This window comes from Deltaproteobacteria bacterium (assembly GCA_016210005.1).
Classification (GTDB): Bacteria; Desulfobacterota; Binatia; order HRBIN30; family JACQVA1; genus JACQVA1.
Genome location: JACQVA010000012.1, coordinates 1 through 57,671, shown reverse-complemented (window position 1 = coordinate 57,671; position 57,671 = coordinate 1). Strand labels below are relative to the sequence as shown.

The following is a 57,671-nucleotide window of genomic DNA, read 5'->3' as shown; positions in this document are numbered from 1 at the left end:
TGCCACGGAGTGCTGGCGTACTGCGCCGATGTGCGCTTGGCGTTTCTCGCAGTGCTGGCCGATAAAGATCACTTCGTGACGTGTGCCGCATTCGGCACAAGCCGCCGGGGTCAGCGGTCGTGAGATCTCCGGATCGACGGCAAACGGCAAGTAGCCCGCCGCCACCCCGTCGGTGACCAAGCGCTGAGCCATGCCGCGCTCCCAGATCCAGACTTGCGTGTACTCGCGCAGGACTGCGATTAGATCGCGCCGTTGGGTGGATGACTTGCGAGGATTCCACGGCACGCCACAATAGGGATTGTCGGCGTAGTAGTTCACGAACGGCACGCCCAGCTCTCGCCGCACCCGGGCAACGGTCTCGGCGTGCAGGTAGGTGCCCTTCACCGTCAGCACGAACCGCGGCCGCACACAGCGGATGATCTCGCACGTGCTGCGGTTCATCCGCTCCCATAACACGCGGCGCAGCAGGCGGCGGACGAAGCGATTGCCTGGCCCGGGCCCCGCCTCGAAGTAGGCGCGGTCGGAGTCGAAGCGGAACACCTCGTAGCCCAGCCGCTCGAAGGCGCGGGCAAAGCTCTCCGGGAGCTGTCCGGGGCCGAATGGGCCAATCAACAAGACCCGCCTGTTCGACATCGTGCGTTCCTCGAACACTGACAGTGATCCAACGGCAGGGTCGCCGGTGCGACGTACGCTAGCACGACGGCGTTGGCCGCCTGCGTGACGCCATCACGGGCGTGCCCCATCGTTCATCCGCTGCATGACCGCGGCAAACTCCCTTTCGTAGTTCCACTCCGCCAGAATTCTCTCGCGACCGCGCTGCCCCATCGCTCGCGTCTCGCCCTGGTGCGCCAGGAACCAACGCAGCGCCTCCGCCACACTCCTCGGGTTTTGCGGATCGCACGCCCGGCCGTATCCCGGCTCAACGTAACATTCCCGCCAGTCCGGCAGATCGGACACCAGCAGCGCGAGGCCGCAAGCGAGATACTCGAACGGCTTGTTGGACGCTCCAGCCATGTGCCGGTGGTTTACGTCGTTTGACGCGGTCGGCATGAAGGCCAGCCCCACATGACACTCCGACGCCAAGCCAAACAGCCGCTCGCGCGGAACCGCACCCAGGAATTCCACGCGGTCTGAAATTCCCAGTTCGCGCGTTACCTCCTGGAGCCTGGCAACATAACCGGTATGCCCAATCGTCTCGTACCCGACGACTCGGAGTCTTACGCACCGCGGAGTGTTGGCGAGTGCAGTCAGTGTCGCTTCGGGGAGGCGTACTGGATTCACCGACCCGTGGAAGTACAGCAACAATCCATCACTGCTCGCACCGTGCGGCGCGAGCGGCGCCGCGGGGACGTCGCTGCGTAGGGGGCAATTCCACACCACCGCCGCTTGGCGGCGGCCGGTGGTGTGCGCAAACACTTCCGCCCGCCGCTGGTTCGGCAAGATGCACAGTTCCGCCCGCCGCGCCAGCTGGCGCCGGGTCCAGAGGCAGGCCCGCAGCAGGATTGATCGCTCGCTGCCATTGGGTGAGTCGTGCTCGTGATAGATCACCCGGAGGGGTGGCAGGTAACTGGCCACCAGTGCTGCGGGACATGCCAACAAGTCCGAAGCGTAGAGCCAACTGGGGCGCCACACGCACGTCATGAGAATAGTCCGGAAGCAAAACGCGAGGTAGTGAAGCTTCTGCCACCAGCCGGGTGGACAGTACTGTAGTTCGGTGACCTGTATTCCCGCGTCACCTTCCAACCGCAAACGCTCCGTGCCATAGGCTCCGACCGCAAGACACCTGACTTCCCAACCGCTCCGGACCAGCATCCGCGCGCTGTGAAGCAGCGGCGGATATCCTCCGGAGGCCGCATATTGCGCGTACAATACTCGGCGGCTCACGCCGCCGGACTGGGAGTGTTTCGCACCCATTGCAGAACGGATCATGCAGGCAGCGGCAGCGCGGCGATTTCACCCGTGCTGCAGAACCGCAGGCGAGTCAGAGGCGGTCTGTCCTGCTGAGTATCTGCCGCCACCGCCGGCATAGCGGAGGCCGGCGGCCGCACGCTGAGCGGGCTCTTCTACCAACCGATTCAGCAAGTAGGCGCCCGCGAGTGACACGAGCAACGCGACGACCGAGGCCGCGATCCCGTGGGCATTGGCAATCCGCCGGCTAGCCAGCGCCACTCGCTCACCCAAAGGAACATGGAGCAGGTACAGAGAGTAGGACACGTCGCCGAGCCAGCAGGCCAACGGGCTACGCAGCTGCAAGTACGCGATTGCGACGGCCGAGGCCGTGCCCACAAGCGCCACCAGGATCCCGAGCTTCAACCATGCGGCGCACGCCGCGATCGCCAACACGGCCGGGAAGATGCGCGGTGGGAGAAGCCCGACACGCAACTGGTAGACGATGATCCCGAGCGCGAACAGCGGTATCCAATGCGATACGCACAACTGGGAGGGGACCGTCACGCACAGTGCGCTCAGGAACGCGAACCCCGCCACCCGGACAATGGGCCGTGTGTGTGAGATCGCCGGAAACACGAGGCCGATCAGCAGATAATACTGGAACTCGATCGCGAGCGACCAATACGCTGGAACGATCCACTCAACGCCGAAGAGCGGCGCCAAGTAACCGACGTGCAGCAGCACGTCGCTCGCCGAGGTCTCGAACTGCCGGCCGCGGAAACCTGGAACCAGGTTGGTGGCGTAGCCGAGCGCGATGGCGACGGCGAGCGAAGCGAGGTAAGGGGGCTCGAGACGAATCAGCCGGCGGGCGATGAAACGCGGATAGTCTCGCAACTTGTAGCTTCCTTGGTGTAAGGCGTGCGGCAGAATGAATCCGGAAATGACGAAGAACACCTCGACGCCGAGCCAGCCGTAGGCGCTTATGGCCTTCACCCAACCGTCTCCAAGCATCCCCCCATTCTGGGTAAAGTGGAACCAAGCCACGGAAATGGCCGCGATACCGCGCAGTGCATCCACCGCTTGAATGCGCCCTGTCTTCGCCACTACGACCTCGACGCCCCCATCATCTCGAGCACAGGGGTCAACTCACGTCCGGTAATTCCAGGCCTCACGATCCCGCCGTCATCCCGTGAACTCGCAGCACTTGCCTCCGCGCCTTAGGCGCCTGCCCCGCGGATAAGCGTCGCACCCCTTCAAGCGCCGAGCCGGCCGGATTGAACTACCGTGGGAGCGCGCGCACCGGAGCGCAGCCGCTGGATCTGCGTCCTGCCGATCATGGCCAAAGCCACGGCAATCATGACCAGGTGCGTCTGAATCAGCGTAGAGACCGTGTGGGCGAAGTCCCGCTCACTACTGAAGGCGCACGAGGAGGCGAACACCGCCGTGACCACAGCCGCTATCCGTGGCGGCGTGTGTTTGTTCCAGCCGTCACAGAGCCCTACGACCAATCCCCAGAGTAAGCCCCCGAGCAGGACGTAGAGGGGCCCGCCCGCCTCGTAGAGATCGCCGGGCATCGAGGGCGCGATCGCGGCGGGCGATCCAGCGCCGTCTTCCACCCAGATCGACTGAGAGAAATCCAGCGCGCGCGTGCTGCCTTCCTTCTCCGGATTGAGGAGCCGCGGCACTAGGCCGCGCGTAAGAGAGCTCAGAAAGACCTCTCTATCGGAGTGCTCGAATGCACTCGGCACAAGATCGACCGTCAACAAGAAGGAGTCCAGCCCATGAAAGCGCCGCACCACCTTGACCCATGGCGATAACTCGGGATCCTCGCCCCAGCGGTTCCAACCGGTGTCGCTGAGCGCAGTCTCCATGTTCTTGCCGCTCCAGGCCAGCTCCCGCCCGACCTCGATGAGCGCGGTGCTGACCACGAGCAAGATCGCTGTCGCCAGTGCTAGCGTAGAGAGCCGAAAGCGTCTGCCGGCGAAGACGGCGGCTAGGAACGGCACCAGCACAATGAGCACCAGGTGCTCGCGATACGGGCTGAACCAGGCGTGCAACACGCCCGGCAGCAACACCAGCCAGCGCAGCGTCGAGCCTTTGCCCGTGTGCAGATACTCCCACCACACCAGCGTAGCGGGGACCGTCCACAGCCGCCCAACCGTGACCAGGGGGGTAAACAAGGCGGCGACCGTTTCGATCGGGCCATACGCCAGCAGCAGGCAGAGCGAAGCCGCCACGGTTACTGCCGGCGCAGATGACATTGCAGCGGGCGGCGCGACGGCGGTGAGGGCGCGGTACGGCCCGCTGCTCCGGCGGCGCACTCCGCAGGCAAAGCCGATGCACAGGCTCATCCAAAAGCCCACGGTCAGCAGCAGCGTATCGTTGATGACGCGCGCCGGACGATTGGCGAGCCGGTAGGTCGCGTTGCCGAACGTAACACTGTCGTAAGCGAGGATGGCGAAGCGCAGGACAAAATCGACGCCGAAACCGAGCCAGACACAGCCGAACAGCGACATCGGCACGGCCCAGAGACCGGCGCGGCGCCAGGCGGGGCACAATCTCAGGCTCGCAGCCCAGCCAACGCCGAGAGCGCCGGCGAGCGCCCAGGTGTATGCGTCTGCAGCCAAACCGAAGTAATTGGCGCTCATCACCGCAACTCGCCCTCAGACGGCGCACACGCCGCCTGCTGCTGAGACCAGTTTCACCGCCGTAACCCGCACGACATCGCCCCCCTCTCGATCGCAGAGGGAGCGGAGGCAGAAACGCCATGCCTGAAGTGCAACCGCAGCACGCCCGCTCCCGCGCACGCGGGAGCGCCACAGCTGCCAGTGATTCCGCCACAGCGTGGCGTAGCCAACCGAGGCCACTCTGAAGCCATGCTTGCCAAGGAGAGCGGTAAGAGCAGCAGCATCGAAGAACCAGAAATGAATCGGGAGGAACAAGGCGCCCCACCCCTCCCCTTCTTGCTGCAAGCCCACTGCTCGTCCGTTGGGTACGGCAATGTGCACGCGCCCGCCCGGTTTCACGACCCGGCTCAGAGCTGCCACGGTTTGTGCGGGCTCGGGAAGATGCTCTAGGCTGTGGCACAAGATCGCCACATCGACCGAGTCCGGCGGCAACCCCAGGTCCTGCATCCGCCCGATGTGGATTGGGGTGCCGTGCTGCAACCCGTGCGCCGCCGCACGCGGGTCGAAATCCACGCCCTGCACCAGACAGCCACGCGACTGAAGGTAGCGCAGCACATCGCCGTAGCCGCAGCCGACGTCCAACACGCGTAGTGGCTGCGCACCCTCGAGTGGAACATTGATGTCGAAGACCGCGGCGGCGAGCCGGCGGGCGAGCGGGCGCAACGGGCGCAAGTGCTCGCCCCACCCGGGCGCTGTCGAGGAAACGTCCCGCAGCAGCTCCCACAACGCCTGCTTCACGCGCCCGCGCCGGCGCCCGGCATAGGCGCCGTAGTCGTCTTCGTAGTAGCGGTTGATCATCGCTGCTCCCGGCCGCGGATCAAGGCGCTGCAGCCCGCAGCGCGTACAGCGCACAATTGCCGTCCAGCCGCGTGGGGCATCGGAATGTGGCAGCACGAGCACCGCTTCTGCGCTTTGCGTCTCGCAAACGGCACACGCGGTGTGTTCCCAACCGCTGTCCGCCGTGCCGGCGGGCGCGCCAATTACCGCCGGCGGCTCGAGCTCAAGCGGCTTGGCGTTCGCGCCGGCGGTCGCCGATAACGTCATCGAGGATTCGGTTGAGGTCATAACGGGGGGCATAGCCGATGAGCTTGCGCGCACGTTGCAGGTCAGGGTCGCGGTCGCGCATGTCTTCGAAGGAGGCGCCAAAGACACTCTCGTACGGCACGTGCTGGATATCGAGGCGCGGATTCACTCGATCGCGCACGCGCTCGGCCAGGTGTCGGATCGAGACGCGCTCCTTGCCCCCGAGGTTGACGATCTCGGCGTTGAGCTGCGGCAAGCGGATCAGCTCGTAGAGCGCGGCGACGATATCGGCGACGTGGGCGAAACAGCGCGTTTGCCGGCCGTCGCCGTAGACCAGCAGCGGCCCGCCGCGCAACGCCTGGTCGACAAAGCGCGGGATGACCATGCCGTAGTGGCCCACTTGCCGTGGTCCGACGGTGTTGAACAATCGCGCGACGATCCCGGGCAGACCTTTCGACTCGACGTAGGCGCGTACGAGGAATTCATCGACCGCCTTGGAAATCGCATAAGCCCAGCGCGGCCGCGAGGTCGCGCCGTAGGTCACATCGTCCTCTTCCCGAAACGGGAGCTTGGCCGTCTTGCCGTACACCTCCGACGAAGAGGTTACCAGCACCCGCTTGCCATAGCGCACCGCGAACCGCAGCACCGCTTCCGTTCCGTTGATGTTGGTCTCGATCGTTCCCACCGGGTCGCGCACGATCAACTCAACACCGACCGCCGCCGCCAGGTGAAAGATCGCATCGCACTGGCGTCCAGCCTCAGTGAGGAGCGCCGGATCCTCGACCGAGCCGATGAAGTAGCTGAACGACGGCTGGCCGACGAGGTGGCGGATATTGTCGAAGCGGCCGGTGGAAAGGTTGTCCAGCACCACCACCGACTCGCCGGCACCCAGTAGGTACTCCGCGAGGTGACTGCCGATGAACCCGGCACCACCTGTGATCAGAAATCGCATAAGACCTCCTCGGCTCGTTGTGTGCGCAGCGCCAGCGGCCGTCCGCGCGGCCGCGGTGACGCAAGATAATGCCGTGCCTCTCGCTACGATGACGGCGCAGCGGGCCACCGGCGCAGGCGCCGCCCGCCCGCACCCCGAGCGGGCCAGCTCCCGGGCTCGGCGCCAGAGGCTACCGCACTGCCGCTCAAGAAGCGGTTTAGCCGGGACTCGTCCGGCCACTGTTGCGGGCTGCGTTCGAAGTTGATGCGCTCCTTCTCGAACACGATTGGGCGGCGGCGGACCTGATTGAAAATCGCCAGGATGTACTCCCCGATCACGCCGAGAAACAGCAATTGGACTCCACCAAAGAAGAAGATCGCAATGATCACGGTCGGCACTCCCGCCTGGCTGTGCACCAGGCCAAGCAGGGTCATGACCAGGATAGTAGCCGTGTATAGCAGACTCATGCCGGAGATTAGGCAGCCAGCCAGCAGGGCCATCCGTACCGGTGCGTGACTGAAGCTCATCAGCCCGTTCAGGCCCTGGTCGATGAGCTGAGTGAACCCGTTGCGCGAGACGCCGTGCTTGCGCGCGCGCCAGGTGTAGGGCACGCCAACGGCGCGAAAGCCGACCTCAAACGGCATCATGCGCATGAACGGCTGCGCGTCTTCGATCCTTCTCATCGCTTCGATGACGCGGCGGTCGACCAGCTGAAAGTCGCCGACGTTGGGCGGGTAATTGACGTACGAGAGCCGGCTCAGCAGCTGGTAGTACAGCCGCCGGCTGCTGCGCATCAGCAGGCTCTCTTCCCGCTGGGCGCGGATGCCGTAGACGATCTCGTTGCCGGCTTCCCAATAACGCACGAAAGTGGCGATGAGCTCGGGCGGGTCCTGCAAGTCCGCCGGCATGAACAGGATCACCGCATCGCCGGTGGCGCTCATGACGCCATTGTAGTTGCTCCGCAGGATCCCGAAGTTGCGCGCATTCACGATCACCTTTACGCTGGCGTCCGTCGCTGCGATCTCGCGCAGTATCTGGAGCGTGCGGTCGGTCGACGAGTTGTCACAGAAAATGTGCTCTCGCTTGTAATCACCTAGTTCCGCGTCCATGACCCGCTTGACTTCGTCGTAGCACTCGCGAATCGATGCCTCCTCGTTGAAGCACGGCGTCACTATGCTGATGGTCTTGGCCATGTCGCGATTACCCCCAAAATGTGAGACCGACAGCTCTTGCTTTCACTGCAAGGTTCCAGGAACTCGCTGCTGCTCATTGAGTTGTCGGCCCGAGCCGAGGTCGGTGGGGCAAAAAGCGGATACGGCCTCCGCCTTCGCCCAGAGCCAGTTCACTCGCGAGTAGAGCTGGTAAAACGCACTGGCATCTTCCGCCCGGAACGTCCCGAGCAGTCGTTTCAGGACGGCGACCCGACGGTCGAGCGTAACCGCCGGCCCCGTTGGGAGGGCCATTGCAAACGGGTCGCCCAGGTCCACCAGCCGCCGGCTTACCCCGCCGGATTCAAGCTCGATCACGAAACAGCGTTCCACCGATCTGCTATCGAGCTGCACGACGCAGGTTGGCAACCCCGGACCCGAAAACATTGCCTCCCACTTCTCCAGCTCCTCGCGTGTCCGGCCATAGACTGAGGAGTCGCCGACCTCGACGTAGCCTAGTCGGGCAAGGAGCGCGACGACGTGAACACCGAAAAAACGCACCACTCCCCCGCCCTCTGACGCACGACGCTTCCAGCTGGCGACGTCGTGAGCGAAGTGGTGCGCCATAAAGCGCCAGGCGATACGCAGGCAGCATGAGGGGCCCCCGAGTTCTTTTCGCTCAATCAGGCTCCGTGCCCAGTCCGTCTCCAAGAACGTATAGCCCAATCGGAAGGCCTTCCCAGATCGGCGGAGCTGGTCGAGGATTTCATCCGCCGCGCGCGGGTGCACAGCAAGCGGCTTCTCCAGAACTAAGGTCCCGAGCGCCGGACGACGCGAACACTCAGCAACGATCTGTCGTTGGACGGCTGGCCGCGTGGCGATGACGACGCCGCTCGCGGCCGCTAGGGCCGCCTCCGCATCCGGAGCCCAGCGGATGGCGTCCAAGTATCCACGCAGCTCGGGCCTAGCCAGCACCTTCGGCTCATAGCTCCGCGGTAGCAGCACCGGCAGGCCGAGGCCGTCGACCAAGGCGGGAAGATAGCCGTAGAGCCCGAATCCTGACCCGACAATCGTAAACAAGGCTACCTCCTGCTGAGAGACGGTGGACTTGCCAAGTCAGAGCGCTCATCAACCCCGCTCAGATCCAGCGGGGTGCGCGGCGGCCGTCTCGAAGCCGGGTCGATGGGAAGATCGCTGGGATCCAAGATGTCGACGACCTCTCCCCGATACCGGTGCTCGCTCAGATACTGCCTGATCTCGCCTGAGATGTGCCATGCCAGATTGAGGATGATCGGCGGCTTGGTTGCGAGCGCAAACAACTCCTCATCTGATCGAATAGGTATCCTCGTACCCGGCAGATAATGCCCGATCTTCATCGATCCGGGCTTCTCATAGACGACGGCGATCGAAGCCTCGTCTAGCGCCAGCATCTTGACAAGAATCGCCGCCCGGCCGGGAAACGCCTTCGCGGAAAGCGGCCCGTGCTTAGCGACCAGATACACCAGGCGCCGGCCGGCGATGGTCCTCCAGCTCGACGCGTTCGCCCGCAGGTCAGCAAAGCGCTGGACGAACGACGCCTCGTTCGCCAGCGCCGCGGCCACTGCGGGGCCGATCCGGTCCGGAAATCGTTGCCCCATGAAGACTCGGATGTTGCCACCGTAGCGGGACGGGAACTCTACTGCGCCCACGCCGCTCTCCAAGCTCCTGGCGATGTGCAAGAATGAGCACACGCTGTAGGTCCGGGGATGCTCGTGGTAGAAGGTGTCAAACTGGCTACGATCGAGAATGGCTCCGAGATAGTGGTTCTCGATGACAAGAACGGTCTTGGCAGACATCAGCATCTTCAACGCGCGAATAACGCCGGGCAAGTTCTCGATATGAGCAAAGACGTTTGTGAACGTAATAATATCAGGACAGCCATGATCTCGGAGAATGACCTCAGCCGACTCCTCGGTGAAGAACGCGTTGTAAAGCTGGTGACCGCGATTGAGCCCGTCGGCACAGGCGCCGGTCGGCTCGATGCCGATTGTCCGGCATCCTTTGCGCGCAAAGACATCCAGCAGGCTGCTGTCGTTACAACCGATGTCCAGCACGAGCTTGCCGTTCAGCGGCCCGAGCTGCCGTTCGCAGGACTCCACCAGCGCCTCCATTCCTCGCAGCACGTCCGCGGTAAAACGCGATCGGTAGTGATACGACTTCCGGAACAGCTCGCGATTAGGCACCTGGAAGCGCTGATGCGCGGTGGCGCAGCGCTCGCAAAAGAGTATCTCGATGGGGTACTCCCGGCAGAGGCGTGCGTCGCCGACCCGAACCAGATCGTCGCACAGGGGATGGCTACCGAGATCCAACACCGAGATCAGGCCGGCGCCGCCGCAGACCTCGCACCAGGTGACTTCAGTTGTCTCGAGCATCGGGATTGCGCTCATGCCGAGCGGACGCGCTCCGCGAATCGGCGCCTGCGAATGACCGTTGGTGGGCGCTGCTGCGCAGTGTCCGTGCCGGTTGTGCCGCCGGCGCCTGCTGCTGCCCCGTGTCGCCGAAGAATCGTCGATACCAGTCGATGGTGGCATCCAGGCCCTGATCGAGGGTGAACAGCGGCGTCCATCCGAGCAGCTCACGGGCCCTGGCCGCGCTGAGATACTGGCGGGGGATCTCGTTGCTGGCCTGGTTGCGAATCAGCGGTTCGAGACCGGAGGCCAGCGATGATTGGATCCGCTGCACCAGCTCCAGCACCGTGAGCTGCAGCTCGTTGGAGAAATTGAACGCCAAGCCGGCCAGATCTGGGCTGGTGGCGAACCGCTCCGCCAGCAGCATGTACGCCGCCGTTGCATCCTCCACGTAGAAATAGTCCCGCACCTGTTTACCGTCTGAGCGGATGACCGGCCGCTCGCCGCGCAGGAGCGAGCGAATCGTGCCCGGAACGATGCGGTTCCAGTTGAGGTCGCCGCCTCCATATAGATTGCCACAGCGCGTGATCACGACCGGGAGGCGATAGGTCACGGCGTAGCTTTGGGCGATCAAATCCGCGCACGACTTGCTCACATCGTACGGGTGCCGGCCCTGCAGTGGGGCGTCCTCAGTGTACGGCAGCTCCTTGCTGTCGCCGTATGCCTTGTCCGACGAGGCTACAACCACGCGCCCGACAGTGGCACTGCGCCGGCACGCCTCCAGGAGTGCCCAGGTCCCCTGAATGTTGCTGGCAAAGGTGGAGACGGGGTTGCGGTTCGCGATCGTGACAATGGTTTGTGCCGCGAGGTGAAAGACGGTGTCGATCTCGTATTCACCCAACGCCCGTTCGAGAAGGACCTGGTCGCAGACGTCGCCGCGCACGACCGTCGCGCTGTCGAGGAAATTGCTGCGCACCAGCTCGGATTGCGGCACCCAATCGCGAATGACACAGACCACCTGAGCCCCGGCCGCGAGCAGCCGGCGGACCAACCAGCTGCCGAGCAAGCCGGTTGCGCCGGTGACCAGGGTTGGACGATCGGTCCAGAACGCACTATTCATTGGAGCCTGCTGGTCTGGGAGACACTGTTCCATTCGGCTGTCCAACGCAGTCGTGGGGCGGAGGACCACACCGCCCACGGGGCCTTGCCGCTGCTCCACAGTTCATTGAGGTACTGGTACTCGCGATAGGTATCCATCGCGTAGAAGAAGCCGTCGTGGCGATAGGCCATGAGTTGTTCTTCCCGCGCCAGCTGCTCCAGCGGCTGTTGCTCCAACACGCAGTCATCGCCGCCGAGGTAGTCGAACACGCCGCGCTCGAAGACAAAGAAGCCAGCACTGACCCAGCCGTCCACGTCTGGCTTCTCTTTGAAAGACAAGACGCGACTCGCCGCGTCGGTGTCGACTACGCCGAAGCGCGAGGTCGGACGAACCGTAGTCACGGTGGCCATGCGGCCATGGGCACGATGAAAGTCGAGGAGTGCCCGGACATCGAGATCGGCAACCCCGTCGCCGTAGGTCACCATGAATGTGCTGTCATGGACGTACCCCTGCAGCCGCCGCAAGCGCCCCCCTGTCATCGTGTGGGCGCCGGTATCAGCCAGCGTCAGCAAGAAGTCCTGCTCGTTGTGGGCACCGTGGTAATTGACGGTGTTGTGGCGCCCGAGGCAAATGGTGAAGTCGTTGTTCATCGCCTCGTAGTTGAGGAAGTACTGCTTGATCATGTTGCCGCGGTAACCCAGAGCGAGAATGAATTCGTGAAACCCGTAGTGGGCGTAGAGTTTCATGATGTGCCAGAGAATCGGGCGCCCACCGATATCGACCAAGGGCTTGGGCCGAAATTCCGTCTCTTCTCGCAACCTGGTGCCAAGACCGCCACAGAAGATGACCAGTTTCATGTGCGTTCCTCCGCTTGTACGCGCTCCGTTAGGCTGCCGTTTCTGAGTCCGAAGAGAACCACCGGATAGCGCCGGCCGAACTCCCGCCGCCATTCGTGCTCCACGGGGACAAGACCGCTCTTCCACACGTCCACCCACACGATCTCCAGCCCACCGGTAGGCTCGCCCGGTTTCCACCACTGCACATCCAACGCCGTCTCGACGTAGCCGAACGCCGGCTCGCTGAGAGCGAAATGCGCCGGCCAGTCGGCGCCGATACTTGCCGCGCTCCCGTTCGCTTGCAGGAACTTGATCGCTTCCCCTTGGGTCTCGACGAATTCTTTCATCCATGCCGGCTTGCTGTCGATTCCACGGCCGAAGCCCGGGATCTTAGCGGCGATCTTGGTTTCGTAACCGTATAGCCCGGGGGCCAGATCGTGCGATATCAAAACCCCTTGCACGATCGCGGCCGCCGCGCACAAAGCAGAAACCGACGACCGGCTCTGGAGCAGCCACAGCGCGGTCAGCCACGCCACGGGCATCGCCAGTGGCACCAAGTAGCGCTGCAGGCTCACTGCCCCAAACACCGTTGCGACGAACAGGACTCCGATCATCGCCAGGGCAAGAGGCTGAACAATGACCTGCCTCTGCTCACGCCCGCCGGCGCCGGCAGACGCGCCCCCCTGGCTTCCTCTTCCGGCGCGGAGCCAGCCGGCTAGAGGGAATACGATAGCCAGCGATAGTGCCCATCGCCCATCATAGACACACAGCTCGAGAAGATGGCGCAGCGCGCCGACTACCGGCAGTCTGACTAGGCCCCAAAGCGTAGTTGCTGAGGCGCTCAAGCTGCGCTGGTAGGTGCCGATATTCGGGCTCGGGTTCCCCTGTAACAGGCCGACGAGTATCGGTAACACCGGCAGCAGACTGAGCGCGCCCATGATCAAGGCAACCCGGCGGGGATGCGCGGCGGGATGGCGACGGTTCAGCCACAACATCGCGGGCAAGAAGCCGACCCCCGTCAGCTTCAAAGAGCACGCCACTCCGTAGCACACCACCGCCCAACGCCGATGGCCACGCCACCACAACACCAACGCCAGCAGCCCGAAGGTGGCAACGGGCAAGTCGTTGACGATCTGGCGGGCAGCCGCCGGCACGATCGGCCACGACGCGAACAGGCCCAGGGCCAGGATAGCGCTGGCTCGACCGCTGGTGGCTTCACAGACATAAAAGGCAGCCCCGCAGAGGACTGCTAGCATCAGCAGTTGCCAAGCGTGTGCTAGACCGACGAAGTGAGCTGGCCACAGGTAGTAGATCAGCCAATGGACGATGTACGCGTAGGGCGGGTGGGTGCCCGTCGCCAGGACATAGCCCCACTCGGGCGACGGCAGCGGGTGCGCAGCGAGGTCGCGCGCGCAATCGACCGTGGCGGTATCGTCCCAGAACAGCGGGGCACCAAGCCCATCGACAGCCCACCAAGCGAGATTCGCGATGGCTCCGCAGCAAACAGCTACGAGGATGTGCCGGGCAAGAGCGCGGGGTTGCATGGTGGCTACTGCGCGTCGTCGGAACTATTGGCGGTGTAAGGGCAGCACTACCCGATCTCCCGATCTTTCACCCAGACCGGCGACTCCGCGGGCGTGTCTGCCGACCCGGCCATCGTCCCGCTCGTGGAACAGCCCAATCAGCGCCCTCGCGACGGCCTCCGGGCAGAAGGATCGGTCGACACAACGACGCCCTTCCTCGGCAGCGCGGCGTCGCGCAGCGGGATCCTGGAGCAACTCGCTGACCTGCTCGACAATCTCGTCATCCGAGTTCGCCAGCCGAACCGGCGGGTCAGGGTCGGCCTCCAACCCCTCGAAGCCTTCGGAGTTGACGACCGCCGGAACTCCGTATGCCATTGCCTCCAGCACCTTCACTTTCATGCCGGTGCCGACGGGCGGCGCGTACACCAGCACGCTCAACCGGGAGAACGCCCCGGCCGGGCTGCGAAAACTGTCGAGGATTTCCACGTCACTGTCCCGCACCAAATGCCGCAGATAGTGTTCCGCCTGCCAACCTCCAACCACAAACCGTACTCCGGGCTGCGCCGCACGAATCCGTGGCACCAGATGTTCGAGGAAGTGTCTGGCCGCCCGACGACTGGGCGGCCAGAACATCGACCCGAGAACTCCCACGGTCGGGACCGCCGGCGCGGGCTGCCAATCATACAGCGCCGGGTCGATGCACAGGGGAATCACCCGAATGAGTCCGCCGACGCTCTCATTACGAAGCAGCCGTTCAAGGCGCTCGGAGACGACGCGGATTACCGGAACCCGGCGGCACGTCGACAACTCCGCCCTGCGTGCTTGGAGCTGTTCTCGCCAGCCGATGTCCGCTTCATCCCCTTCGCCAACCTCCAGATCGACGTAGCGAAGACACAGAAGCGAGAGCACGGTGCGCGGGTCGTTCTCGAGCGCCCGCGCGGCCGCAGGTTCCTCGGCCAGGATCACGTCGTAGTCTCGCGCCGCTTCCTGACGCGCCGCTCGTCCGAACTCTGACGCCGCCAGCTCCCAGCCGCCGCGCCAAAGACTGCGGAGTTTCCGCTCGACAAACGGCTTGGCCTCGGGCTGGTCAAGGAACCGGAAGTGAATCGTGGTGTGGCCGAAATACTCTAGCCCGTCGGCGCCGGGCCGCCGTACCGCGAGCACGGTTAGGTCGTGACCCAACTCCGCGAGCGCCTTCAACACCGGCCCGTAATAGCGCGCTGCCGTGTTGCTCCACGGATCGGGAGAGTCGGGAAGAAGAACTAGGATCTTCACAGCTGGCCTTTTATCGCGGCAACACATTGGTTGGCGCAATCGCTGCCGTTCGCACCCGCGAAGGCGCTCGCTCGACGATCTTGGCCGCTTGCGGCGCGGGCTGCGCCCCCAGATTCCGGTAGAGCGACAGATATCGCGCAATGACGTGTTCCCAACGAAAGCGGCTGGCCCGCCGCCAGCCCCGCTCGATCAAGCGGTAGCGCAGCTGTTCGTCAGCAAAGAGCCGATCCAGGCAATTCGCCAATGCGCTCGCGTCACCGGCGCGAAACACCAGTGCGGCGTCACCCACCACCTCGGGCAGCGCGCCGCCGTCGGAGACGACGGCCGGCACGCCCATCGCCATCGCTTCGACCGCTTGCAGGCCGAAACCTTCGTAGCGCGAAGGATACGCAAAGGCGGCGGCGCCGGCGTATAGACCGCGCACATCGTCCTCAGCGATTTCGCCGAGCACCCGTACGCAGCTCGCCAGGCCGTAACGGGCGACGCGCTCGTTGACTGGCTGCGACTCGCCTCGCGTCGAGCCGGCGATGAGGCAGGGAATGTCGCGCCGGCCCCAAGCGGCATAGGCGTCGACCAGCGTAACCACGTCCTTGCGGCGGTCCATCCCGCCGAGATAGAGGAGATACGGCCCCTCCAAGCCATAGTACCCGCGCACTCGCTCGCGCTCTGCTCGCGTGGCCCCCATGAAGAACCGGTCGTCAATGCCTTCGCCCGCAACCACGACGCGCGCGCCATCGAGGCTCCAAGTCTTCACGATGTCCCGCTTAGAGGTCTCCGACACCGTGGCGATCGCGGAGGCGCGGCGCATCGCGACGGCGTCGGCGTAGTACAGACGCAGGCGACTCCGCAGCGAGCCGGGGAAGTCCGGCGCAAACATGCGCTCGATGGCATCGTGCCGCGTGACCACCGTGGGACACGGCGCGAACGCACACAGGCCACGGTTCGAGGGCGCGTGCAGCACGTCAACTCCGCGGGCCGCCGCGCGCCGTGGCAACTCCCACTGCTCCCACACGACTTCCCGGCGCCCCGGCCAGATGCAGCGCCGTCCCGGCAGGTCGTCGTAGATCGGGGCAAGCGGCCGGCGCGCAAACAGCACGACCTCGGCACTGCCGGTCGCAGCCAGCGCGCGCACCAGCCCGGCGGCATAGCGCGACCAGCCACGTACGGCCGCCTGAGTCAGATCGTGAGCAATGATGCCGATTCGCATGAGTCGAACGAGAGGAGCCTATTGGTTGCCATACTTGTGCCGCAGGGCACTCAGCCGCAGCGCCGCGCGTGCACGTAGAGCGACGCGCCGATGTCCAGCGCTCCCGCCAGCGCGCGGTCCGGGACGACGGTGAACAGCTCGACCACCGGTGCCACCAGGCTGTGATAAAGCGCGAACGGCAGCCGCCAGCCGTTGAAGAGCCGGCCGAGCACCCGGTGCCGGCTGCGATAATCGAACAGATTCTGGAACATGACGTTGAAGCGCCGGGCGCCTTCCACCTGCAGCCCGGCCCCGGCGCAGGCAGCGAGCAGTTCGGACTTGGAGGCGAGGTTCTCGGAGAAGTGCCCCGCCTCGATCTGTTCGGCCTGGTAGCGTTCGCTGCGATAGCGCTGCCACAAGGCATCGCAGCTGCCGGCGATGTCAGCCACCGGCACGTGCAGCAGCACTCGCCCGCCGGGGCGGAGTAAGCGCGCCAGCGCCCGTAGCACCGAGGCATAATCACCCACGTGCTCGAGCACGTCGAACGCGAGCACCGCGTCGAAAGAGCGATCGTGAAACGGCAGCGCCGTGGCGCTGGCGCGATACCAGTAACCGGAAGGACACAACCGCCGGGCATGACTCACGCTGCGCTGCGAGACATCCACGCCGTGCGCTTCGACGCCGTACTCGCGCTGCAGGCTGCGCAGGAAAGTGCCGGTCGAACATCCGAGCTCCAGCACCCGCGCCCCTGGCTGCAGCTTCATCTTGCGCGCCTGACGAGCATGTTCACGGTAGGTGAGCAGCAGATCCGGAAAACGACCCAGGCGCGGCGCCAGCTGCGGGCTCAGGAGTTGGCCCGCCGCTTCCTTGCGGTCATAGATGTCTGCTTGTAGCGCGAGCTGTTGGAAGCAGGACATTGCGCTTTCTTGCCAAGCCCGACCGGCTCACTGACCTGAAACTCGACGGCGGTCTCGGCGCCATCGCCCGACCGCCATCGCTTCGCATGTCGATCCCTCTCCCCGCATCCTTTTGCGAAGAGAGGGCTGGGGTGAGGGGCTCAATTGGAAGCCGTCCCGGCCCTTTCGTTCACTTTGAGTTAGAACAGCCGCTCGATGGCCTTGGCGAGAGCGTCCCAGCGGTACGCCGCCAACTCCTTGTGTGTCGGCGGTGAGCTTCGCCGGCTTAGCCGCTCGTTGATCTCGCGGCACCAGTCGTTGACGGCCATCGACTTGCACGTCACCCAAGAGAGGTTGAGCTGGCGCAGGCCGCTGAGCGCGGATGCGAGGACGGGCTTGCCGTAGGCACCGTACTCGAGCGCCTTGATCGGCAGCGCTGCGTGGGTGAGGGCGTTTTCGGCAAAGGGGATCAGCCCGAGGTCGATCAGGCGGAAGTAGTGCTCGACACGCTCGCGCGGCACCCAGCCGCTGAAGATCAGACCGGGCACGCGTGCGTAGCGGGCGCGCAGCGCGCTCAGCCGCTCTCCCCCACCCACGATCAACAGCTGCGCTGTGCCGTCGCGCTCACGGAGCTGGTGCAGCACGCGCACCATGAAATCCACGTCGACCCAGCCGTCGAGGCTGCCGATGTAGCCGATGACCCGACCGGGGTGCAGGCCAAGTTCCGCCCGCAGGCGCGCCGTCCTCGCCTCATCTACGGGCATCGGCGGGGGCTGGAAGCCATTCGGGATCACGGTGGCGTCCTTCCCGTATCGGCCGCGACACACCTCCCGCAGGTACGGGGTAACAGCGATCACATGATCCGCCTTAGCGATCTCTCGGCGGATGACATCGTCGGTGCGCTCCGCCTCTTCGGGGTGGCCATAGAGCTGACAGCCACCGGCGTGATCATCGACCAGGTCGTAGAGGTAGCGATAGCCTCCCGGCGGTATTTCCGCGCCCAGGCATCCCGGCGTCGCGGCGTCCCCCAGATAGGAGGCGTTGATGACCGCATCGAAGTGGAAACGCTTGAGCACCGACCGAATTGCCCAGCTGGTTACTCCGCCCTGCAGCGCCGGCAGATGATAGTATCCGGGCATGGTGAGCCAGTGCCAGCCGCCGGGCCACGGCTCGATGTTCGTCCACAGCGCACCGGCGTGGAAGCGCAGTTTGTCGAGCAGGCCGCGGGCCCCGTTCAAGACCGGAGGACGCGCCACGTACACCTCGTGCGAGCGCGCCCAGCAGCGCGCCAACTCGATCTCGCGCACGACCAAGTGCGACGAATAGGCGTGCGGTATGACCAGCAGCTTCATATCATCACTACTGCTGCGCAAGCAGTCCCGCGCGCGGCCCGGGGCCGGTGGCGTCTTGGCCGTTCCGCGCCGCTGCGCGCTTCTCGAACGACGCGGCGAAGAAGGTCGGTGAATCGTTACCCGGCGCAAGTTCGAAATTCTTGGCCTCGACCGTCGCGAAGCCGGCGCACTCGGCCATCTCCAGCAGCCGCGCGGGATCGAACCACTTCTCCCAGGGGGCGAGATCGAGAATGCCCAAACTGCTCACGTTCTTGTCGATGACCACCAGCCGGCCACCGGGCTTGAGGCAGCGGTGGACCTCACGGAACGCTCCCTCTAGGTTCAGCACGTGCTCGAAGCTCTCCACCGCATACGCGGCATGGAATGAGTCAGGCTCGAAAGGCAGCCGCAGGATGGAAGCGCGCTGTGCCGGAAAGGCCCCGGCAACGCCGCGCAGCATTTCCTCCGACGCATCGACCCCGGTGAGGGCGCAGCCGGGATGCTGGAACAGTAGCTGCTTGCCGAAGCGGCCTTTGCCGCATCCGAGATCAAGCACGCGGCTACTGCCGACCTCCCCCAGACGGGCGAGTAGGATCACCAAGCGCGGGTCGCTCGGTTCCACCACCTCCGGATGGAGCGCGGTTTCCGCGTTGAAGCTCGTCTTCACCCGCCACAGGGTCGCATCCAAGAAATACTTCACCGCCCAGCTGACTTCTTCATCACCGGAGTACTCGGCACCGCTGCCGTAACTGCCGAGGAAGCCGCCGCCGGCTTCCTGCACCCGTTCGGCCCAGCGATAGAGCTGCTCCGCGGACTGCCACATGCCCAATTTGTAAGCGATAACGGCGAACTGAATGCTCCCCGGCGAGCACGTCCACGAGACCCCAGGATAGGCCGGTAGTGAACCGTCCGGCCGCATCGACTCGAACAGTCGCGTCACCGCCCGCCGCACGCGCTCGGCCTCGCCGAGGTCGATCAGGGCATCGAGAGCGTAGGCATAGAAGTGCGACAGCTGCCCGGCATCCAACACCACCGGATCATGACGTACCGCCGCCAGCACCCGCTCGACCGCACGACCCCAGTCGGCGCGACCGAACACGCGGCTGGCTTCGAGCAGCGGCGGCAAGGCATACAAGAGGTATCCCGGCGGTAGACCGTGGCCGTTACTCCACAGGTAGGTGTCACGCGTACATGGGTCGATAGTGCCGTCGCCGCCGATCCGGCTGGCGACAAAGTCGGCCGCGGCGATGGTAGCGGACTGCAGCGACGGGTCGTCCGGGCAAGCGGCGAGAAATCCGCGCAATGCCTGAGCGGTGTCGAAGGTGTACGGGCAGCCATCGGGACCGAGGATGGCGCCGTCACTGCGAGCCTGAGCCGCCAGCCAGCGCGCGTGCCGCAGCGCCAGCGCCCGCTCGCCGAAGTCGAGCAAGGTGGGGATGAAGTAGCCGGTCACCTCCGGATACGGCGCCCGGCGCCTGCTGGTCTGACTGATGCCGCCACCCAAGCCGGAATGCCGCTTCGCCCATTCCAGTGCCCGGTCGTAAGACATCGAGGAGCGATCGCCGAGACGGTGGCGCCGGACGGCGCGCCGGAAGTCGCCCTCCCATTGCCGCAGCGCGTGGGTCACGCGCGGTCCGAGAACGGCCTTGCCCCACTGCCGCAATGGCACCTGCACGTTCCCGAGCACTGTTCGCTCCCGCCCCTGTCCGCCGGTCATGTTTGCACCAAGCGCCGCAAGCCATTCCGTACCGTGAGGACGGGGTGGCGCAGGCGCTGCAATGAGCGGTCGCTACGAGCTGCATGCACCGCGCGCCATGTCCGATAGCGCACCTCCCGCCTGAGCACGGCCCAGGAGCGGCTGTCTTCCTCAGCCGCCAGCTCCGCGATCACCTCCGCCGCGCGCTGGCCAGCGCTGCCATCGCGATAAGAGAGTAACTCGTTAGCAAGCAGAACGCGCGGCGACGGCTGGATGACGTGCGCGCACGTAGCCCGCTCGATGCTCCTGCGCAGCGCGGCGGGCTCGTCACACACCGGGGCGAAGTCCTCCACGCGCGCGTCCATCAGCACCCGTTCGAACTCCCCGTGCACGTGCAGCGCCAGCACCGGCCGGTCGGAGACGATGACCGCTTCCCAAAAAGCGCCGCTCATCCCGTCCGCCAGCACGACGTCGGCCACCAATAACAACTCGGCCATGTTGCTCTGCTCTTCGATGCAAACGAGCTGGCCGGCCTCGATCTCGCTGCGGAAGCACTCGATGCGGTGGCGCTCCAGGCGAGTGGTCACGGTGTGCGGCTTGTAGAGCACTTGGTATTCGCCACCGTGCGCCAGCTCGCGGATGGCGGCAGCGAATCGGTCGACCGACGAATGGTGCGCCCACGTCGGCAAGTACAAGGCGCACTTGCGCTTGGCGTCGAGGCCGAACTTGGCCCGCACCGCCCCGGCGCGGTAGCGGCCGCGGAAGTAATCGTCGTATTTGGGGAAGCCCACGATGATGGCGCGCCGTCCCCAGCGTTGCAGCAGCCGCTGCGAATACGGGCCCGGGCAGAGCACGGCGTCGAACCAGTCGCTCCATTCCTTGCCGTGAGCCGCACCGCCCTTTTCCGACAGGCTGTACATCAACCTGAGCACGGGCACGCGCTTGTACTGCGGGCGCCCCAAGGTCCAGAAGTACTGGGTTCCGACAACGGCCGCGGCATCGCCACTGGGCTCGGTTTGGAATGTCAGACCGCGCTGGCGGAAGTAGAGTTCGGCGCGCGCGAAGTCCAACACACCGTCGCTGGCGGGCGCCACCAGCGCGGCGTTGTCGAGGTACCTGCAAATCGGCTCGTAGCTGAGCACGTCCATCGAGTCGTAGTGATAAAAGTCGAGGTGGCCCACGCTGGCGGCGCGCGCCGTGGGCGCGGGCGACTTATCTGCCGCCCGTAATGCTCCGGCCGGTACCTGCATCATGCAACCGACTCCAAGACCTCCCGCAGCTGCCGGCGATCCAGCGCGCGCGGGTTGTTGTGCAAGCGCTCGAGGTTGACTTGCTCCACCAGGAAGCCGCGCTGCCCGGGCGTGCGTACGCCGACTTCGCCGAGGCGGGTGGCGAGCCCGACATCCCGCATCAGTGTGGCGATCTTCTCCCGGCAAGCCTCAGCGCTGTCGCAACCCAGCAGCTCGAACAGCTCGGCCATCGTTGCGCGCACGTGCTCGTCGCCGCGCGGATCGGCGACATCGGCCTTCGTTACCTTGCTGTTGAAGACGAGCATCGCGCCCAGGGTTAGAGCCGCGGCGTGCCCGTGCGGCACGTTCCAGCGCGACGTCAAAGCGTAGGAGAGCGCGTGCGGCGCGGTCGTCTTGGTTATGTTGATCGCCTTGCCGGCCAAGTGCGCAGCCTGGCACATGGCCGCGCGGTGCTCGGGCGCCGGCCGGCGCACACAACTCAGCAGGTGGCGCTGCACCAAGGTAATGGCCTGGCGCGAGTAGCCTCGCGACTCGGCGGTTGAATGAACCGACCAGAACGACTCCACCGCCTGAGAGAAGGCATCCAGTCCCGTGACGGCCGTCAGCTTCGGGCTCGCGCTCGCCGTCAGCGCCGGGTCCACCAGTGCGGCAACCGGCAACATTGATGGATGGGCCACCGAGCGCTTCTTCCCGCCGGCGTACACCGTCGCGAAGTGCGTCGCCTCACTGCCGGATCCGGCAGTCGTGGGGATCGCGACGACCGGGACGGCGTCAAGGCGCGGCGCTTGGCCCTGGCGCCAAATGGCGCCGGCCTGCTGCCCCTGAGCTGCGCCGAGCGCGATCAACTTCGCCACATCCAAGGTGCTGCCGCCGCCGACTGCCACCACGGCGTCGGCCGTCTGCCTGTGGAACTCGGCCAAGCCCCGCTCGACCTCTGGGGCCTCGGGGTTGCGAGAGAAATTGTTGAACTGCCACACCTCGATTTCGCTCAACTGACCGTGCACCTGGGCCGCTGCCCCAGACAACTCAAACGAAGCCTTACCGGTGACCAGAAAGACGGAGCGGGCATTGAGCCGCTCCAGGGTGGCCCGCAACTGCAGAACAGCACCAGTACCGAGATGCACCGCTTGGGTCATGCCTGGAGAAATTCCATGAACTGCTGCTTGTTCTGCCGCGGGCTGGTTGCCGGCCGGCCGAGGTCGGCGCGCGCTCCCAATGCAACTCGCACTTCCAAGAGCTGCGGGCCGGCGCTTGACTTCAATTGCTCCAGGGCTGCGACGAGTTTTGGGGCATTGTCGGCACTGGCGACGATCCTGTATCCGCAGCTTCTCGCTACCCCAGGCAGGTCGGTGCTGAAGCCGGCCGTGGGCTGTCCGCCGACCGACTCGTGGGCACCGTTGTTGAGCACAACGTGCACGAAGTTTGCCGGCCCCTGCTGGCCAATTACTGCCAGTGACCCCATGTGCATGAGCAGTGCCCCGTCGCCGTCGAGGCAGAGCACGCGCCGCTGCGGCTTGGCCATGGCTATACCCAAGGCGATTTGCGAGGCGTGCCCCATCGCGCCGACGCAAAGGAAATCTCGGCCGGGATTCTCCCCGCGTTGCACGCGGTATTCGTAGAGCTCGCGTGACATCTTGCCGGTGCTCGAAACCAGGATATCGTGCGGCCCAGCACTGCCGACGATCAACTTCAGCGCCTCCTCACGTGACAGCGCGTAGCGGTCGGCCTCCTTGTGCCGGCGCTGATAGGGCGCAAACGCACCGTCGCGTACAACGACGGCCGCCGGGCCGCTGCGCGCGATCGCCGTCTTGACGATTCGCTGCAGGCAAGCCGCCGCCGCTCCTTCGCCCTCGGGCAGGATGTCCCATGGGATCTCGAGAGTCTGCAGCAGCGGGATCGTCACCCTGCCCTGTTTGAGGTGCTGGGGCTCATCATGCCGCTCTGGTTCGCCACGCCATCCCAGCAGCAGCAGTAGCGGAATGCCGTGCACCTGCGGATCCGCCAGAGAGGTGAGCGGGTTAATCGTGTTGCCCTGCCCGGCGTTCTGACTGTAAACGCAGGCGCATTGGCCGGTGGCCAGGTAGTGTCCTGCGGCCACGGCGATCGCGCCGCCTTCATTGGCAGCAATGATGTGGCGCCCGGCATCCGCGTGGTCCGCGATGTACGCGCACAGGTGCTTGAGTACGGAGTCGGGCACTCCGGCGAAGAACGTTACGGCGGCATCGGCGAACGCGCGAAAGATCACGGCACAGTCGAGCATGGCTAGATGCTTCCCGGGATGAGGGTCAAGATCTCCTGGATCGGCATCATGCGCTCGTCCGCCTCCAGCGAGCGGCCGTGCCTGAGGATCGTCTTCGCAGTTGCCAGCATGCTCGGGTAAGCGCTGCGCAGAAGGTGGTTGGCGTAGATCACGATCTGCACCCCGCGCTGCTTGAGTTCTTCTTCGGTGACCGCGTTGAACATCGTGGGCGCGACCACGAGCGGAGCCCGCAGCTTGAACTGGCGATAGGCGGCAGCGAATTGGAAGATCTCCGCGGGCGACTTCTCCCGGCTGTGGATCATGATGCCGTCGGCGCCGGCGGCGACGTAGGCCTGCGCCCGCTCCAGCGCGTCATCCACCCCTTGCTCGAGGATCAACGACTCGATGCGCGCGACCACCATGAAGTCGTCCGTCACCTGCGCCTTCTTGCCGGCATGGATCTTGTGGCAGAAGTTGTCGATCGTGTCCTGCACCTGCGCTGCTTCGGTCCCAAACATCGAGTTACGCTTGAGGCCGACCTTGTCTTCTATGATCACCGCCGACACGCCCAGCCGTTCGAGGGTCTTGACCGCAAACGCGAAGTGCTCGGACTGCCCGCCGGAATCGCCGTCGTAGATGACCGGCTTAGTGGTGACTTCAAGAATATCCTGGAGCGTGCTCATTCTGGAGGTGAGGTCGACGTATTCGATGTCCGGGCGTCCCTTGGCGGTCGAGTCGGTCAGGCTGCTGAGCCAGATGGCGTCGAACTCCACCGGCACGCCATCGCGTGACTCGCTGGCGTGTTCGGCGATCAAGCCGGTTAGCCCGTTGTGGGCCTCGATGGTCGTGACCAGCGGCTTGGCCGTCAGCAGCCGTCGCAACCTGCGGCGGCGGATATCGGGCGTCACCCCGATTTCTTGCAGCGCGTGAATCACCTTCGTCGACGACACCCCCTTGGTGTAACTGGGTTCGACCAGCTGGCCGCCCCACTGCGCCAGGGTTTCGAGCACCCGCTGCCGAACCGATGCCTGCACACCCGTTCTCCAATCATCGCCGTGAACGACATAGTCAGGTTTGAGCGCGAGGAGGTTAGGCACGTAGTCCAGCTGCGTCTGCGGAATCACCCGCGCTACCCCTTGGATGTTCTCGACCACGCATTTGCGCTGCTCGTAGGTCATGTAAGGCAGCCGCTTGTAGCTGGCGATCGCCTCGTCGGTCAGCAGACCAACGACCACCTCGCCATAAGCTCGGGCGATCTTCAGGATGTTCATGTGGCCGGGATGCACCACGTCTGCGCTCATGGCGACGTAGACGGTCTTGTGAGTCCGCGTCGCCGGACCCAGCCTACAGCCCCGCGTGATTTCTTGTGGCTCGCTGCGCGACAGCATAAAGATTCGGCCCTTCCCCGTGCAGAGACGGGATCACTTCCAGAGAACAGACGTAGTCTGCGAAGCCCCTCGGCGAAGCCAAGATCCGGCCGCGGCGACGTGAGTAGCAACGGCTGCCGTCAGAGACCACTAGCGGACGAGCGCCGCGGGCGCGCAAGCGAAGCGCATCTTGCCGGCGGTGTCTGCTGAGATATCCCACTCCCACGAATGGGGCATGGCAAGATCGCCACGCACGCGCGGCGGTTGGCGAACGAAGATGCGCTCGATCTTGTCGCGGCAAGCGATGCGCTTAACCGTGCTACCGTCCCCGACGAGGGCCACGATGGCGTAGCCGCCCACCGGCAGGCAAAGCTCCCGTATATTCAGCGTCACTTCCGTCTTGCCCACATGCAGTGCAGGCGGCTCTATCCCCTCCCAGTCTGTGGCAAAGGAGGTGAACAGCGGGCCCTCGCTCGCGTAGAACCCGACCTGATAGTGCGGCTGAGCAAGCGGCTGCGCGCACTCGACACTGAACGTGAGTGCCAGGCGCTGGCCGCTGTAAGGCTCGGCCACAACACTGCCGGTGTCATCGACGAGCCGAATAGGTCCTATACGCACGGCCTCCGGCTGCTCCACGAGATTGGGCCCAACCCCGCCCGCTCCGTTGTTCCCAGCCGCCAGGCGTGAGCGGTAGAGGTTGACCACCTCGGTCGTCGGGCCAAGCGCAATCGGCCTGCCGGCTTCGAGCAGCAGAGCGCGCCCGCAGATCTCTTGCTGCGCCACGTTGTTGTGGCTGACCAGAATGATCGATACGCCTTGCTGCTGCAGGGCGTGCAGGCGGCGGTAGCACTTGCTGTAGAAGTTGGCGTCGCCGACGGCCAAAACTTCGTCAATCAGCAGGATCTCGGCCTCGGCATGCGTGGCCACCGCGAAGCCCAGGCGAACGTACATCCCGCTACTGTAGGTCTTCACGGGGGCTTCGAGCACGCTCGCCTCCAGTCCGGAGAACTCCACGATAGTGTCGAACTTGGCGTCAATCTCGCGCTTCGTCATCCCCAGGATGGCACCGTTGACGTAGATGTTTTCGCGACCGGTCAGCAGCGGATGAAAACCCACGCCGACGTCGATTAACGCCCCGACGCGGCCGTTGACCCGAACTTGTCCCTTGTCGGGCCGGATGATGCCGCTGATCATCCTGAGCACGGTCGTCTTACCGGCTCCATTGGCGCCGATGATCCCGAGCGACTCGCCCGGCTTCAGTTCAAAGGAGAGGTCGCTCACCGACCAGAACTCCGCCGGGCGCAGCGTTGCGCTCGCACTCGGCAGGCCGAGCAAGTCGCGCGCGACGTCGCAGGCGGCGTAAGCCATACTGTGCTTCAAGCTGCGGCAGAACTTCTTCGAGACCCGCTCGAGGGCGACCACTGTTCGCGGCATTAGGCACTCCGCCGGTAGCACTCACACCCGTTCCGCGATGCGCGGCTCGGTCAGATGAAACACACGCCACCCCAGCAGAAACACGACCAGTGCGGCCGCACACGCGCTCGCGTAGCCGCCGGGCTGCGTGAGGTAGCCGTGCGTGGCGAGATCCTGGGCGGCGATTACAAATGGGCTTATGGGGTTGAGCACATTGACCAATGTCGCACCGGCGCCGCTGGGCGGCGGATACACCACCGGGGTCAGAAACATCCAGAACGTAAGGACCAGCGTTATGGTTTGCCCGGTGTCGCGTAGAATTCCGTTGCCCAGGGCGCAGACGTAACCAAGCCCGATGGTGAACAGACACAGCGGGATAACCGCGAACGGAACCAGAACGATGGTCCATGGCGGCCAAGTCCGATAGAGCGCAAACGCCAGCGCCACCAAAGCGGCGCGGATGAGAAACTCGACGAGCGCCTGCCCGGTGGCCGCCAACACCAACGTCTCGCGAGGGAAGTTGATCTTGGCTATGAGTGAACCGGCGTTGACCAAACTCTGCGTTGCGCTGGTCAGGCCACTGGCGAAGAGCTGCCACACCGTTAGGCCGAGTAGTAGGAACACCGGATACGGCAGCACCGTTCCCGCGATCGGCAACACCTTGGCCCGGTTGAGCCAAGTGAAGGTAGCAACTGCGACGAGCACGGGCACCACCGCCCACAGGTATCCCAGCACGCTTTGGCGGTAGCGGGCGGAGAAGTCGCGCTGGAACAGCCGCCAGGTCAGCTCCCGGCTGGCCCACAGCTCGCGGCCCATTTCCGCCCACGCCGACAGGCCCAAGCCTGTTCGTGGGCGATGGCTGTAAGTTATCTCCGCGGTTGAGACCGTCATTGAAGCTCGGACAGCTGCTGCATCTAGGTAGCGCTCTTCACAAATAGGGTGACGTTCCGTCGAATATCCCATTGCGGATCCGCGCGCTCTCCCCGCTGGTCTTCGCCGGGGAGAGGGCGAGGGTAAGGGGCTCGTCTTCGAAAACTCGAAGCGACAGCGAAGAGCCTTAGCAGCCGCGCACGTCACCGGCTGTGTGCCGGCACTTTGCTTTGACGCTGCTGAGCTGCGACTGCAATTCGGCTCCCATCTCGGCCACCGACAAAGCCGCTTCGACACGGCTGCGCGCCTCCGCGCGGCGCATTTCCGGAATGCTGTCCCAGCGGTCGAGGTACCACTCGGCCACGGTCAACTGCAGCCCGGCCTCGTGCGGCGCCAGCGCGGCTGCGCGTCCCACCAGATCGTACAATACTCCGGGCTCCGACCCGGGATTGGGTTCATAGATCGGTTCCGCTGCCGCCACCAAGCCGAGCAAGGCGCGTGGTTGCAGCGGTGCCGCCCAGAGTGAGCGGATGTAGGCGACGATCGCCGCATCAAGCAGGCCGGCCGCCTCCGAATCGCTAGTGGACTCGTCAAGAGCCCGTGCCACAAGTTGTTCCCCCAGGCCAACTTGGAACTGCGGCACCTCAGGAGCCAGCGCGGCTGCGCGTTGCGTCAGGCGCAGAGATTCACCGCCGGCCGGCTCCGCCGCCGCAGTAATCAGGCTTCGCAGACGCAGATCCGGATAAATCCGATGGTACGCCGCCGCCGCCTGCCACTGGCGCCACGTGAACGCCGCCCACACCACGCACAGCGGCACAGCCACGCCTGCAATGAGCCGGCGGGAGGCAACAGCCCACGGCCGAGCGCCCGCTTGGCCTTCCGTTGCTTGCTGGCTTTCCGACATCGAGGGCGTGACTATTGCGGCGGTTGCCGGCCGCGTCAGCCGAATCAGCGCACCGGTCATCAGCGCAAACACCACGGCATTGGCGGGGACGTGCAGATTGAAATCCGTCAACGAGTGAAGCAGCAGCGCCATCACGCCGACCGCGAGCCCCCAGCGGTTGACGGCTTGTGGAGTCCAGCTTTGCGCCGAGCGCAGGGCCCGCAACACACGCCGCCCAAGACCGACCAACAGGAGTAACGACAACAGCGCAGCCGCCACGCCTACCTCCGCCAGCCATTCGAGGTAATCACAGTGGGCGTTGCTCACCCCGAACTCCCATAGCGCCACGCTGCGCTCGCGGTAATAGGGAAACGTCGAGGCGAAGTTACCCGCGCCCACCCCTAGCAACGGAAAGTCGCGGGCCATCGCCAAGGTGTCGCCAGCCATCAGCGGACGCAGGGCGTCTCCCTTCGACAGCCGGCCGGATAGCTGTGGGAAACTGAGCCAGAGGACAACCAGCACCGCCACGGCTGCCGCTCCGCCGGCGCGGACCCAACGCTGCGGCCGCTGCGTCGCGGGCACAAACGGCAGCAAAGCCAGCAACGCCCCAACGGTTGCCGCAAACGCCGAGCGCGATCCCGAGACCGCCAGGGCAACCAGCATGAGCAGCGCTATCGCCGCGGCGCAGATCAGCCGCCCCAGTGCAGCCGAGTGCAGATCGAGAAACACGCGCGCGCGGGCCGATCCCGAGCGCTGGCGCAGGGCGGCGGCGGCACGCCTGAGGGCGACATACCAAGTCGCCGTGCGCGCCAGCGTGATCGGAAAGATCATCTCCAGGAGACCGGCGTAGTGATCCTTGTTCACGTATGTTCCCATGCACCCAGGCCGCGGGCACTCGAACCAGTAGATCCGGGTGTGACCGCTGGCTACCTGCAACAAGCCGTAGAGCGCCTCGAAGAATCCCACCGCTATCAGGCAGCTGAGCAAACCCGCGACTGCCCGGTCGCCCCCGTCTGACCACGGGTAGCGGGCTAGCGCCGCGGCAATGAGCGCGTAGGCCACACCGATCGAGAGCGTCAGCAGTGAACCGTGCGGCACCAGGGCCAGTGGGCGCCACGCGCCTGCTGGCGGGAGCTGTAGCGCCAAGGCAAGGCGCGCTGGCTGCAGATCGAGTGTTTGGCGCAAGTCATCGAAGGGTACTCGCTCCGGCCAGCCCGGCAGGGCTGCGCTCGCCAGCATAAAGGCTCGGGGCGAGAGCCATGCCAGCAGCGGCGGCGGCAGCGGCACCAGCGGCGCGACCAGCAGGCCGGCGAGCATCACCGCGCAACTCGCCGGCGCCGGCCGAGGCCCTTGCTGAGCACTGGGACTGGAGCTCATCGCGAGCCGCAGAGCCCAAAGCACTCCGAGGGCGGCACCGCTGAGCTGAATCAGTGCGCATCCCCAGTAGTGCCCAGCCCCGAGCGAGAGGACGCAAGCGGCGGCCAGCAGCGCCGGCACCAGTCGGGCCGCCGTATCACACAGCCATCGCGGCATGCCCGCTGATCTTCGCCGTCGCGCAGGCTCAGCGCCTGCGTTGCTAAATCAGGATACGATCGGCGTCTGCGTCTTCTTAGGCTTTCGCGTCTTTGCCGGTGTCGGCTTGCGCGGCGTTCGGCGATCCGCCAAGAGCATCTCGTCCGCGTGCTCATCGCCGGTTCGCGAGCGCAGCTCTTCCCCAACCGGAGCCGATCCGACCGCCGGCTGTGAGCGCAACAACACCACGCCTGCGCCGACGAGGCAAACCACTCCAAGCAGCAAGCCGGCTCCACGCAAGCGCTCGCGCTTGCTCTGAGCCGCCAGGCCGAAAAGCGCGACGGTTCCCAGCAAGAGTACAACCGCCACCCGACCGGTCGCGGACAACGCCGGAGCGGCCGCCACGGAGACAAACCGGACATCATCAATCAGCACGCCGCTATCCCACCGCGCGTCGCCGCCGTCGTCGCCGAAGAAGAAGCTTAAGCGCCATGTCCCGACCGTCGGGATCGCCGCCGACGAGGTCTGAAATGACGTCCGTCCGAAGGACGAGTAGTGGCAATCCGTTGGCCCCCCCGGCGGGTCGGTCAGGACCTCGTACGTGTGTCCGTCGAACAAGCTGGGGTCGAGAAACCGAAACGAACCAATGTAAGGGATTGGATACGAATCGTTGCCGGCCGTGTCGCCCATAACCTGTATCGTCGGCCCGGGCGGGCTCATCCGCGTCAGGGTTACGTAGAAATCATCGTGCAAAGCGATGTCCCCGAATTCCCCGCGCAGAAAACTCCACGTGAAACCGACATGCGCCGGCACCGAGTCAACCACGATATCCTGCCGCAAGACGGTGACGTCCCGTTCCGAGAAGGCGTCTCCGTCTACGTTGTCCGGCGGCACGCGAAGTACGGATTGCGTCGTCGGGCAGCCCGGCGGTTGGTCCGCTGGTATACTCGGCATCGACGAGATGAAGGCGAAGTAGTTACCGCCGGGCGGCAAAATACCGGGCTGCACGCTGCCGTCGGCGAAGAAGTCGTCGCCGGTGAGAACCTGGCCGCCGGTCATCATCGAGCCGCCGCCCGGGGCGTTGGCCGAATGCCGCTGCAACGCCCACCCGCTGAAATTCCCGGTCTCGAAACCACCATTGACGATTTCGTTGGCGGCAAGCGGCGACCAATGTGCCATGGCAAGCATGAGCCCCACGGCGCTGACCACACCGAATTCACGATGCCTCATTGCGGTTCCCTCCCTTTCCGAAACGGTACGATCTTGACCGAGACAATGTAGCCCAAAAAGGTCAATAATTGCAATCGCACACAACTAGTTCCGCTGCACAACCGGTCGGGGCCCGTTTCACCGCACACTCGGCGGCCACATCAAGGCATTCCGAGCGCGATCAGAGCGCAGCCACCGCAGTTCGATCTAGCACCAGGCGAGCCTGGTATTTCAACGCTTCGAGCAGAATCGTGACACGCTCCGAGCCCTTCGCCCCCGCTTGAAATATTCCCGTGTAGCCGCGGAAACTGCCGGCTACTATCTCCACTCGGTCACCTGGCTCCAACGGCGTGGGCTCGATCACCACGTATCCGTTTTGCATCCGCGCTTCGATCCCGGCAAGGAAATCACACGGCACCTCTGCGGGTACTCCTCCGAACCTCACCAACCCGCGAACGCCGTGCGCGTAATGGACGGCGCGGAAGTCGCGCGCCAGATCAAACGCGGCAAATATGTACCCGGGAAACAGCGGGCGGGTAACCTCGCGCCGGTACCCGTGCAGAATGACGCGCTGGCGGTAATAGGGGCACGACACCAGCGCGCCTATGCGGCGCACGTTCGCTGCCGCCGCCTCCTCTCGCCGCGGCTGGGTTTGTACCGCATACCAGGTTGCGCCTGTGTCGATCATCAGCCGTACTGCTTCCAATTTCGCCCTGGGGCGGGCCTGAACCGCCGGACTCATTCAGGCAGGCTACCGCCATTCGGGTGGGTAATCACTTCCCGCCAGCGGCAATTTCAACTTGATGCCCGCCTTCACCACTGGTGATCAGGCTCTTTGGCTCGGCCGGGCCCGGGCTAGCCGGGCCGCAGCTGGGCCGACACGTCACGCGCGCAAACGACTAACGCAACGCCGCGCCCTCCGGATCGCTCCTCATGCCCGCGCCGCCCGCCCTTCTGCTTTAGGAGGGCGTACCCTCCGGCTCCGCCGGTTGCCCGTAGGCAGCGCCGTAGGCTTTCCCGTAGTGAGCGCCGTAGCCGTAGTAGTGCCGGTAGTAGTAATAGGAATATCCACCGCGAGTGACGTTGACGCTATTGAGCACGGCGCCGAGCAGGTGTGCGCGCACAGCCGTGAGCTGCGCCAGTGCCTTGGAGATCACGTCGCGGCCCCACTCGCCGCCCCTAACGACCATCAACACGCCGTCAACTTTGGTGGCGATAACGACGCTGTCCGTGACCGGGATGATCGGGGGCGAGTCGACCAAGACAAAATCGAACTGCTCCTTCAATTGCTCCAGCAACGCCGTCATCTTGTGCGAGCCAAGCAGCTCGGCGGGGTTGGGCGGCACCCGCCCAGCCGGAAGAACGAAGAGGCCGCAGCCATTTTGCGAGCTCCACAGCTGCGGCGACAGCGGCGAGCGCACGATCGCCTGCTGTAGCTCGGCGCGACCGGTGAGCACGTTGCTGAGCCCGGGCTCGCGATCCACCCGCAACGCCGTGTGACACGAGGGTTTGCGCAGATCGGCATCCACCACCAACACGCGCGAGCCCGACAACACCAAGGTGACGGCCAGGTTGATCACGGTGACGGTCTTGCCTTCGTCGGGCTGGCTGCTGGTGATCAGCACACACTTGGGCGGGTTGTCGGGAGACGAAAACATCAGATTGGTGCGCACACTGCGATAGGCTTCGCTGACCAGCGAGGCCGGTTGCAGCAGGGTGACCAGCTCGCGGCCGGCGGCGTCAACCTGGGCCGCGTCAACCAGCGAGCGCCCGTGACTGGCAGCGGCCGGCAGGCGCTGAAAGTCAGGAATCATCCCAAACGCCGGCAGGTCCAGCACCGCCACGATATCGTCCGGGGTATTGACGGTGGTATCGAGCCGCTCGATCAGCACGCAGCCGAGCGCGCCGCCGAGCAAGCCCAGAAGTAGACCGAACATCAAGTTGCGGCTGGTGCGCGGGTAGCTCGGCACGCTCGGCGCAACCGCCCGATCGACGAGCTTAACATTGGTCCATTGATACGCGCCGCTGGTTAGGTCCACTTCCTTGGCCTGCCCCAGCAAGGTGCCGTAGAGCTGCTCGTTGCTATCAACGTCACGCTGCAAGATCGACAGCTGCACCAACTCGCGGTCCTCGTTGCTGGCGGCAAGACTTATCTTCTGCAAGCTGCTGCGCAGCTCGTCCTCCTTGGCACGGGCGGCCTCGAAGACGGCGCGCAGGCGCCCCCGCGACTCACCCGCCGCGGTTTCCAGCTGCCCGCTCATGGCTTCGATGCGGGCGCGCAGCGCAATCATGTCGGGGTGATTGGCGCCGAAGTTGCGCATGTCGGCGCGATAACGGGCTTCCTGCGACAGGATTTCCTCGCGCACGCTTTGTAAGCCCTTGTCAGGCAGTGTCGCGCCTAGCTGCGCCAGTGTCATGCCGGCGGCGTTGCGGTAGGCGGCTTCGGCAACGATGCGCTCGCCTTGGGCTTCGGTGAGTAGGGTATTGAGTTGCTGGAGGGACTGGCGCGTGAGCGTGCCGCTGTCCTTGGGCAGGTTCAAGATGCCGTGCTTGAGCTGGTAGTCGGTAAGCGCCGCGCGTGAGTTCTCCAGCCGTTCGCGTACTTCCTTGAGCTGGCGACCCAAGAGGCCTTGGGCATCGGAGAGTGAGGCGACCTTGGTCTCGACGTCCATGTCGATGAAGGTCTGCGCGTGCAGGTTGGCAATGCGCGCCGCGAGCACCGGATCGGAGTGGGTGACGACAATGTCGGCCAGCGAAGTGCCGCGCACCGGCACCACCGCCGTATGCGCGTAGTACATATTGATGGTGTTGAGCGCGACGCCGTCCCACTGCTTAGGCTCAGCAGCCGCATCATCCGCGGGGGCAGCGGCGGCCGGCGCCAGCATCACTCGCGCCAGGTTGGCCGCGCTGGAGATAGCGCTACCAATCCCGGCCCAAGCGGCAGCGAGGACGTTGCGAGACTCCCCACCGTTCGCTGGGGGGGCAAATGCGGCCTGGCCGTTGGTACGCTCGGTGTTGATGACACGGGCGGCAAGGATCTTGGTGCTCAGAAGCCGTTTGGCGAGTTCCGGCGGGAGCGCAACCGTGCGGCCGAGGATGTCGAGGTCCTTGCCCGGCGCCAGCGCCGGCTTAAACTCGACCGTCGCCTGCGCGACGTAGAGGCGCGGCTGGCGGAAAGTGGTGACGGTGGCAATGGCTAACCCCAGCATGGCGGTCGCCAGTAACAGCCAGCGCCGGCCGTAGACCAGCCGCCAATAGTAGTGCAGGTCAGCTTCCGGCTCGGCCGCCGCCCCGCGTGGCAGCACGAATTCGTGCTCGCTCCCGGCGCCGTTCGCGCTGCCCCCGTTGCCGGCAAGCGCCGCCACGGTACCGCGATTGCCACGAATGATCTGATGGTCGCTCATGCTTCCTCTAGAACACGCTCGCAACCCCACCGACAGTGAAGTGGACAAGTGCGGTGAAAGTCCGGTAGGCGCCGTGAGCGATCTTGCGCCCGACGGTGGCGGGCACCACTACCCGATCGCTGGGCTCGAGCAGGACGTCGCCCTCTTCCCCCTCGCGTATCCGGTCCACATCAAGTGCCCACTCGGCGCTCGGCCCCGATCCAGTTTGGCGGATCAGCGTGACGCGACGGCGATTGGCCGGATAGGCCAGACCGCCGGCGCTGGTGATCAGCTGAGTCAAGGTCATCCCGCGGCTGAGCGGGTAGGATCCCGGCTTTTCGATTTCGCCTTCGATGAACGCCTGACCGGCTTCGGGAACGATGAAGAGATCACCGCCGCGCACCGGTAGAGTCAGCAACGCCGGATTGGTCCCACCACCGGCACTGTCCAAACGGAACACGACCATGTCGGCAGGCGCGCGCGCAGGCGGAGCAACGGCCGAGGCCGCGTGCAGTGCGTAGTCTTGCACGATCGAGTCATTGGCGGCCGCAGCAACCTGGCCGGGCGACGACGGCCGGCACAGCATGTAGTTGCCGGCGCGGTCGCTGAGCCCGCCGGCCATCGACAGCACGTCCACCAGCGTCTGCTGGCCGCGCGAGAGATGGTACTGGCCCGGGCGCGCCACCGCGCCCAGGATGATCACCCGTTGCCCTTGATACTCCTTGAGAAACACGCTCACCAGCGGTTCGTTAAGCACACGACTTTCACGCAATCCACGCACGAAAGCCGCACGCAGTTGCGCCAGGCTGAGGCCGGCGGCCGGCAACGGATCCATGAACGGCACGCTGATGTCCCCGCGATCGTCGACGCGCACTTCAGACTCGAAATTGCCGCCGCCCGGCCGGAAATTGTAGATCGTAATCACCAGCAGGTCGCCCGGCGCGATCACGTACTCGCTGTCCCGCTCCGTTTGTTGGCGCGCCGCCACCAGCGCGCGCAAGCGCTCCTCGTTGCCGTTGATAGCGCTGCGGTCGCTGGGTGGTGCCGCAACCTTAGTGGCAACCGGTCTCGCAGCACACGCCGCCAGCGTGAGCGCGCTGGCGATGATTACCACGCTCGCTTGGCGCTGACGCATCTTCTTGTCAGTCCGTCTCTCCCACACCGGGAAAGCATTTCTACAGCTCTCACCGCGTGAAATGAGCATGTCTCGGGAAACGCAACGTCAAACATTCTTGCCACCTGAGGTAACCTCTCGTTTCGGTAGGCGGCATGTGATGCAGCGCGTGTGCCATCGTGAGGCGTGCTTCATTCATCTCGCAATCCCCGCCCGTCATGCGCAAAGCCGAGAAAGCGTTCCTAATTCCAATTCGCACTTTTCCTACACGTGCGCCGGACACCCGCTACCGCATTCCCCTTTAGGCGCGCGCCAACGAATCGCCGAATCGCCCGACTCGGGTATGGCATTGTGCATTGGACACCGCGCGCCGCTCGTCTCGAGCAAGCGCACCACTGCAACTTCCAACCGCAGCGCGGGTGGCGGCGAACCATTGGTGCGCGCGTGTGCACGCCCTGCGGCGGCGCCGCTTGGTGACAGGCACCGCCTGCGGCTTAAGAATTCGGCTCGCCGGCGTGCAGCGGCAACCACACGCGAAACGTCGTACCCCGGCCGACGACGCTTGCCACACTCACCGTGCCACCGAGCAACTCCAGCAAGCGGCGCACGATATGCAGCCCGAGCCCGACTCCGCCGTGCTTGCGGGTCATCGAGCTGTCGCCCTGACGAAAGGCATCGAAGATGATCGGCAGGATCTCGGGGGCGATGCCGGCCCCGGTGTCGCCAACCAGGAACTCGACCCCGTTCTGCGCTGCTCGGGCGGTAATCGTGACCCTGCCGCGCTCGGTGAACTTGAGGGCGTTGGCAATCAGGTTCTTGAGCACGGTCTTGAGCTTCATCGCGTCGGTGTGCAGCCGCGGCAGATCTGCACTGACATCCCAGACGCATTCGATGTCAGGTTTCTCGCGCAGCTCACGCGTATCCGCGTCGATCTCGCCGAGTAGCGCCGGCAGGTTCACCTCGCAGCTTTGCAGGACCACCCGCCCAGCTTCGAGGCGGCTCAGATCGAGCGTGGCCCCGATGAGATTGAGCAACTCGCCGGCGTTGCGCTGAACGCGCTGGGCGGCGTCGCGCTGCTCGGCGTTCAGATTGCCCAGGGCACCTTCGAGCAACAGCCCATTGTAGCCGGTGATGATATTGAGCGGCGTGCGCAGCTCGTGGGACATCGTCGCGACAAACTCTGACTTCAGCCGGTTGGCGTGCTCGAGTTCCTCGACCACACGCGCATGCTCCAGCGCCAGTGAGGCCAGCTGCGCAATCCCGCCGGCGATGCGCTCTTGCAGTACCGTGAACGGCGGCGTCTCGCCACGGGCGCAGGCCACGTGCACGCCGATGCGCTCATGGCCGCAGTACAGCGGCGCGTAGAGGGAAGCGGAAATGCCGAATCGGTGCTGCAGCTCCCGTAGCGCCGCATCGGCCGATTGAGCCGTGCTCACCTGTGCGACAGCGTCCGGCGGCAGCTCAGCGAGCATCTGCGCGAGTAAGCTATCCGGGATCTTGAGGACGCGCAGCCCTTCTGCCTGATCCGGCGGAAAGCCATAGCTCGATACCACCTCGTAGACATGCTCCGCCGACTTCCACAGGGCGGTGTAGCTGGCAGCGCAGGCGAACACCTCGGTGGTCAACTGACACAGGCGCCCGAGCAGCGCGGGCGTGTTGAGCGCCGATATCAGCGCGCGCGCCACTTGCACCAACGCCGCCGACACTTCGACTTCCTCTTGCTCGGCGCGGTAGAGATCGGCCGCTTCGATGGCCAGGCCCAATTGCCGAGCGATACCTTCGCAAAGCGCCACCTGGCCGGCGTCGAACGAGCCCTGGCCGGCGGCATTGGCCGCCACCAGCGCACCAATGTAATGGCCGCGCACCCGCAGGGGGACCGCAATCACCGCGCCGAGGTCGAAAGCGGCGCATAGCTGTGTCACCACCGAGGGTGAGTCGCTGGCAACATCGACAACCAGGGTGTGCCCGCTCTCGATCACACCACCCGACGGCTCCTTGGGACCGAACTCCAGTTGGGCGGCGGCTGCCAGCAGCTGCTGCGGGATATTGTGGTCTGCCCGCATACGGACAATGTCGCGGCCGCTATCGAGATAAAAGGTGGCGACATGGTCGCACGGCAACACCTCGGCGGTGCGCCGCTGGATGCGGTCGAGTACGGCCTGCAAGTCGAGCGTGGCGCTGACTTCGCGCGCCACATCGAGCAGCACGGCAGTGCGCCGCTCGGCGCGCCGGCGCTCAAGTGCGTTGACGAACATCTCGGCGACCAGCTTGAGATTGGTCGCCACCTCTTCGGGCCACGCCCATTGCGTCTGCTGCGAATCAAGGCCGAGAAATCCCACCAGCTGCCCCGCAACCATCATCGGTGCCACGATAAAGGATTGGATGCCGAGCGAGTCCAGTAGAGCCTTGGCCGCCGCTGCCTCGTCCGGCAAGTCCGCTACCCGCGCAACGTAGACACCGGCGCCGCGCTTCAACCCCGCCATGATCCAGGGTTGCGCCGCCATGGGCCGCCCCGCGAAATTGTCAATCAGCGATCGCCGGCCCGGTCCGCACCATTCGTGCGTCATGCGCACCTTCGCCCCGTCCACTAGCCGGCAGATGAAGCTGTGGTCGACGCGAACGAATTCGCCGATAACGCGCAACGCATAATCGAGCCCGGCGTCGATCTCACTCGGCTGCAGGTTGATGAAGTGCGTCGAAACGGTGGTCAGTAGCCGCTCGAACTCGACACGGTAGTGCAACGCCTGCTCCACCTGGCGGCGGGCACGCCGCACCTCGGCGTCGCGCAACTCGCGCTCGATCGCCGGCAGCAGCCGCACGATACGGTCTTTCGCCACGTAGTCGTGGGCGCCGGCCTTCATGGCCGCAACCGCGGTCTCCTCGCCGATGGCGCCGGACACGATGATGAACGGCAGGTCGAGGCCGCTATCGTGTAGCACCGCGAGTGCTTCGGGAGCGCTGAACTGAGGCAACGAGTAGTCGGAGATGACAACATCCCAACTGCCCTCGGCCAGCGCCCTGGTCATGTCGCCGGCGGTTTCGACCCTGACGCAGCTCAACTCGTAGCCGGCCCGGCGCAGCGTGCGCAGCAGCAGCGCGGCATCATCGGCGGAGTCTTCGATCAACAAAACCCGCAACGGCAGCGGTTGGCGCAAACGTACCGGCCCGTCCGCCGCCGCCTTGACCGCACCGCTTGCTACTGCACTGCTCATGCTGCTTGCTCGCCTCGTTCCCTTCGCTCTGATCCGTGCTGGATTACTGGCTCGGCACACGGTTAACGGCTGGTCTAGCCGGAGCAACTGTTGCACCAGAGGAATTAGCTTACGCCCACGCTGCCTCCGTTGCGTGCCGCTTCCCGCATTCCAGAGCGTGGGGAGTGCGAATTCTCGCGGCTGACTCGGCGCAGACACCGCGGGGGCCACAGCTCAGTGGCAGGAGCCCGGCGACATCGGGTCGGAAGATCGCCTACAGTGGAATGCTTACGCCCGCGCACCGCCAACCATCTCTCCGAGCGGCGGCCCCCGCATCAGGCGGCGTCGGCAACCTCCGCCGGCGCCGGGGCTGGAGCAGGGGCAACGTCGGCAGGAATGGCAACTCGAAAGGTAGAGCCGCGCCCGAGTTCGCTCTCGACGCCGATGCTGCCGTGGAGCATGTCGAGCAGACGGCGCACGATATACAGGCCCAGACCCACGCCGCCGAAGCGGCGGGTGGCGGAACTGTCGGCTTGGCGAAAGGGCTCGAAGATTATCGGCAGCGCTTCGGCCCCGATGCCGACCCCGGTGTCGCTTACGGCAATCTCGACCCCGCCGTCGCGCGGGCACACACGCACTGTGACGCTGCCGTCATCGGTGAACTTGACGGCGTTGGCGATCACGTTCTTCAGCACAGCTTTGAGTTTCACGGCATCGCTGCGCAACGGCGGTAGCTCGCCCGCCACCTGCCACTGCATGCGGACGCCCGGCTTGGCCCATACCGCCGGAGCATCGGCGCGCAGCTCTGCTAGGAGCGCGTTTAGATCGAGCGGCTGGCACTCCACCGGCAGTCGGCCTGCTTCCAAGCGGCTGAGGTCGAGGGTGGTGCTGATCAGTTCCAGCAGTTCCGATTCGCTCTTGAGCATGCGCCGCAAACTGTCTTCCTGATCGGAGTTGAGCGGCCCAAAGATGCCTTCCAACAGCAGGTCGTTGTAACCGATTATGATATTCAGCGGCGTGCGCAGTTCGTGCGACATGGTGGCGACAAAGTCGGATTTCACGCGGTTGGCGTGTTCGAGCTGCTCGACCAGGCGGGCGTTCTCCAGCGCCAGCGACGCCAGTTGGCCGATGCCGCGGATGATACGCTGCTGCTGCGCGGTGAACGGGCGGGTGCGGCCGTGGTAACAAGCAACCAAAGTCCCGATCAGGTCCACTCCGCGCCGCAGCGCGGCATAGAGCGCCGTGGTGATGCCGTACTCGCGCTGCAAACCGCCGATGACAGAATCAGCTTCCGCTGCGGTGCTGGCTTGCCTAACGTCGTCAGCCTCCAGCCGCGCCAGCAGCTCCGCCACCACCTCCACCGGCACCGTCAGGGCGCGCAGCATCTCGGCGCCCTCGGGGGAGTAGCCGTAGCTGGAGGCACCGGCGAGCACCGCTTCACCCTCTTGGCGTAAGAAGACGTGGCTAGCATCGCAGCCGAGCGCTTCGGCGGTCAGGCGGCACAAGCGTTCGAGCAGTTCCGAGGTATCGACAACGGCAATGAGTTCGCGCCCCACCTGCGCCAGCGCCGTGGCCACCTCGGCCTGATCGCGTTGTCCGCGGTAGAGCTCGGTGGCCCCGAGCGCCACCGCCAGTTGGCGGGCGATACCCTCGCCCAACGCGACTTGGCCGGAATCAAAGGGCCGTCCCGCCGCATTCCTTATGGCCACGAGGTTGCCGAGGTAGCGCCCGTGCAGTTGCAGCGGCACCGCCACCATCGCGGCGATGCAGAAGTGGGTGTAGATCTCCGGTGCCAGCCAGGGCTGGGCCGCCATGTCGTTCATCACCACCGTACGATCCGCCCAGTGCAGGGCGGCGCGGGGGAACTCCAGGGCTTGGGCGTCGCCCACCAACTCGGCGGGAACGCCGTGGTGGGCGATCAGCCGAACCACGCCGGTGACTTCGTCGAGGCAGTAGGTGCAGACGCGATCACACGGCAGGATCTCGGCCGTGCGTTGTTGCACGCGCGCAATCAGCTCCTCGACTTCCAGCGTGCCGCTGATCGCTTCCGCGACCTCCAACAAAGCCGCCGTCTTCTGCTCCGCACGCCGGCGCGCACTGATGTCACGGGCGATCCCCTGCACCGCGATTGGCACGCCGCCTTGGTACATCAGGCGGGCGTTGACTTCGAGGGTGACGCGCCGGCCATCCTTCGTGACAATGTCCAACTCGTACGCCGGCGGCATATCACCTGCGAGCTGTCGCCGCGTGGTGAGAATCGCTCGTTCCACATGCTCGGGGGCAATGAGCTGTGCCATGTTGATGCGCAACACCTCGTCGCGGGTGTAGCCCGTCAACCGTTCTCCGGCGGCGTTCATCGAGGTGAAAATGCCGGCAAGATCGTGGGTATAAACCACATCGTTGGCGTTCTCGACCAAGGTGCGGTAGCGCTCCTCGCTGGCTTGCAGCTCCTGCTGTGCGCGTTGCCGCTCGCGCCGAGCTTCGACGTCGGCTAGCTCACGTGTGACCGCCGGCACCAAACGCCCGAGCCGATCCTTGCTGATGCAGTCGTGGGCGCCGGCTTTCATCGCGGCCACGGCGATCGCCTCGTCGATGGTGCCGGAGACGATCACAAAGGGCAGATCCTGGCCGCTGGCGTGCAGCACCGCCAGCGCGGCGGGTGCGCTGAAGTGCGGCATCTGATGGTCGCTGATGACCAGGTCCCAGGCCTCTTGTGCCAGCGCTCGCTCCATCTCTTCCGCGGTCTCCACACGCGTACACACCGGCTGGTAGCCCCCCTGGCTCAGCTCGTGAACGATCAACTCGGCATCGTCGGCGCAGTCTTCGATCAGCAGCAGGCGCAACGGCCGCAGCGGGCCAGCGCTGGCCGGCGTACGGGCCGCAATGGGCTGCAAGTCCCCGCCGAAAGCATCGGGAGAGAGGAAGCAAGCCGCTGCGTCTTTATGAGCGGCTGAACGCACGTCCTAGTGGCGAGCAACAGCCGCGCCAGCCGCGACCATATTTGCGATGAAAAAAAGCCAAGTTCGTCAAGGCGCCTTGCGCGCTACACGCGCGAAGCGCACGTGCTGGCCGCCGTGATCTTGCCACTTCGGGCGAAAACGTCGTCGCTTTGTCGCCGTATGACTGGCGAAATCGCCTGCGACCAAGCGCAGACGCGGCGCTGCGGCCTACATCCCGAAGCGGCGGCCGTACCAATCCAGTAACGACGGCGCCAGGCCGTGGATCGCGGCGACGAGCCGTACGGTCTCGGGCACGAAGACGCGCGCGCGCCGCTTGCGCACCCCGGCCAGCGTCTTCGCCACCACGGCCGCCGGCGGGATCGGTTTGCCTTGCCGCAGGATCGGTGCCCGGTCGGCGCCTTGCAGCAAGGGCGTGTCGATCAGCAGCGGAAACACGCAGGTGAGCAGCACGCCGTCCCGCGCGAGTTCCGGCCGCACCGCGTCGCAGAAGCCGGCGACGCCGAACTTGGCCGAGGAGTACGCCGCCATGTTCGGCCAGCCGTGCACGGCCGCGGTCGAAGCGATGCACACCGCCGCACCGCGGCTCTGGCGCAACGCCGGCAAGGCGGCGCGCAGGACGTTTGCGGTGCCGAACAAGTCGATACGGATCGTGCGCTCGAACTCGTCCGCCGGTTGCTGCGCCAAGCGCCCAGGCCCGAGGATCGCCGCGCAGTTCACCAACAGGTCGAGGCCGCCGAGTTTGCCGACCAACTCGTGCACCGCCGCCTCGACCTGGTCGGCCGCACTCACATCGGCAACACGAGACTCGGCTGCGAAACCACGGCCGCGCAGCGTCTCGGCCATGGCCGTCAAAGCCGTAGCCGCCACGTCCACAAGTCCGACTGCCGCGCCCTGCCCTGCCAGCGTTTCCGCAAAGCAGCGGCCAATGCCGCTGGCAGCTCCGGTTACGATTGCCGTTCGCCATGTCATGAGTGAGCGCATACTGCGAAGTGCGCCCGCGAGTCAACGGGAGTCGGCGACCGGTTGACCCGCAGCGCAACCGCCGGCTATGCAATCACAATGACGCATCTGTTCCGCCGCATTTTGGACCTGTTGGCCAAGCTCTTGCCCGTCAACGGCTGGCGCATTGCCTGCCAGCGCGCCAAGGGGGTGCGCATCGGTCAACAGGTCTACCTGGCCTCGGATGTGAACATCGATCTTCTTCATCCGGAGCTGATCGAGATCCACGATCACGCCCGCATCGGCATCGGCGTAATCATTCTGGCGCACAACCGCCCCGGCGACCGCCTGCTGCCGCTGCTCGGGGAGCAGCGCGCGCCGGTGGTGATCGGTCGTGACGCCGCGCTCTATGCCGGAGCGATCGTGCTGCCCGGGGTCACTATTGGTGAAGGCGCGGTGGTGGGAGCGGGCGCGGTAGTTGAAACCGACGTGCCGCCCTTCAGCTACGCTTGTGGCGTACCGGCACAAGTGGTGCGCCGGTTCGAGGTCAGCTGAGCGCCGCCGCCAAGGCCGCGGCCTCGTCGACCATCGCCCGGATCGGGCGCAAGCCGAGTTGCCAGAACTCCGGCTGGCTGACGTCGACCCCGATGCGCTCGAGCAGCGTGGCCGGCGCCTCACTGCCGCCGGCGGCAAGGAGGTCGAGGTACTTCGGCACGAAGGCCGCGCCCTCGCGCCGGTAGATCTCGTACAGGGCCAGCACCAGCAACTCACCGAAGCCGTAGGCGTAGCAGTAGAACGGCGAGTGCACGAAGTGCGGGATGTAGCCCCACCACCAGGCGTAGTCGCCGGTTAGGGTTACCGAATCGCCGTACACGGCAGCATTCGACTGCAACCACAGCTCGCCGATACGCGCGGCGGCGAGCTCGCCCTGTTGGCGCCGCGCGGCGTGCAGCGCCTGCTCGAAACGGGTGAGCGCGATCTGGCGGAACACGGTTGCGAAGGTGTCCTCGATCTTGCCGCAGAGCAGAGCGAGCTTGGCTTTGGCATCATGCTGCTGGCGGCGCAGGCGATCGAACACCAACATCTCGCCGAAGACCGAGGCGGTTTCGGCCATGGTGAGCGCGGTATTCATCTGCAAGAAACCGCGCTCGCGCGCCAGATACTGATGCACGCCGTGCCCGAGTTCGTGGGCCACCGTCATGACGTCGCGGGCGCGCCCGGTGTAGTTCACCAGCACGTAAGGATGCGCGCTCGCTACCGTGGCGGCACTGAAGGCGCCGCCGCGTTTGCCGTCGCGCGGCTCGGCATCAATCCAGCGTTCGGCGAAGAATCGCGCCGCCACCTCGCTCATAGCCGGGGAGAAGTCCGCATAGGCCGCCAGTACCAACTCGCGGCACGCCGGCCAGCCCACCGCCGGCGCGTCCGGAAAGACCGGCGCGTAGCGGTCATAATCGTAGAGCACATCCAGTCCGAGCAGGCGGCGCTTGAGCTGGTAGTAATCGTGCACCACGCCGCCACCGGCTTCGGCCGCCGCCATCAGCGCCTCAACGGTGCGGGCATCGATCTCATTGGCGAGGTGGCGCGCCGCCATCGGGTCGTCGTATGAACGCAAGCGGTCGTCAATAGCGTGGTCCTGCACCAGAGTGTTGAAGATGGAAGTGATCACCAGCGCGTTGGCCCGCAGCCCGGCCGTAAGAGCTTGGGCCGCCGCTTGCCGGCTGGTGCGGCACGAGTCGTAAAGCAACGCCAGCAGCGCGCTCTCGTTCAGCGCTTGGCGCTGCCCGTCGAGTTCGACCTCGAAGAGCAACGACGATAGCAACTCGTCGAACAGCCGAGAGAAGGCGCGGCTGCCGGTGTTGGCTTTCTCTTCCAGGATCTTCTCCTCCGGCTCAGTGAGTGTGTGCGGGCGGTAACGACGCAGGCTGGCGAGAAAGTGGCGGTAGTGACGGCAGGCGGCTGACTCGATCACTCGACGGGCCGGCTCGTCGGCCAGGGCAATCCATTCCAGCTCGAAGAAGAGGACGCGGTTGCGGATCTCGCTGCCGCGCGCTTGGGTCAACGCCACCAGCGCGCCGTGCTCCGGCGGGCGCACGTCAGCCGCGTGCAATAACCCGGCATAGATGGCCGGTCGAGCGGTTTGCTCGGCGAGCGATTCCAACGCCACCAGCGCGCCGGCCACCCACTCGGGAGCCGGTCCGTCCGTCACATTGACAGTCCCGCGGTACTTAGCGGCAAACGCCGCCGCGCGCTCAGTGGCCGCATCCAGGTCGGCGTGGAGCGCTGGGTCATCCGGGCCTCGGTACAGATCAGCCAAGTCCCACGCCACCCCTGTGGCACTCACGTCATGCTCAGTCATTGGGTCAACTTTGCCGGGATGAAATGCTGGCGCAAGTGGGTCGGCGCCGGCTTGCCTCCCGCGCCCCCGGTGGTAAAGAGCCAAGTGGCTGTTCTTACGATGGAAGTCCAACTCGACTATGGCCGTGATCGCCTCACCATTGGGTTACCGGACCAGCTCCGCGTGACGGTTTTAGGGCCGGCGAAAGGCCACGCGCTCGCCGATCCGCTCGCGATCGTCGAGCAGGCACTAGCGAGCCCGCTGGGGGCACGGCCGCTGGCGGAGCTGGCCAGCGGCCGGCACGACGCGGTCGTGGTCATTTCGGACAAGACCCGTCCGGTGCCCAATGGGCTGATCCTGCCGCCGATTCTGCGCACGCTCGAAGCCGCCGGGATTGCACCCAATCGGATCGAGATTCTCGTGGCCACCGGCCTCCACCGTCCCAACACGCGCGAGGAGCTGGTCGCGATGACCAGCGCGGAGATGGTCGAGCGCTATCGCTTCCGCAATCACGTGGCGCGCAACACCGAGGAGCACATTCACCTCGGGCGCACCACGCGAGGCACCGAGATCTGGCTCGATCGCGGCTATGTCGCGGCGGGTCTGAAGGTCGTCACCGGTCTCATCGAGCCGCACCTGATGGCCGGCTATTCGGGCGGGCGCAAAGGCGTGGCGCCGGGGCTGGCGGGAATCGACACCATGCGCAGCGCCCACGGCGCCCAGATGCTCGAAGGCCACGTCGGTCCGGGCATCATCGCGGGCAATCCGTTCCACGCCGATCTACTGGAGATCGCGCACCGCGTCGGGATCGACTTCCTGTTCAACGTCACCCTCGATCGCGAGCGCCAACTCACCGGCGTCTTTGCCGGTGATCTCGAACGAGCCCACGACGCGGGCGTGCGCTTCATCGAGCACGAGGTCTGTGCCGAACTCGATCGCCCCGCCGACATCGTTATCGCCTCGGCCGGCGGCTTTCCGCTTGATGATACCTACTATCAGTCGATCAAGGGCATGGTGGCGGCACTGAACATCGTGCGCCGCGGCGGCTCCATCATCCTTGCCGCCGCCATTACTGAAGGAATCGGCAGTGCCGACTTCCGGCACCTGCTGCGCCAGGCCGGCAGCCCGGAGCAGTTCATGGCCCGCATCACCGCCCGCGGTTACTTCAGCATCGACCAGTGGATGGTGCAGCACTTGTGTCAGGTGCTGCGCAAGGCGCAGGTAACGCTCGTCAGCGACGGGATCGGCGCAGACGTTGCGCGCGGCCTACTGGTCGATTACGCCCCGAGCGTGGAAGAAGCCCTGCAACGCAGCCTGGTGCGCCACGGTTCGGGGGCGCACGTGGCCGTGCTACCACAAGGACCGTACGTTTTGGCCACCGTGCGCGGCCGCAAGCTATCGCTCGGCCGCGCCTGGCTGGACGATGCCGCGTGACATCGCAGGCTAGCAACCGGGCGCACGTCAATTTTGTGAGATGACCGCAGTGCACCCGTTCGCGCCCGCCGCGGAGCGTCGCTCCCAGAAATCCTCGAAGCGACCAGAGAGCACGCAGCAACGCAGCGCGATGATCGCGTCGGCGCCAGCGATAGTCCAGCGCATCCCAGCACGCTTGAGCCGGGTGCCTACCACCGTCTTGCAGCCGGCTTCGACGACGCCGGTCGAAGTGCACAGGCCTTGGGCGCGGAACTCGGGGTAGCGCATCCGCTGGCGGTTGTTGGTGAGGTAGCCTACACACTTGCGGGCCTCGTCGTTGGCAGCCGCATGGACCCGCAACTCAGCAAGTACGGCGTCGATCTTGCCCTCTTCCAGTTCGTCGCGCCGCTCTTTGCCCCATTGCACCCCGAGTTCACTGGCGGCGCCGTAGATGGCCTTGGCCGCGTCCCACAAGTGGCCCTTGGCGTGGAAGAGGTCGACGATCTGCACGGCACCGGGGAACTGTTCGTCGGCGAGGTTCCAGATCCAGGGCGCCCCGTCGCCCAAGACGACACGGCGTTGGGCCTGCTCGAAGCCGCTGCGGCGCGCCTCGCGCTCGACACGCTGGGCGAAGTCGGACAGGCTGTCGTCGGTATCGCGGCTGGCGGCACTCTCGATGGCGGCCGAATAGCTGACCGATCCTGGGTCGCGCACGGGCACGCCCTCCTTGTCATAGCGCTGTGCGGTCCAGGTCGTGACGAGCTTGACCTCGCGCGTCTTGGCCGAGCCGTCGCTCTGCTTGCCCTTGCGTCCTTCGAGCTCCGAGGTCCGTACTGGAACTCCCGTACCGTCCATTCCCAGATACATCGTCGGCGCTGTGGGCATCGAGGGTTCGATCACGGAGCGTTCGTCGCAAGCGATCTCGCGTCCGAGCGCCTCGGCGGTGCGCTCGACCTGCTTGGCATCGACGCTGACGCCCGCCAACTCGTGCATCAACTCACTGGACTCACCGAAGCTGACCATCGATGCGGACTTGCCCACCATGCGGGTCGTCGCCGGGGAAAGCGAGCTGTCTTGCAGTCCCAGCGCCCGGTCGCGCGGACAGAAGCCGGCCGCACACGGCTCGCAGTAGTAGTAGGCGCGTGAGAGCGTCAGCTCGCCCAGCGCGGTGGTGAACGTCTTGTTGTGACGCCCGGCGTAGCGCGCCGGCTGGCCGCATGCGCACGGCAACGCCGGCCCGGCATGATCCGAGGTGTCGGAGTTGAACCGTCGCTCGATGACCCGGGCGGCCACGCGCAGGGCTTGGCGGCGCGCGGCGGTCTCGATGGCCTCGAAGTCGAGGCCGTCAACTGCCCCCGGACCTACCAGCGTCTCGATTTCGGCGGCGACTTCGCTCGCGAATGCCTCTTTGAGCCCCCCTTTTTGGCCGCCTCGTCCGAGGCGGCCTCCTGGAGGATCTCGGCGAGCTGAGCATCAGCCCAATGCTGGCTGGCCTGGCGATAGGCCGCCACGTCCCGACGAAACTCGCGATCGGCTTCAATTTGCTGGCGCACCACGGGCAGTTGCTCGGCCCTGACCAGCCGCGACCGCGTCTTCCCCGCCTCCGCCCAGGTGACGCTGAAATAGGGACCGTGGCGCGCGTGTTCATCGCTGCCGCACGCGCACGCCTCCTTGGTACATTTCATCCAACGTTCCGACACCGACGCTCGCCGCATCGCCCGCGGGCGCCCGAGTTGGGCGGCAAGGTGCCTGAGTTCCTCGGGAACCTTGGAGTCCTCTGCCATCCTTCACCTCCGCTCTTTCGGCAACATATGCCGAAAGACTGCCAAAGGCAAATCAGCCTCAGACACGGATCTCACGTTCCTGTCGTGCGCCCCTAGCAACCCAGCTACCTTGACCCAACCAGAGCCCGGATGGTACAAAGCCGCGGCTTTTGAATTCCCTCCGAGGAGGTCCCCGTGAAAATAATCGTTGCCGCCAAGCGGGTCCCGGACCCGAATGCCACGATCAAGGTCAAGCCGGACGGTACCGGCATCGTCACCGACAATCTCAAGTACGTCGTCAACCCGTTCGACGAAATCGCCATCGAAGAGGCCCTCCGCATCAAGGAGAAAGTCAGCGGCACCGAGGTGGTGTTGGCTGGTATCGGCGGCAAGGCCTGCCAGGAGCAACTGCGCACCGGGCTGGCGATGGGTGCCGACCGGGCCATTCTGGTGATCGCCGAGCAGGAGTTGGACTCTGTCGGCGTCGCGCGCATCCTCGAAAAGCTGGTCCGCAGCGAGAATCCCGACCTGGTCTTGCTGGGCAAGCAGGCCATCGACGACGACGCCAACCAGGCGGGCCAGATGCTGGCGGAGTTGCTCGGTTGGCCGCAGGGTACCTTCGCCTCGAAGGTCGAGTTCAGCGCCGACCAGAAGTCCGTCACCGTCACGCGCGAGGTGGACGGCGGCCTCGAAGATGTCGCTTTCGGCCTGCCCGGCATCATCACGGCGGACCTGCGGCTGAACGAGCCGCGTTACGCTTCATTGCCCGGCATCATGAAGGCGCGCAAGAAGGAGCTCAAAGAGATCCCGGTGGCGGATCTCGGCGTCGATGTCGCACCGAAGCTCAAGCTGCTTTCGCTCGCTCCGCCGCCCAAGCGCCAGGCTGGCAAAGTGGTAGGTTCCGTGCCCGAGCTGGTCCAGCTGCTCCATACCGAAGCCAAAGTCATCTAGCGTAGCAACAAGGAGCCTCGTCCCATGAGCAACGTTCTGGTGTTCGCCGAGCACGCGCACGGCAAGTTTCCCAAGACCACGCTGGTCGCACTCAGCGCCGGCAAGCAAGCCGCGGCCAAATTCGGCGGTGAGTGTTACGCTGTCTTGCTCGGCCACGGGCTTGATGCCCTGGCCGCCACTCTGGCCGAGTACGGCGTCAAGAAGGTGTTGGTGATCGATAGCCCGGCCCTCGAACATTACGTCGCCGACGCTTATGCGGCCACGCTGACGCAAATCGCCAAGGACAAGGGCGCCGACATCGTCCTGGCCACGGCGACGGCCGTGGGCAAGGACTTGCTGCCCCGCGTCGCCATCCGTCTCGACGCCGGTATGGCCAGCGACGTGATCGGCATCAACGACGACGGGACGGTGCTGCGCCCGGTGTACGCCGGTAACGCCACTGCTACGGTGAAGTTCGAGTCGCAGAAGAAGGTCATCAGCGTGCGCGCCACGGCCTTCGACGCGGCGCAAAAGGGCGGCAGCGCCGAGATCGAAAAGCTCGCGGCGGCACCCGCTGCGGCGGGTTCGAAGATCAAGTTCGTCGGCTTCAACGAAAGCAAGTCCGACCGGCCGGTGCTGACCGAGGCGCGCATCGTCGTGGCCGGCGGCCGCGGTCTCAAGAGTGCCGAGGGCTTTACCACCATTTTGGAGCCACTGGCCGACAGCCTGGGCGCTGCGATGGGCGCCAGCCGCGCAGCGGTGGACGCCGGCTTCGTACCCAACGATCTCCAAGTCGGTCAGACCGGCAAAGTGGTTGCCCCCGAGCTCTACATCGCCGTCGGCATCTCCGGCGCGATTCAGCACCTCGCCGGCATGAAGGATTCCAAAGTCATCGTGGCGATCAACAAGGACGCGGAAGCGCCGATCTTCCAGGTCGCCGATTACGGCTTGGTTGCCGATCTCTTCAAGGCCGTCCCCGAGATCAAGGAAGAAATCGAGAAGCTCAAACACTGAAGAGGGTTGTGGCCGCGACGCCGGCGGCATCCGATGACGCCGCCGCTTGCAGGTGCACAACGGCGTGATAGCGTGACCGGCAATGGCCCGTGAGTCCTTCAAGGTTCACGTCACCAAGGACTACCTCAAGTTCTCGGCCGCCCATTTCATCGCCTATCCCGGGTTTCGCGAGAAGTTGCACGGACACAACTACCGAGTTTCGGTCGAGGTCCAGGGACGGCTCGGCGCCAACGGCTACGTCATTGATTTCGCGGTGGTCAAGAACATCGCGCGCCGCCTGTGCGAGCGGCTCAATGAGCGCACGTTGGTACCGCTCCAGAGCGACTGCCTGACGATCAGCGAGGACGGGCCGCACGTGGTCGTGGGCTACGAGCGGGACGAGTTTCGGATCCCCCGCACCGATGTGGTGCTGCTGCCGATTGTCCACACCTCGGCCGAAGAGCTGGCGCGCTACCTCGCCGGCGAGCTGCGCCGGGAGTTGCAGGCCGAGGGTATCGCAGGCCTCGAGGCGATCGAGATCGGCGTCGAAGAGACCACCGGACAAACGGCCTCTTACCGGGAAGAAGGCTGAGCCCTTGCGAGCTGCGGGCGGAGTCTGTTACGCCGCGCTAAGCGTGGTGCTGCTAGCGGCTTGCGCCCGGCTGCCGGACGCCGATTCCCCCGGCGCCAAGCTCTACGCTGCCCGCTGCAGCAATGACTGCCACCGGGTATATGCGCCGACACTGCTGAAGTACGAGATGTGGAAATACCAGGTAGTCCGTATGCAAGACGTCTTGGCGCGCGCCGGCGTTGCGCCGCTGACCGATGAAGAAATGGCAATCATTCTCGACTACCTGAGGCGGCATAGTGGCTGACACGCACACCTCACCCCAGCTCACACTCGCCACCAACCGGCCAGCCGATAGCAAGGCCGAGCTGCTGGTGATCGCTACGTCGGTGAGCGGAGTGCAGGGCGATCTTGCTTCGCTCGGTCAGGCCCTGACTGGCCACCTGAGCGCGACCACGAAACGCGCCGACTTCAAAGGCGCCGAAGACACCACCCTGCTCTTCCAAACCCACGGCGCGATCGCGCCGCACACCATCGTCCTTGCCGGCTGCGCCCCCACCGCGTCCCCGCGCACCTGGCATCAGCTGGCCGACGTGGTAGTCCGCCACGCCCGCGAGCTGAAGGCGAACGGCGCAGCGGTGGCGTTCGGCAAGGGCCTCGAATCGACCGAAGCCGTGTTCCACGTCGCCGAGGGCCTAGCGCTGAGCGCGTACGGCTTCGAGCGTTTCAAGTCACGGCCTTGCCCGGCCAGCCATCCCGCGCGTGTTGACATCCACGTCGCACGCGCCGGCGCCGGCCGGCGCACGGCACTCGAGCGCGGCCAGCTGTTCGCCGCCGCCGCCTGCTACGCGCGCGACTTGGTCATGACTCCGGCCGCGGCGCTGACACCGGCTGCGCTGGCTGGGGCGGCGCGCCGCTTGGCGCAGCGCCAGCACCTGCAAGCGCGCATCCTCGGTCCGGGCCCGCTGGCCCGCCTGCGCATGGGGGCGATACTGGGGGTGGCACAGGGCAGTGCGCAGCCGCCCCGGCTGATCGAGTTGGTCTACCGCCCACGCACACGGGCCAAGCTCCGCCTGGCTATTGCCGGCAAAGGCATCACCTTCGATAGCGGCGGCCTGTCGCTCAAGAACCCTGAAGCGATGCAACCGCAGAAGCGCGATATGGCCGGCGGCGCCGCCGTGCTTGGGGCAATGAGTGTAATCGCCCAGCTGGCCCCGCCGGTTGAGGTTCGCGCTTACATCGCCGCGGCCGAAAACATGCCCGGGGGGCGCGCGCTCAAGCCTGGCGACGTGGTCCGAGCCTACAACGGCAAGACGATCGAGGTTCTCAACACCGACGCCGAGGGCCGGCTGGTCCTCGCCGACGCTTTGTCTTATGCGGCGCGGGGCAAGCCGGATGTAATCATTGACCTGGCCACCCTGACCGCCGCGGTCGGCGCCGCCCTCGGCCGGCGCTACGCCGGCATCATGGGCAGCGACCCGCAGCTGGTTGCGGCTCTGATTGCTGCCGGCCAGCGCGCGGGGGAGAACCTGTGGCAGCTCCCGCTAGTGGAGGACTACCGCCCCGATCTCAACAGCCGCATTGCCGACCTCAAGAACACCGGCGAGGGTTACGCCGGCACCATCATCGGCGGCCTGTTCCTGCGCGAGTTCGTCGGCGAGCGGCCGTGGGCACACATCGACTTCTCCAGCACCGTCGTCACCGACAAGCCCTTCCCGGCCCATCCAGTCGGCGCCACCGGCTTCGGCGCGCGCACCCTTCTGCAATACATCACCGCCCTGTAACCGATGTGTCACGGCGGCGAATTGCTACTGGCCGAGCGCCGCTGCGTGCAGTACAAGCGGTAGTGCAGCAGAGCAAAGTGCGCCCGTGGCTAGCGCCCGCGGCCGCGCACCCTCGGCGCGAGCGAGCAGGAAGGGAAGGTGCCGTGTGAAGATATATCTGATTGCCCCGAAGAACCCCGAGTCCTTCTGGACTTTCGATCGCATCTTGCCCAGCCTCAACAAGAAGTGCCTGTTTCCCAATCTGTCGCTGCCGACCGTGGCCGGCATCACCCCGCCGGGGCACGAGCTGGTGCTGTGCGACGAAAACGTCGAACCGATCGACTTCGACACCGACGCCGACATCGTCGGCATCACCGGCTACGTCGTCCACAAGCAGCGCATGTTCGAGATCATCGACGGCTTCAAGCGGCGGGGCAAGTTCGTGGTCGCGGGCGGGCCGTTCGCCTCCTTGTGTCCGGAGGAGCTGCGCGAGCGCGTCGACGTCGTTTTCGTCGATGAGGCCGAGTACACCTGGCCGCAGTTTCTGCGCGACTACGCCGCCGGCAGTTGGCATTCGGAGTATCGCCAGGAGGAGAAGCCGAGCATGCACGACTCTCCCCTGCCCCGCTTCGACCTGTTGCGCACCGAGCACTACCGCACCATGACCATCCAGTTCGCCCGCGGCTGCCCCTATAACTGCGAGTTCTGCGACATCATCGTGATGTACGGCCGCAAGCCGCGCACCAAAGGGGTGGCGCAAGTGATGGCGGAGGTGCAGGCCATCCATGATCTCGGCATCAACAACATCTTCGTCGTCGACGATAATTTCATCGGCAACAAGAAGGACGCCAAGGCCCTGCTCAAGGCCATCGCCGAGTGGCAGGCTGCGCATGGCTATCCGATCGACTTCATGACCGAGGTGACGCTCAACGTCGCCCAAGACGATGAGCTGTTGCAGCTGATGCGCGCTGCCAATTTCACCGCCATTTTCGTCGGCATCGAGACCCCGCGCGCCGCCAGCCTGCAAGAGACCCACAAGACGCAAAACCTGCGCGAAGATCTACTGAGCGCCGTGCACCGCATCCAGCGCGCCGGCATCGAGGTCATGGCCGGCATGATCGTCGGCTTCGACCACGACGACGCCGGCATCTTCGACGAGCAGTTCCGCTTCATTCAGGAAGCCCGCATCCCGATCTCGATGACCGGCATGCTCAACGCCCTGCCCAAGACGCCGCTTTACAACCGCCTAAAAGCAGCCAAGCGCCTGCTGGCAGAATCGGTCGGCGATCAGTTCGTGTTCACCAACGTGTTACCGCACGGCATGTCGCGGCTCGAGCTCTATGAAGGCTACCGCCGGCTGCTGCACCGCTTGTACGACTACCGCAACTTCCGCGCCCGCACGATGGCCTTGGCGCTCAACCGCGGCGCGGAGATCCGCTCGCGCATGATCTCGAATTCGCGCGAGCTGCGCATCTTCTTCCGCGTGCTGTGGACGTGCATTCTGGCGGCCTCGCCGCGGCGCGCGTGGATGACGCTGTCGCTGATGATCGAGACCGCCTGGCGTTGCCCCAGCCAACTGCGCTGCGTGGTGACCCAAGCGCTGATTCACAAGCACCTTTACGACTACGTGCGCGACATCTCGGTGCAGCTCGATCGCCTGATCGCCGAGCTGCGCACCCGCCCCGACGCCGCCGGCATGCTGCCGGCCGGCGCCGGGGGCCAAGCCGGCGCCGCCTAATCCGCACCGGCCGCCCCACTGCACTTGCCGGCTTCGACGCTGCCCTTGACAGCGAGCACGCCGGCCTTAGATTCGCACCCGAACGCCGCGCCCGAGCGGGCCGTCGACACCCGCAAGACGCAGCACCAATTGCACAACCTTTGAGGAGGCAATCATGGCTTTCCTGCGCTTCGGGCCGGAATTCGATCCGGTCAGCAGCTTGTTGAACCTACAACGTGAACTCGACCGCGTGTTCGAGAATCCGCTCGGTGTCGACTTCGGACTCTCGGGGCGAGGGGTGTTTCCGCCGGTCAACGTCTTCAGCGACAACGACGGCTACGTCATCCGCATGGAGGTGCCGGGGGTGGCACCTGACCAAATCACGATCGAGGCCCATGGCCGCACACTCAGTGTCAGCGGCCGGCGCGCACTGAACACCCCCGGCAACGGCAGCTTCCACCGCCGCGAACGTAGCGAGGGCAACTTCTCTCGTTCGCTACAACTGCCGTCCGATCTTGATCCGGGCAAGGCCGAAGCGCTTTGCAAGTACGGCCTGCTCACCATTCGCATCCCCAAGCGGGAAGCCGCCAAGCCGCGCCAAATCACCGTGCAAACGGCCTGAACGCAATCGCTGACGTCGGAGGACCGGCCATGACAGAACAAGAACTGAGCGTCCGCACCAAGAAGGAACTCGCCAAGGAAGAACACACCCGCGCTGGCCGCACGTTCATGCCGGACGTGGATATCTACGAGACTCCCGACAAGCTCTGGCTCTGGGCCGATATGCCGGGGGTGGATGAGAAGAGCGTCGACGTGAGCTTGGCCGACGGCGTCCTGGCTATCTCCGGCCAAGTGGCGCTGCAGGAATATGACAACCTGAACCCGGTTTATACCGAGTATCGCGTCGGCAACTACCAGCGGCGCTTCACGTTGTCCGATCGCATTGACAGTACTCGCATCACCGCCCGCATCACCAACGGTGTACTCGAGTTGGAGTTACCCAAGGCCGAGGCCGCGAAGCCGCGCAAAATCGCCGTCGCCGCCCAGTAGCGGCAGCGGGTTTGCGCTCACACTTGGCCGCCGGGCGTGGCCCGGGCCCGGCGGCTCCAGCGGCGCACCGCTGCCAGCTCGGCGAGGCTCTTGGGTACGGCGGCGGAGAGCACCTCGTGCCCGGCCGCCGTTACCAACACATCGTCCTCGATCCGCACACCGATGCCGGACCATTTGGCCGCCACACTCTGAGCCTGGTTGCCGGCGTAGATGCCGGGCTCAACCGTCAGCACCATGCCCGGCTCCAGCAAGCGCGACTCGCCGGCGATCTTGTACAGGCCGGCATCGTGCACATCCAAACCGAGCCAGTGACTGGTACGGTGCAGGTACAGCTGCTTGTACTCTTCCTTCTCGATAATTTCGGCGGGGTTGCCGGCGAGAACGCCGAGCGTCACCAAGCCTTCCACCAACAGCTTGACGGTGTGCTGATGGATTTCGTCCACCCGCACGCCGGGCCGGATCATCTCGATTGCCGCCAGCTGCGCGTGCAGCACCAGTTCGTAGAGGTCACGTTGCGGCCCGCTGAAGTCGGGGCCGACCGGGTAGGTGCGCGTGATATCAGAGCAGTAGCCCTCGAACTCGGCGCCGGCATCAATCAGGACGAGATCGCCGTCCTGCATCACCCGATCATTGGCGGTGTAGTGCAGCACCGTGGCATTGCTCCCCGAGGCCACGATCGAGGGGTAGGCGGGTCCCCAGGCGCCCTGTTTGCGAAAGGTGTAGTCCAGCAGCGCTTCGATCTCGTACTCGCACACGCCGGGCCGCACGGCGCGCATGGCCGTCAGATGCGCCGCGGCGGCAATGGCAGCGGCGCGCCGCATCGCCGCCAGCTCCTGCTCGTCCTTGAACAGGCGCAGCTCGTGCACGACGGTGCTCGGATCACAGAGCGCCACCGGCCCCTGACCGCTGCGCGGGCGCTGCCGGCGCCACTGCCGCAGCCAACCCAAGATACGGGCGGTCAACTCCGGGGGCTGCGTCAGGCAGCAATACAAGCGCTCGCGGGCGCCGACGTAGGCGAGAATCTTCTCATCCAACTCGTCTAGGGTGTAGGCCACGTTGGCGCCATAGCGCGCTACTGCACCCTCGACCCCCATGCGTGCCCCGGCCCAGCTCTCGCGCTCCGGATCACGCGGCTGAACGAAGAGCACGAACTCCTCGCCCTCCGGCTGCGCGGGCAGCAGCAGGCAGACGGCGTCGGGTTCGAGCACACCCGTGAGATAGTAGAAGTCGCTGTCTTGGCGATGGCGATACTCGGTATCGTGCGAGCGCAGCACCACCGGGGCGGCGACGAATAGGGCAGCCGACTCGGGACCGATGCGGTCCATAACCGCACGGCGCCGCTGCGCGTGCGTTTGCTGATCGATCGGCATGGCTGAGGGCGATTCCAGCTCGGGGCAACAACGGCCGCGGTTGTCAGCGGCGAGCCATAAGCGCCCGGATCACGTCGATCGGGATGGGCACCACCACCGTGTGATTGCGCTCGGTGCCCACCTGCGCCAGGGCCTGCAGCAAGCGCAGCTGGATTGCCACCGGCTCGGCCTGCATCACGTCGGCGGCCTCCGCCAGGCGCGCAGCCGCCTGGTACTCGCCTTCGGCGTTGATTACTTTGGAGCGCCGCAGCCGTTCCGCCTCGGCCTGGCGCGCCATCGCCCGCTGCATCTCGAGCGGCAGGTCGATGTGCTTCACCTCCACCGACACCACTTTGACCCCCCACGGCTCAGTGTGCATGTCGATGATCTCTTGCAGGCGGGCGTTGAACTTCTCGCGCTCAGCCAGCAGCTCGTCGAGGTGCGCCTGTCCGCAGACGCTGCGCAACGTGGTCTGCGCGATTTGCGAGGTCGCATACATGAAGTTCTGGACCTCGACCACCGCACGCCCGGCATCAACAACGCGGAAGTACAGCACGGCGCTGACCTTCACCGACACGTTATCGCGCGTGATCACGTCCTGGGAGGGCACATCCAGCGTGATCGTGCGTAAGTCGAGGCGCTGCAACTGCTCGATCAGCGGGATGACGTAGATGATGCCGGGTCCGCGCACCGGCACCAGGCGGCCGAGCCGGAACACCACCCCGCGTTCGTACTCGCTCAGCACTTTGACCCCTGCCGCCAGCGCAACAACAACCAGCAGCAGCACTGTCGCCAGTGGTCCAATGATCATGCGCGCACCCTACCAGAGGGAGTTACTCGGCTGCAATCAGGCGAGCACCCACCCCTGCGAGCCAGCGGCGCGTGTGCTAGGGTGATTGGCGTGGCGATCTCCGGCCGTATTCCCTGGCGCCGGGCGGCGCATCCGGCGGCGTTCTCGAGCTCGCTGGTAGTGGTCCTGCTGCTGGCCTACCTCGCGCTCTCGCGTGCGCTCGATCCGAGCCACCCCGGGTCCGGGCAGATAGCGCTGGAGCCGGCCGCACCGCCGGCAGTCGAGTTCGATCGCTTCAGTGCCCGGCAGGAGCGCGGCGCCAATGGCGAGCGCCTCAACGTCTCCCTGCGGCTGCGCAGCACGCTGCCGGGGTCCGGCGTCGGCTTTGTCTTCGTAGTCGCCCGCAATGATCACGTCACCCCGCGCGTGTGGGCGATCTGGCCGCCGCAAGCATACGGCCAAGCCATCACCGCCGGCGGCCATTTTCACGGCTCCGCCCCGACCAGCGGCGAAGCTATCGAGCTGAGCGAGCGCTGGGAGCGCCTCAACGCGGTCATCCCCCACGATCCCGGCCAGTCGCCGTTCGATACCGTCATCCTCTACGTGGTTAGCCCGCAGGGAGCGGTCTTGCTAAGCCGCCCCTTCGGGATCTAGCCTAGCGCGGGCTGAAGCCCGCAACCCAAAGCTCGACAGGGGTATTCCGTCATGCCCGCAATCTTTAGAGCCTGCCCCCGCGAAGGCGTGGGGCGGGCATCCAGGGCC

General features: G+C 65.5%; 47 protein-coding genes (1 of these 47 running past the window's edge). 11 read left to right on the top strand and 36 right to left on the bottom strand.

Going from position 1 to position 57,671, the window contains the following annotated elements; translation table 11 throughout:
• From HY699_02140 to HY699_01990, 31 genes are all read right to left on the bottom strand, one after another.
• On the bottom strand, positions 1 to 633 hold the 5' portion of the coding sequence (locus tag HY699_02140) for a glycosyltransferase (protein MBI4514602.1). Its footprint begins 402 nt before the window's first position; 633 of the gene's 1,035 nt are visible here — the first part of the coding sequence; the start codon lies at positions 631 to 633; its stop codon lies beyond the left edge, outside the window.
• A gap of 93 nt (positions 634 to 726) precedes the next feature.
• On the bottom strand, positions 727 to 1,914 hold the full coding sequence (locus HY699_02135; protein MBI4514601.1) for a glycosyltransferase: 1,188 nt from the start codon (positions 1,912 to 1,914) through the stop codon (positions 727 to 729).
• Positions 1,915 to 1,953: 39 nt separating this feature from the next.
• Complete coding sequence (locus HY699_02130; GenBank protein MBI4514600.1) at positions 1,954 to 2,967, bottom strand: acyltransferase; 1,014 nt, start codon at positions 2,965 to 2,967, stop codon at positions 1,954 to 1,956.
• 176 nt (positions 2,968 to 3,143) lie between these two features.
• Positions 3,144 to 4,538, bottom strand: coding sequence for a hypothetical protein (locus HY699_02125; GenBank protein MBI4514599.1), 1,395 nt, complete (start codon positions 4,536 to 4,538; stop codon positions 3,144 to 3,146).
• A gap of 15 nt (positions 4,539 to 4,553) precedes the next feature.
• The gene (locus HY699_02120; GenBank protein MBI4514598.1) at positions 4,554 to 5,621 is read right to left on the bottom strand and encodes a class I SAM-dependent methyltransferase; all 1,068 of its coding nucleotides are present in this window, start codon (positions 5,619 to 5,621) and stop codon (positions 4,554 to 4,556) included.
• Positions 5,578 to 6,552, bottom strand: coding sequence for a GDP-mannose 4,6-dehydratase (locus tag HY699_02115; GenBank protein MBI4514597.1), 975 nt, complete (start codon positions 6,550 to 6,552; stop codon positions 5,578 to 5,580). The genes HY699_02120 and HY699_02115 overlap by 44 nt, the downstream gene beginning before the upstream one ends.
• Before the next feature lie 83 nt (positions 6,553 to 6,635).
• On the bottom strand, positions 6,636 to 7,724 hold the full coding sequence (locus HY699_02110; protein MBI4514596.1) for a glycosyltransferase family 2 protein: 1,089 nt from the start codon (positions 7,722 to 7,724) through the stop codon (positions 6,636 to 6,638).
• Between the two features lie 42 nt (positions 7,725 to 7,766).
• Positions 7,767 to 8,759 (bottom strand): hypothetical protein, encoded by a 993-nt coding sequence (locus HY699_02105; GenBank protein ID MBI4514595.1) that lies wholly within the window; start codon positions 8,757 to 8,759, stop codon positions 7,767 to 7,769.
• Positions 8,760 to 8,761: 2 nt separating this feature from the next.
• Positions 8,762 to 10,090: a methyltransferase domain-containing protein gene (locus HY699_02100; GenBank protein ID MBI4514594.1), complete on the bottom strand. Its 1,329-nt coding sequence runs from the start codon at positions 10,088 to 10,090 to the stop codon at positions 8,762 to 8,764.
• On the bottom strand, positions 10,074 to 11,186 hold the full coding sequence (locus tag HY699_02095) for an NAD-dependent epimerase/dehydratase family protein (protein MBI4514593.1): 1,113 nt from the start codon (positions 11,184 to 11,186) through the stop codon (positions 10,074 to 10,076). The genes HY699_02100 and HY699_02095 overlap by 17 nt, the downstream gene beginning before the upstream one ends.
• Positions 11,183 to 12,022: a glucose-1-phosphate cytidylyltransferase gene (gene rfbF, locus HY699_02090; protein ID MBI4514592.1), complete on the bottom strand. Its 840-nt coding sequence runs from the start codon at positions 12,020 to 12,022 to the stop codon at positions 11,183 to 11,185. The genes HY699_02095 and rfbF overlap by 4 nt, the downstream gene beginning before the upstream one ends.
• On the bottom strand, positions 12,019 to 13,545 hold the full coding sequence (locus HY699_02085; protein MBI4514591.1) for a hypothetical protein: 1,527 nt from the start codon (positions 13,543 to 13,545) through the stop codon (positions 12,019 to 12,021). Before HY699_02085 ends, rfbF begins: the two co-directional genes overlap by 4 nt.
• 24 nt (positions 13,546 to 13,569) lie before the next feature.
• Positions 13,570 to 14,799 (bottom strand): glycosyltransferase family 4 protein, encoded by a 1,230-nt coding sequence (locus HY699_02080; protein ID MBI4514590.1) that lies wholly within the window; start codon positions 14,797 to 14,799, stop codon positions 13,570 to 13,572.
• Between the two features lie 10 nt (positions 14,800 to 14,809).
• Positions 14,810 to 16,006, bottom strand: a complete 1,197-nt coding sequence (locus HY699_02075; protein MBI4514589.1) for a glycosyltransferase family 4 protein — start codon at positions 16,004 to 16,006, stop codon at positions 14,810 to 14,812.
• A 50-nt stretch (positions 16,007 to 16,056) separates the two neighbouring features.
• Entirely contained in the window at positions 16,057 to 16,902 is an 846-nt protein-coding gene (locus HY699_02070) for a class I SAM-dependent methyltransferase (protein ID MBI4514588.1), read from the bottom strand.
• Positions 16,903 to 17,081: 179 nt separating this feature from the next.
• Positions 17,082 to 18,233, bottom strand: coding sequence for a glycosyltransferase (locus HY699_02065; protein MBI4514587.1), 1,152 nt, complete (start codon positions 18,231 to 18,233; stop codon positions 17,082 to 17,084).
• 7 nt (positions 18,234 to 18,240) lie between these two features.
• Positions 18,241 to 19,929 carry a methyltransferase domain-containing protein gene (locus tag HY699_02060; protein MBI4514586.1) on the bottom strand — a complete coding sequence of 563 codons (1,689 nt, stop codon included), beginning with the start codon at positions 19,927 to 19,929 and terminating at the stop codon, positions 18,241 to 18,243.
• A complete protein-coding gene (locus HY699_02055; protein ID MBI4514585.1) occupies positions 19,926 to 21,161 on the bottom strand; it encodes a CDP-glycerol glycerophosphotransferase family protein in 1,236 nt (411 codons plus the stop codon). The genes HY699_02060 and HY699_02055 overlap by 4 nt, the downstream gene beginning before the upstream one ends.
• Positions 21,158 to 22,294, bottom strand: coding sequence for a phosphonoacetaldehyde reductase (locus HY699_02050; GenBank protein MBI4514584.1), 1,137 nt, complete (start codon positions 22,292 to 22,294; stop codon positions 21,158 to 21,160). Before HY699_02050 ends, HY699_02055 begins: the two co-directional genes overlap by 4 nt.
• Complete coding sequence (gene aepY / locus HY699_02045; GenBank protein MBI4514583.1) at positions 22,291 to 23,418, bottom strand: phosphonopyruvate decarboxylase; 1,128 nt, start codon at positions 23,416 to 23,418, stop codon at positions 22,291 to 22,293. The genes HY699_02050 and aepY overlap by 4 nt, the downstream gene beginning before the upstream one ends.
• Positions 23,419 to 23,420: 2 nt before the next feature.
• Complete coding sequence (gene aepX / locus HY699_02040; protein ID MBI4514582.1) at positions 23,421 to 24,785, bottom strand: phosphoenolpyruvate mutase; 1,365 nt, start codon at positions 24,783 to 24,785, stop codon at positions 23,421 to 23,423.
• A 129-nt stretch (positions 24,786 to 24,914) separates the two neighbouring features.
• Complete coding sequence (locus HY699_02035) at positions 24,915 to 26,198, bottom strand: ATP-binding cassette domain-containing protein (protein MBI4514581.1); 1,284 nt, start codon at positions 26,196 to 26,198, stop codon at positions 24,915 to 24,917.
• 21 nt (positions 26,199 to 26,219) lie between these two features.
• On the bottom strand, positions 26,220 to 27,068 hold the full coding sequence (locus HY699_02030; GenBank protein ID MBI4514580.1) for an ABC transporter permease: 849 nt from the start codon (positions 27,066 to 27,068) through the stop codon (positions 26,220 to 26,222).
• A gap of 166 nt (positions 27,069 to 27,234) precedes the next feature.
• Positions 27,235 to 29,463, bottom strand: a complete 2,229-nt coding sequence (locus HY699_02025) for an O-antigen ligase family protein (protein MBI4514579.1) — start codon at positions 29,461 to 29,463, stop codon at positions 27,235 to 27,237.
• 48 nt (positions 29,464 to 29,511) lie between these two features.
• Positions 29,512 to 30,672, bottom strand: coding sequence for a hypothetical protein (locus HY699_02020; protein ID MBI4514578.1), 1,161 nt, complete (start codon positions 30,670 to 30,672; stop codon positions 29,512 to 29,514).
• Positions 30,673 to 30,832: 160 nt separating this feature from the next.
• Positions 30,833 to 31,339, bottom strand: a complete 507-nt coding sequence (locus HY699_02015) for a hypothetical protein (protein MBI4514577.1) — start codon at positions 31,337 to 31,339, stop codon at positions 30,833 to 30,835.
• Between the two features lie 271 nt (positions 31,340 to 31,610).
• The gene (locus HY699_02010; GenBank protein MBI4514576.1) at positions 31,611 to 34,055 is read right to left on the bottom strand and encodes a polysaccharide biosynthesis tyrosine autokinase; all 2,445 of its coding nucleotides are present in this window, start codon (positions 34,053 to 34,055) and stop codon (positions 31,611 to 31,613) included.
• Positions 34,056 to 34,062: 7 nt separating this feature from the next.
• Positions 34,063 to 35,169: an SLBB domain-containing protein gene (locus HY699_02005; protein MBI4514575.1), complete on the bottom strand. Its 1,107-nt coding sequence runs from the start codon at positions 35,167 to 35,169 to the stop codon at positions 34,063 to 34,065.
• 473 nt (positions 35,170 to 35,642) lie between these two features.
• Positions 35,643 to 38,360, bottom strand: coding sequence for a GAF domain-containing protein (locus HY699_02000; protein ID MBI4514574.1), 2,718 nt, complete (start codon positions 38,358 to 38,360; stop codon positions 35,643 to 35,645).
• A 314-nt stretch (positions 38,361 to 38,674) separates the two neighbouring features.
• The gene (locus tag HY699_01995) at positions 38,675 to 41,233 is read right to left on the bottom strand and encodes a PAS domain S-box protein (GenBank protein MBI4514573.1); all 2,559 of its coding nucleotides are present in this window, start codon (positions 41,231 to 41,233) and stop codon (positions 38,675 to 38,677) included.
• 273 nt (positions 41,234 to 41,506) lie between these two features.
• Positions 41,507 to 42,268, bottom strand: a complete 762-nt coding sequence (locus HY699_01990; protein MBI4514572.1) for an SDR family NAD(P)-dependent oxidoreductase — start codon at positions 42,266 to 42,268, stop codon at positions 41,507 to 41,509.
• A 90-nt stretch (positions 42,269 to 42,358) separates the two neighbouring features.
• Here HY699_01990 and HY699_01985 point away from each other — a divergent pair, with 90 nt between their 5' ends.
• Positions 42,359 to 42,793: an acyltransferase gene (locus HY699_01985; protein MBI4514571.1), complete on the top strand. Its 435-nt coding sequence runs from the start codon at positions 42,359 to 42,361 to the stop codon at positions 42,791 to 42,793.
• Here HY699_01985 and HY699_01980 read toward each other — a convergent pair.
• Positions 42,786 to 44,594 carry a M3 family oligoendopeptidase gene (locus HY699_01980; protein MBI4514570.1) on the bottom strand — a complete coding sequence of 603 codons (1,809 nt, stop codon included), beginning with the start codon at positions 44,592 to 44,594 and terminating at the stop codon, positions 42,786 to 42,788. The genes HY699_01985 and HY699_01980 overlap by 8 nt on opposite strands.
• An 84-nt stretch (positions 44,595 to 44,678) precedes the next feature.
• Here HY699_01980 and larA point away from each other — a divergent pair, with 84 nt between their 5' ends.
• A complete protein-coding gene (larA, locus tag HY699_01975; protein MBI4514569.1) occupies positions 44,679 to 46,007 on the top strand; it encodes a nickel-dependent lactate racemase in 1,329 nt (442 codons plus the stop codon).
• A 27-nt stretch (positions 46,008 to 46,034) separates the two neighbouring features.
• On the opposite strand, the gene HY699_01970 is transcribed toward larA, so the two are convergent.
• Together HY699_01970 and HY699_01965 are read right to left on the bottom strand one after the other, a co-directional pair.
• On the bottom strand, positions 46,035 to 47,363 hold the full coding sequence (locus tag HY699_01970; protein ID MBI4514568.1) for an ISKra4 family transposase: 1,329 nt from the start codon (positions 47,361 to 47,363) through the stop codon (positions 46,035 to 46,037).
• Positions 47,348 to 47,770, bottom strand: a complete 423-nt coding sequence (locus tag HY699_01965; GenBank protein ID MBI4514567.1) for a hypothetical protein — start codon at positions 47,768 to 47,770, stop codon at positions 47,348 to 47,350. The genes HY699_01970 and HY699_01965 overlap by 16 nt, the downstream gene beginning before the upstream one ends.
• A gap of 174 nt (positions 47,771 to 47,944) precedes the next feature.
• Here HY699_01965 and HY699_01960 point away from each other — a divergent pair, with 174 nt between their 5' ends.
• From HY699_01960 to HY699_01925, 8 genes are all read left to right on the top strand, one after another.
• Entirely contained in the window at positions 47,945 to 48,700 is a 756-nt protein-coding gene (locus HY699_01960) for an electron transfer flavoprotein subunit beta/FixA family protein (GenBank protein MBI4514566.1), read from the top strand.
• A 24-nt stretch (positions 48,701 to 48,724) separates the two neighbouring features.
• Positions 48,725 to 49,693: an electron transfer flavoprotein subunit alpha/FixB family protein gene (locus tag HY699_01955; GenBank protein ID MBI4514565.1), complete on the top strand. Its 969-nt coding sequence runs from the start codon at positions 48,725 to 48,727 to the stop codon at positions 49,691 to 49,693.
• A gap of 82 nt (positions 49,694 to 49,775) precedes the next feature.
• The gene (locus HY699_01950) at positions 49,776 to 50,264 is read left to right on the top strand and encodes a 6-carboxytetrahydropterin synthase (GenBank protein ID MBI4514564.1); all 489 of its coding nucleotides are present in this window, start codon (positions 49,776 to 49,778) and stop codon (positions 50,262 to 50,264) included.
• A gap of 4 nt (positions 50,265 to 50,268) precedes the next feature.
• A complete protein-coding gene (locus tag HY699_01945; GenBank protein ID MBI4514563.1) occupies positions 50,269 to 50,547 on the top strand; it encodes a hypothetical protein in 279 nt (92 codons plus the stop codon).
• On the top strand, positions 50,540 to 52,024 hold the full coding sequence (locus tag HY699_01940; protein MBI4514562.1) for a leucyl aminopeptidase: 1,485 nt from the start codon (positions 50,540 to 50,542) through the stop codon (positions 52,022 to 52,024). Before HY699_01945 ends, HY699_01940 begins: the two co-directional genes overlap by 8 nt.
• A gap of 145 nt (positions 52,025 to 52,169) precedes the next feature.
• On the top strand, positions 52,170 to 53,741 hold the full coding sequence (locus tag HY699_01935) for a DUF4070 domain-containing protein (GenBank protein ID MBI4514561.1): 1,572 nt from the start codon (positions 52,170 to 52,172) through the stop codon (positions 53,739 to 53,741).
• A gap of 154 nt (positions 53,742 to 53,895) precedes the next feature.
• On the top strand, positions 53,896 to 54,342 hold the full coding sequence (locus HY699_01930) for an Hsp20/alpha crystallin family protein (protein ID MBI4514560.1): 447 nt from the start codon (positions 53,896 to 53,898) through the stop codon (positions 54,340 to 54,342).
• A 29-nt stretch (positions 54,343 to 54,371) separates the two neighbouring features.
• Positions 54,372 to 54,770 carry an Hsp20/alpha crystallin family protein gene (locus tag HY699_01925; GenBank protein ID MBI4514559.1) on the top strand — a complete coding sequence of 133 codons (399 nt, stop codon included), beginning with the start codon at positions 54,372 to 54,374 and terminating at the stop codon, positions 54,768 to 54,770.
• A gap of 17 nt (positions 54,771 to 54,787) precedes the next feature.
• Here the strand turns inward: HY699_01925 and HY699_01920 are convergent, their stop codons facing one another.
• On the bottom strand, positions 54,788 to 56,140 hold the full coding sequence (locus tag HY699_01920; GenBank protein ID MBI4514558.1) for an aminopeptidase P N-terminal domain-containing protein: 1,353 nt from the start codon (positions 56,138 to 56,140) through the stop codon (positions 54,788 to 54,790).
• A gap of 43 nt (positions 56,141 to 56,183) precedes the next feature.
• Complete coding sequence (locus HY699_01915; protein MBI4514557.1) at positions 56,184 to 56,930, bottom strand: slipin family protein; 747 nt, start codon at positions 56,928 to 56,930, stop codon at positions 56,184 to 56,186.
• Between the two features lie 90 nt (positions 56,931 to 57,020).
• On the opposite strand from HY699_01915, the gene HY699_01910 reads away from it, so the two are divergent.
• On the top strand, positions 57,021 to 57,563 hold the full coding sequence (locus HY699_01910; GenBank protein MBI4514556.1) for a hypothetical protein: 543 nt from the start codon (positions 57,021 to 57,023) through the stop codon (positions 57,561 to 57,563).
• Positions 57,564 to 57,671: the final 108 nt, after the last annotated feature.

What these genes read in the sequence shown, in the direction of transcription:
- HY699_02135 (MBI4514601.1), bottom strand. Translation starts at nt 1,914, where the DNA reads ATGGGTGCGAAACACTCCCAGTCCGGCGGCGTGAGCCGCCGAGTATTG.
- HY699_02125 (MBI4514599.1), bottom strand. Translation starts at nt 4,538, where the DNA reads ATGAGCGCCAATTACTTCGGTTTGGCTGCAGACGCATACACCTGGGCG.
- HY699_02120 (MBI4514598.1), bottom strand. Translation starts at nt 5,621, where the DNA reads ATGACGTTATCGGCGACCGCCGGCGCGAACGCCAAGCCGCTTGAGCTC.
- HY699_02115 (MBI4514597.1), bottom strand. Translation starts at nt 6,552, where the DNA reads ATGCGATTTCTGATCACAGGTGGTGCCGGGTTCATCGGCAGTCACCTC.
- HY699_02110 (MBI4514596.1), bottom strand. Translation starts at nt 7,724, where the DNA reads ATGGCCAAGACCATCAGCATAGTGACGCCGTGCTTCAACGAGGAGGCA.
- HY699_02100 (MBI4514594.1), bottom strand. Translation starts at nt 10,090, where the DNA reads ATGCTCGAGACAACTGAAGTCACCTGGTGCGAGGTCTGCGGCGGCGCC.
- HY699_02095 (MBI4514593.1), bottom strand. Translation starts at nt 11,186, where the DNA reads ATGAATAGTGCGTTCTGGACCGATCGTCCAACCCTGGTCACCGGCGCA.
- rfbF (MBI4514592.1), bottom strand. Translation starts at nt 12,022, where the DNA reads ATGAAACTGGTCATCTTCTGTGGCGGTCTTGGCACCAGGTTGCGAGAA.
- HY699_02085 (MBI4514591.1), bottom strand. Translation starts at nt 13,545, where the DNA reads ATGCAACCCCGCGCTCTTGCCCGGCACATCCTCGTAGCTGTTTGCTGC.
- HY699_02075 (MBI4514589.1), bottom strand. Translation starts at nt 16,006, where the DNA reads ATGCGAATCGGCATCATTGCTCACGATCTGACTCAGGCGGCCGTACGT.
- HY699_02070 (MBI4514588.1), bottom strand. Translation starts at nt 16,902, where the DNA reads ATGTCCTGCTTCCAACAGCTCGCGCTACAAGCAGACATCTATGACCGC.
- HY699_02065 (MBI4514587.1), bottom strand. Translation starts at nt 18,233, where the DNA reads ATGAAGCTGCTGGTCATACCGCACGCCTATTCGTCGCACTTGGTCGTG.
- HY699_02060 (MBI4514586.1), bottom strand. Translation starts at nt 19,929, where the DNA reads ATGACCGGCGGACAGGGGCGGGAGCGAACAGTGCTCGGGAACGTGCAG.
- HY699_02055 (MBI4514585.1), bottom strand. Translation starts at nt 21,161, where the DNA reads ATGATGCAGGTACCGGCCGGAGCATTACGGGCGGCAGATAAGTCGCCC.
- HY699_02050 (MBI4514584.1), bottom strand. Translation starts at nt 22,294, where the DNA reads ATGACCCAAGCGGTGCATCTCGGTACTGGTGCTGTTCTGCAGTTGCGG.
- aepY (MBI4514583.1), bottom strand. Translation starts at nt 23,418, where the DNA reads ATGCTCGACTGTGCCGTGATCTTTCGCGCGTTCGCCGATGCCGCCGTA.
- aepX (MBI4514582.1), bottom strand. Translation starts at nt 24,785, where the DNA reads ATGCTGTCGCGCAGCGAGCCACAAGAAATCACGCGGGGCTGTAGGCTG.
- HY699_02035 (MBI4514581.1), bottom strand. Translation starts at nt 26,198, where the DNA reads ATGCCGCGAACAGTGGTCGCCCTCGAGCGGGTCTCGAAGAAGTTCTGC.
- HY699_02030 (MBI4514580.1), bottom strand. Translation starts at nt 27,068, where the DNA reads ATGACGGTCTCAACCGCGGAGATAACTTACAGCCATCGCCCACGAACA.
- HY699_02025 (MBI4514579.1), bottom strand. Translation starts at nt 29,463, where the DNA reads ATGCCGCGATGGCTGTGTGATACGGCGGCCCGACTGGTGCCGGCGCTG.
- HY699_02020 (MBI4514578.1), bottom strand. Translation starts at nt 30,672, where the DNA reads ATGAGGCATCGTGAATTCGGTGTGGTCAGCGCCGTGGGGCTCATGCTT.
- HY699_02015 (MBI4514577.1), bottom strand. Translation starts at nt 31,339, where the DNA reads ATGATCGACACAGGCGCAACCTGGTATGCGGTACAAACCCAGCCGCGG.
- HY699_02010 (MBI4514576.1), bottom strand. Translation starts at nt 34,055, where the DNA reads ATGAGCGACCATCAGATCATTCGTGGCAATCGCGGTACCGTGGCGGCG.
- HY699_02005 (MBI4514575.1), bottom strand. Translation starts at nt 35,169, where the DNA reads ATGCGTCAGCGCCAAGCGAGCGTGGTAATCATCGCCAGCGCGCTCACG.
- HY699_02000 (MBI4514574.1), bottom strand. Translation starts at nt 38,360, where the DNA reads ATGAGCAGTGCAGTAGCAAGCGGTGCGGTCAAGGCGGCGGCGGACGGG.
- HY699_01990 (MBI4514572.1), bottom strand. Translation starts at nt 42,268, where the DNA reads ATGACATGGCGAACGGCAATCGTAACCGGAGCTGCCAGCGGCATTGGC.
- HY699_01985 (MBI4514571.1), top strand. Translation starts at nt 42,359, where the DNA reads ATGACGCATCTGTTCCGCCGCATTTTGGACCTGTTGGCCAAGCTCTTG.
- HY699_01980 (MBI4514570.1), bottom strand. Translation starts at nt 44,594, where the DNA reads ATGACTGAGCATGACGTGAGTGCCACAGGGGTGGCGTGGGACTTGGCT.
- HY699_01965 (MBI4514567.1), bottom strand. Translation starts at nt 47,770, where the DNA reads ATGGCAGAGGACTCCAAGGTTCCCGAGGAACTCAGGCACCTTGCCGCC.
- HY699_01955 (MBI4514565.1), top strand. Translation starts at nt 48,725, where the DNA reads ATGAGCAACGTTCTGGTGTTCGCCGAGCACGCGCACGGCAAGTTTCCC.
- HY699_01950 (MBI4514564.1), top strand. Translation starts at nt 49,776, where the DNA reads ATGGCCCGTGAGTCCTTCAAGGTTCACGTCACCAAGGACTACCTCAAG.
- HY699_01930 (MBI4514560.1), top strand. Translation starts at nt 53,896, where the DNA reads ATGGCTTTCCTGCGCTTCGGGCCGGAATTCGATCCGGTCAGCAGCTTG.
- HY699_01925 (MBI4514559.1), top strand. Translation starts at nt 54,372, where the DNA reads ATGACAGAACAAGAACTGAGCGTCCGCACCAAGAAGGAACTCGCCAAG.
- HY699_01920 (MBI4514558.1), bottom strand. Translation starts at nt 56,140, where the DNA reads ATGCCGATCGATCAGCAAACGCACGCGCAGCGGCGCCGTGCGGTTATG.
- HY699_01915 (MBI4514557.1), bottom strand. Translation starts at nt 56,930, where the DNA reads ATGATCATTGGACCACTGGCGACAGTGCTGCTGCTGGTTGTTGTTGCG.